This is a genomic window from Micromonospora sp. NPDC005161 (assembly GCF_053599855.1).
Genome location: NZ_JBSFYQ010000018.1, coordinates 56,521 through 114,191, shown reverse-complemented (window position 1 = coordinate 114,191; position 57,671 = coordinate 56,521). Strand labels below are relative to the sequence as shown.

Below are 57,671 nucleotides of genomic sequence, written 5' to 3'. Positions count from 1 at the left end.
TCAACTGCGCGGCGAGATGTTCGCCCGGGCAGCCGACGCGCCGCAGCAGTGGCTGCTGCACGACGAGCCCCGGTTGGACGCCGAGTGGCGCGGGCTGGCCGGGGTGGCCGACACCCGGTTCGTGGCAACCCCCGACGAGCTGCGGCAGCTGGAGGACGCGATCGAGCAGCTGCTCGCCCCGTACGTACGGCGCAAGGACGAGCAGGAGTCACCGGCCGGCGCGCAGGTCGTCCGGATGCTGCGCTACCTGCTGCCCGAGCCCGGCGACGACCCGGCGACGTCGTGACCACCGTCGACACCGCGCCACCGCCGGCCCTGCACCGCGACCGGCGGTTCCGCACCTTCTGGATCGGCGAGACGATCTCCCAGTTCGGTGACCGGATCAGCGAGCTGGCGCTGCCGCTGATCGCCGTCTCCCTGCTCGCCGCGACCCCTGCGCAGGTCAGTGTCCTCACCGCGCTGATCTGGCTGCCCAACCTGCTGGGCCTGTTCCTGGGCGCGTGGGTGGACCAGCGCACCCGCAAGCGCCGGCTCCTGATCATCGCCGACCTGGTCCGCGCGGCGGTGCTGCTCAGCCTGCCGGTGGCCTACCTCTTCGACGCGGTCACCCTCACCCAGCTCTACCTGGTGGCGCTGCTGACCGGCGCCGGGGCGGTGCTGTTCGCCATGGCGCGCCAGGCGTTCTTCGTCGCGTTGGTGCCGCCGTCGGCCTACGTCGACGCGACCAGCAAACTGAGCATGAGCCGCGCCGTGTCCTTCATGGCCGGCCCTGCCGTCGGCGGTGGACTGGTCCAGGCGCTGAGCGCGCCGGTCGCCGTCATCGTCGACGCGGTGTCGTTCCTCGGGTCCGCGCTGCTGATCGGCCGCATCCCGGTGACCGAGGCGCCTCCGCCGCCACGGCGGTCGTCCACTCTCGGCCCCGTCCGCGAAGGTCTCGTGCTGGTGCTGCGCCACCCGGTGCTGCGCGCCGCGCTCGGCTGCACCAGCACCGTCAATTTCTTCTCCTTCATCGCCACCGCGTTGCTGGTGCTGTACGCGAATCGCGAACTCGACCTGTCCGCCGGCGCCATCGGCATCGCGTTCGGCGCCGGCGCGATCGGCGGGCTCGCGGGCGCGGCACTGGCGCCCCGGGTCTCCCGCGCCATCGGATTGGGCCGTACCGCGATGATCGGCGCGGTGCTCTTTCCCGCGCCGCTGGCGCTGACCGCGCTGGTGACCGGGCCGACCTGGGCGAAGGTGGCCACGCTGGCGGCCATCGAGCTGGTCTCCAGCGTCGGGGTGATGCTCATGGACGTCAACCTGAACGCCCTCATCACCGCGGTCACGCCCGACGACGCACGGGGCCGCCGGGCCGGCGCGTACGGCGCGGTCAACTACGGGATCCGGCCGCTCGGCGCGCTGGTCGGTGGCGCGCTGGGCACGACCATCGGGCTGCGGCCGACGCTCGTCGTCGCCGGCCTGGGCGGCGCGCTCGCCGTTTTCTGGCTGCTCGCGTCGCCGGTGCGCCACATCGCCAGCCTCGATACGGCGACCTGACCCCTCCGGCAGACCACCGGCCGTGCGGCGGGCGCCGCACCGCCGGTGGGGAGCGCCCGACGCCCAGGGGCCGCCATCGCCTGAGCGGCCCCGGGCAGCTCAGCCCGCGGGGGCCAGCAGCAACCGGGCCAACTCCGCGGGCTGGGAGACCATCGGCCAGTGGCCGGTGGCCATCGTGACCAGTCGCCAGTGCTCGCTGGTCAGCAGTTCGGCCACGGTGTCGTTGGGCTCGGGCCCGTCGAGCAGGCACTTGACGTACGTGGTCGGCAGCTCGCCGAGCGGGCGGGTCAGCACGGCCGGCTCGGTCAGCGTGGCGGCGGGGTGCGGGGTGAAGCCCTTGGTCAACCGGGCGACCTGCTCGTCGGTGAGCCCCTGGCCGTCGAGCTCGGCCGCGCTCAGCGGCGGCCAGTAGCCGCCGTTGTCGGCGAGCAACGACTCCAGCGCCGCCGGGCCCTGCCACCAGCCGGACGCGAACGACCCGCCGTCGACCGGCACCTCCGAGTCGACGAAGACCACCCGGCTCAGCCGGTCGCCGATCCGCCCGGCGGCCTGACCCACCGGGATGCCCGAGTAGCTGTGCCCGACCAGCATCACGTCGCGCAGGTCGCGCCGCTCGATCTCACCGACGATGTCCTGCACGTGGGTCTGCTGCCCGGCCGGCACACCCTGCTTCTCGGCGAGGCCGGAGAGGGTCAGCGGATGGGTGCCGTGGCCGGCCGCGCGCAGCGGCGGCAGCACCTCGTCCCACGCCCACGACCCCAACCACGCCCCTGCCACCAGTACGAATTCAGCCATGGACCGGACCCTAGCCGGGCCCTCCGACATCGCCGCCGCACCCGCCGAGCGTTCGTTCGTTCAGCAGTGGTCCAGTGCGGGCGGGCCGGCGTCGACCGGCATCCGGTAGATCCGGACCGGGTAGTCGACGGCGGCGCGCCCGCCGTTGAGCCCGGCGGTCAGGTGCAACTGGGCGGCCGGCAGCCAGAGCTGGGCGTCGGCGTCGATCCACATGGCGTCCACCCAGGCGAGCCGGGAGTCGGCGACGAGTGTGCGCACGGTGCGGTCCGGCGCCAGGGCGAGGATGCGCCGTCGTTCCACATCGCTGAGGTAGATGGTGCCGGCGGCGTCGATCGCCGTACCGCCGGTGCTCGGGGTGTCGAACCACCGTTCGACCCGCCGGCCCAGTTCGTCCGCGGACACCGACGGGTCGTCCAACCACCGGGTGCCGATGCGGGACATCCCGCCGGAGGCCGGTTGGTAGTACAGCCACCGGCCGTCGGGGGACACCTCCACCTGGTCGGCGTGCACGTGGACCTCGCCGCCGTCGGGGTCGCGCAGGGGACGGCCGTCCGCCACCAGGCGCCCGCCCACGGTGCTCGGATGTCCGTCCAGAACCCGCCTGGCCCGCCCCGAGTCGAGGTCGAGCACGATCAGGCCCGGCGAACCGGCGTCGGTCAGGTAACCGACGCCGTCGTGGAACCGGACGTCGTCGACGTAGCTGGTGGGGTGCACCGCCGACTCCAGGTGGTAGATCCGGTCGACCCGGTCGCTGTCCGGGTCGACCACGATCAGCCGGGCCCCGCCCGGGACCTGCCGGGTGCCGATCCCCGGCGCGCCCGCGTCGATGATCCACAGCCGGCCGTCCGGGCCGGCACGCAGCCCGTTGACGGTGACGAACGCGGCGTCCGGTGGCTGATCGGCCTGATTCCACGCGGCATCCGGGTACGGGTCGCGCCGGCCGTCCGGCAGTGCCTCGGCGACCCGCACGCCCGGCCCGTCCGCCGACGGGTAGCTCAGAAAGATGCGCCCCCGCAGGGTCGTCACGCCCGTGCACACCCGGTCCTCGGCGAGCACCGGCGTCAGTCGAGGGTCCTCCTCGGTGGGCAGCGTGGACACGGGACCGCTCCTCACTCGCCCGACGGCGTCGTGGGCTCCAACCGGTGGCCGGGGGAGCCGACCACCCGGCGCGCGGTATCCCCGGGTCGTGCCGCCCGAAACCGGCGGCCCGTGGGTCGCCGCCGACCGCCACCCGCCCGGCGGGGCGCTCAGCCGGGTGGCGGGGCCGGTCGGTCCACCAGGGCCGCGAGACGCTTCGGGGCGAGCAGGCAGTAGCTCTCGGTCAGCAGCTCGGCGACCTCGTCCCAGCCGGTGTCGTCGTCCACGACCATGCCGAGCACGGTCGGGCCCCACTCCGGCTTGTAGAAGGGATGCCCGCTGGCCACCAGCCCGGCGATCTCGTCGGGCGGTGAGCGGAAGATCAGCAGGCAGGTCGGGCGGTCCACGTCCGCGGCGCGCGCATGGGCGGCCTGGTGGTCGGGATCGACGGTGAGCACGTGGGCGAAGGTCCGCTTGCGGATCCGCCAGCGGGTGCCCACCCACGCCGGCTCCTCGTACGTCTCCGGCAGCCCGAGGCAGATCGGCCGCAGCCGGTCGAGGACCTCGGGTGGGACGTCTCCAGGTTCGGTCACGGTCCGCGACCCTAGCCGGGCGGTACGACAGGTCACCGTCTCGCACGGCGGTACGGGCGTACGGGACGTGTGTCGACGGACTAGCGAGTGAGCAGGGCAGACGTCAATAGACCTACGTGCATGAAATTGAGAGCGATCGGCATCCCGGGTCATCGGTGTCGGCTGATGGCCGTGACACCTACAGCGATGCCAGGATTGCTCGTGGTAACAAGTTCTGCCACACCGTTACGCGCCGTCGCCGTCGCGTCGACCGGGAGCCGATGTCGTGATCCGACCCAGCGGACAACTGTGACCGCCGTTCCGAACGCCGGCCCGGACCGTCCGACCAGTGTTCCCGCCGAGGTGCTGCGCCGGGCCGCCGCGTACCCCGAACGACCTGCGGTCGTCGACCGGCACGGCACCCTGCGGTACCGCGATCTGGTGACCGAGGCGACCGTCCTGGCCGGGGCTCTCGCCCGCGAGCTGCCCCCGCCGGCGACCGGACACCCGGACCCGGTCGTGGCGGTGCTGCAACCACGCACCGCCGCCGCGGTCGTCGGCCCGCTCGCCGCCATGTTCTGCGGCGCCGCCTTCCTGCCGCTGGACCCGTCGTCGCCGCCGGCCCGGATCGCCCAGATCCTGGCCGACGCGCGGTGCCGGGTCGCGGTCGCCGCCGAGGAGCTCGTCGAGCGACTGCCCGCCGGTGTCACCGTCGTCCGGGCCGGTCAGGAGGAGCACCTGCGGCTGTCCGAACCGGACGACCTGGCGTACCTGATCTCCACCTCGGGGTCGACCGGCCGTCCGAAGCAGGTCGAGGTCACCCACCGGAGCCTGTGGACCGTGCTGGACTGGTACGCGCGGTTCTTCCGGCTCGGCCCGGGGGTGCGCACCGCGGCCTTCGCCGGCCTGGCCTTCGACGCCGCCCTGCTGGACATCTGGGCGCCGCTGATCCGTGGCGCGACGGTGGTGCTCGCCGACGAGGAGGTGGCGCGGGACCCGGAGGGGATCGCCGAGGCCCTGCGCGGGGTGGAGCACTGCTTTCTCAGCACCCCGCTGGCCGAGCAGCTGCTGCGCTCCGACGTGGACACCGGCCGGCTGCGCACCCTGGCCACCGGAGGCGACCGGCTGCGGCTCTGGCCACCCACCGGCTTCGGCGCGGCGGTGCACAACCTTTACGGGCCCACCGAGGCGACCATCCTGGTCACCGCCACCGATGACCTGCGCCGCTACGCCGACCGGGGCGGGCCGCCGCCGATCGGCCGAGCGGTCGCGGGCGCCCTGCTGACCCTGGACGGCGAGGTCGAGGGGGAGCTGGTGATCGGCGGGCCGGTGCTGGCCCAGGGTTACCGGGCGGGCACCGAAACCGCCACGGCGTTCGGGACCGGCCCCGACGGCGTCTCGCGGCACTACCGGACCGGGGACGTCTGCCGCCGGGACGCCGCCGGTGAGCTGCACTTCGTCGGCCGCGTCGACGGCCAGGTCAAGATCCGTGGTCAGCGCATCGAGCTGCGCGAGGTGGAGAGCGCCCTGCTGGAGCTGCCCGGGGTCGGTCAGGCGGCCGCCGAGCCCGTGCACCGCGCCGGGGCGGCGCTGCTGGTGGCCTGGGTGACCGGTCCGGTCACACCCGAGGCGGTACGCGCCGGGCTGCGCGACCGGCTGCCCGCGGCGATGGTGCCGCACACGGTGGACGTCCGGGACGCTCTGCCGCTGACCCCGAACGGCAAGCTGGACCGGGCCGCGTTGCGTGCCGACACCGAGCGGTGCTGGTCGGCCGAGGACGCCGCCACACCGCCCTCGGCCGAAACGACGGTGACCGATCCGGCCGGGGCCGCGGTGGCCGAGGCGTGGCGGGCCGTCCTCGGCGCGCCCCCACGTCCGGAGGACGACTTCTTCCTGTCCGGCGGGGACTCGCTGCTCGCGGTGCGGCTCACCGCCCAGCTCCGGCAGGGGCTGCGGATCGAGGTACGGGCGGCGCTGCTCTACCAGCACCGCCGCTACGCCGACTACCTCGCCGCGGTACGGGCACTGGGCGCGGACGAGGCCGGTGCGACGCGGTGACCGGCACCCTGCTCACCCGCCTGCTCACCGCCGGCCGGCGGCGCCCCGAGGCGATCGCCGTGCACGCCGACGACGGCCGGGTCAGCTGGGGACGGCTGCTCGACCTGGCCGGTCGGTACGCCGCCAGCTACCGGGCGTACGGCGTCGGCCCGGGCCACCGGGTCGGAGTACTGCTCGAACCGGGGCCCCACGCGGTGGCCGCCGCGGTCGGCGCGTTCGCGGTGCGGGCGGCGTACGTGCCGCTGGACCCGGCCCAGCCGCCGGCCCGGATCGGCACGCTGGTCGACGTGGCCGACCCCCTGCTGGTGGTGGCCGAGTCCGCCGTGCCGGGGCGGCCGGTGCTCCGCCCGGCCGCCGTCGTCGGCCGACCGGGCTTGCCGCTCGCGGACATCGGGGCACCGTCCGACGTGGCGTACGTCGTGCACACGTCCGGCTCGACCGGCGTCCCGAAGGCGGTGCAGGTCGAGCACGCCAACCTGACCAACCTGCTCGTCGACCTGGACGAGCGGGCCCCGGTGCCGGCCGGGCACACCGGCACCTGGTGGACCCGGCCCTCGTTCGACGTGGCGATCTGGGAGTGCCTCGCGCCGCTGAGCCGCGGCGGGACCGTGCGGGTGGTCCCGGCCGCGGCCCGCCACGACGGTGCGGCGCTCGCCGCGTTCCTGGACGTGTGCGGGGCGCAGAGCGCCTACGTGCCGCCGGCGTTCCTGCCGGAGCTGCACGCGCTGCTGCGCGCCGAGTCGGGCGCGCTGTCCGGCCTGCGCCGGCTGCTGGTCGGGGTGGAGCCCATTCCCCGCTCACTACTGGAGGCGATCGCCCGCAGCCGGCCCAACCTCACCGTGGTCAACGGGTACGGGCCGGCCGAGACCACCGTCTGCTGCACCCTGTACGTGCTGCCCCACCACGGCGCGACGCCCGGCGAACGCACCCCGATCGGCACCCCGGTCCGGGGCACCACGCTGCTGCTGCGCCACGCCGACGGGTCGTACCACCGCACCGGCACCGGGGAGCTGGTCGTCGCGGGCGCGGCGGTTGCCCGAGGCTACCTGCGTGCGCCGGCCGGAGCCCCCGCGTTCATCGCGGACCCGACGCAGCTCGACCGTCGCGCCTACCGCACCGGCGACCTGGTACGCACGCTGCCCGACGGCAACCTGCTCTTCCTCGGCCGCGCCGACCGGCAGGTCAAGATCCGTGGGTTCCGGATCGAGCCGGCGGAGGTGGAGGCGGTGCTGCGCGGCCTGCCCGGGGTGCGGGACGTGGTGGTCGCCGCCCGGCGGCTCTCCGGAGCCGGTGACGTGCTGGTGGCGTACCTGGCGGTGGAGCCGGGCAGCGGGATCACCGAGCGCGCCGCGCGCGGGTACGCGGCCGAGCGGCTGCCGGCGTACGCGGTGCCGGCCGCGGTGCTGCTGCTGTCCCGGCTGCCGCTCACCCCGCACGGCAAGTACGACCATGACCAGCTCGCCGCCCAGCCACTGCCCGCTGGGGTGCCCGGCCCCGGCGCTCCCGCGAATCTGTCGGACGACCCGCTCGACACCGGGCGGCGGTCCGGGTCGCTGGAGCTGGTGCTGGCCACCTGGCGTCGGTTGCTGCCGGTGCGCGACGTCCGCGCCGGGGACAGCTTCGTCGCGCTGGGCGGCACCTCGCTGGCCGCCGCCCGCGCGGCGGCCTGGCTCAGCGAGCGCACCGGTGTCCCGGTGAGCGCCGGCGACGTGCTGCGGGCCGACGACGCCGCCACGCTCGCCCAACGGCTCGCCGGTCCGGCCGGACCCGATCCGGTCCCCGTCGGCGGAGCGGGCCCGGTCACCGCTGGCGGACGCGGCCCGGTCGGGGCGCGGCAGGCGCCACTGACCCCCGAGCAGCTCGGTGTCTGGCTGCACGACGAGCTCCACCCCGGCAGCACCCTCTACAGCGAGCCGGTCCGCTTCGGCACCGACGCGCCGGTGGACCTGCCCCGGTTGGTCGACGCGTTGCGCCGGGCGCTGGCCGGGCATCCCGCGTTCGGCGCCGGACTGCGGCTCGTCGACGGGCTGCCCGAGCTGGTGCTCGACCGGCACCGGCCGGAGGTGCGGGTGCGCCGGTTCGCCGACCCGGCCGAGCTCGACGCCGCCGTGCGGGCCCACGCCGAACGGCCCTTCGACACCACCGCCGAACCGCTGCTGCGCTGCGCGGTGCTCACCACCGGGCGGCGTACCGAGGTGCTGCTGGTCTGGCACCACCTGGTGGTGGACGCCTGGTCGCTGCGGCTGCTCCTGGCCGACGTCACCCGCTGCCACGCCGACCCGGCCTGGTCGCCTCCGGTGTCCGCCACCACGGTGTGCGACCTGGGGCTGCGCCGGTCGGCGTGGGTGGCGGGCGAAGCGGGCCAGGCAGCCGTCGCGGCGGCCGTGGCCCGGGTCCGCGACGTGCCGGAGCCGGCGCCCGCCGCCCACGCCGGGCGGACCGTGCTGACCCGGCCGGTGCGGGCGTCGGCCGCCGCGCTGTCCCGTCCCGGCGGCGGCACCGCCACCGAACTGGTCGCCGCCGCGTACGCCCGCGCCCTGGGCGGGCTGCTGGACCGGGACACCGTGCTGATCGGCTGCGCGAGCGACACCCGCCGGGCCGCCGACGAGTTCGACGTCGCCGGGTACGCGGTGAACACCGTCCTGCTGCGCTGCGACGACGTGCGAGCCGGTGACTGGGCCGACCTCGTCGACCGGGTCGGCGGGCACCTGCGGCGGGTGGCGGCCGAGCAGGCCCCGTTCGCCGGGGTGGCGCGGGAGGTACGGCGCGGCACCGGAGCGCCGCCGGGGACCTACCCGACGTGCTACCTCGACTCGGTGGAGGAACCGGAGCTGGTCACCGGCGCGGTTCGCTGGCAGCGGCGGGAGCTGCACCGCGCCGCGAACCGCTTCCCACTCTGCCTCACCCTGCGCCACGCGGCGTCCGGCGCGCTGTCGATCCTCGTCGAGGCCGATGGCGGGCTGCTCGACCGGCCCGCCGTCACAGCGCTCGCCACCGCCGTCACCGATCAGCTCGAGGCGTACGCACAAGGAGATCCTGATGGCACGGACGATCGCGTTGCAGCAGGTCGCCGACGGACGGGCCGGGTGCCTGCTGACGATTGAGTTCCCCGGCGACTCCACCGGGGCCGGCCTGGCCGCGGCGCTCGCCACGGCCGAGACGGACGCCTCGCGCGGCCACCGGCCAGCCGGTATCGACCGGCACCAGGTGTGGCGGCTGGACCCGGTGACCAGTGTGGAGCTGGACGGCGGGCTGCCCGACCACGCCACCCTGGCCAACGCCGCCTCGGCCGAGTTCCTGCGCCGCCGGCCAACCGGCTCGGGCCCGCTCACCGTGGTCGGCTACTGCAGCGCGGCGATCTTCGCCGGGCACCTGACCCGAGCCCTGGTCGAGGCCGGGTCGCCACCGGACGCGCTGGCCCTGGTGGCGGCAACCGTGCCCGACGAGCGGGCCGCCTGGCGGGAGTACGCCACGCTGCACCGCAAGCTGACCGGCGAGGCCGCGCCGCCGCCCGTCCCGGCCGAGCCGCACGTGGTCGTCGCGCGCTGGCGGGCCGAGCTGGGCGGGCACGCCCGCGCGTTCGTCGCCGCGCAGGGCTTCCCGCCAGCCGAGGCGGAGACCGCCGCGCAGGAGATCACCGGCCGCTACCTGGCCTGGCTGTGGTTCCTGCTGGACGCCGCCCGGGCCGGCGAGGCACGGGTGCCCTGCCCGGTCACCGTGCTGGCCGACGACGCGCAGGCTCTCGACCGGCTGGCGTACCGGCCGGCCGTCGCGGCCTCTCGCCCGGCGACGGGCCACACGACATCACCAGACCACAGCGGCGCCGGCGTGGGAGCCGGCGCGGACGACGGGGGAACAGCATGACGACGAACGGACAACCGGTACGGGCCGACGCACTCGGACGGGTCGTCGCGGACGCCTGGGGAGCGGCGTTGGGCGTGGACGGGCTCACCGGACAGGACCACTTCTTCGAGCGCGGCGGCGACTCGCTCGCCGCCGCCCGGATGGCCGCGCGGCTGCGTACCGCGCTGGACGTGCGGGTGCCCCTCAACGCGGTCTTCGAGCACCCCAGCCTGGGTGGGTTCACCACGGCGCTGCGCGCCGAGCACGGACCGGCGGTGGACGAGGCCGCCGCTCTGTACCTGAGCGTGCTCGCCTGCTCGGACGCGGACGCCGAGGCGCTGATCGGACGCCTCGATGACTGACCTGCTCTCGCCGCGCAAGGCCGCGCTGCTGGCGGCGCTGCGCGCCCGCCGGGCCGCCGAGACCACCGAGGCATCCGCCACCCCGGACGGCACCGGGCACGGGCCGGCGGGTTCCCGGGTGGTCTCCGCCGGTCAGCGGCAGATGTGGTATCTCGACCAGGCGACGCCGGGCGACCCCGCGTACCTGGCGCCGGTGGCGTACCGGCTGCGCGGGCCCCTGAACGTGCCGGCCCTCGCCGTGGCCGTGGACGCCCTGGTGGCCCGGCACGAGCCGTTGCGCACCACGCTGCGCCTCGACGACGGCGACCTGGTGCCGGTGCTGCGGCCGCCCGGCACCGGGTTGCTGCGGCTCGCCGACCTGACCGGCCTGCCCGGGGCGGCCCGGGAGGCCGAGCTGAACGCCCGGCTGGCCGCCGAGGCCGCCACCCCGCTCGACCTGACCGACGGCCCGGTGCTGCGGGCCACCCTGTTCCGGCTCACCGACACCGAGCACGTGCTGGCGCTGACCGTCCACCACGTCGCGGTCGACGAGTGGTCGCTGCGGATCGCGGCAGCCGAGCTCGCCGAGGGGTACGCCGCACACCAGGCCGGACGGCCACCCGAGGTGCCCGACCTGCCGATGTCCTACCAGGACTGGGCCGGGCGTCAGCGGCGCTGGTTGGCCGGCCCGCAGGCCGCCGCGCAGCGGGACTGGTGGCGGGAGCGACTGGCCGGCGCGCCCCCGGTGCCCGAGCTGCCCGGCGGCCTCGCCCGGTCGACCGCGCCCATCAACGCGGGCGCTACCCTGGTCGTGCCGCTGGACGTACCGACGGAGACGCTGCGGGCGGCCTGCCGCCGGCTCACCGTCACCCCGTACCTGCTGCTGTTCGCCGCGTTCCAGGTGCTGCTGGCCCGCTGGACCGGCAGCGACGACGTGCCGGTCGGCACCCCGGTCGGCAACCGCCGCGACCCGGACACCGAGCCGCTGGTCGGCCTGCTCGTCAACACCCTGATGATCCGCGCCGACCTGACCGGCGACCCCAGCTTCGCGGAGCTGACCACCCGGGTCCGCGCCGCCGTGCTCGCCGCGCAGGAGCGCCAGGAGCTGCCGTTCGAGGAGCTGGTCGCCGTCGCCCGCCCGGCCCGCCGCGCCGGGCACGACCCGCTGTTCCAGGTGATGTTCCTGTACGCGGACGCCACCGCGCCGCCGCCGCTGCCCGGCATCGAGGTGAGCCCGATCGAGGTCCCGACGGCCACCGCCAAGTTCGACCTGACCGTGGCGGTACGGCCCGGCCCCGGCGGGCTGGAGGCCGCGCTGGAGTACCGCACCGACGTGTTCGACGCCGCCACGATGGACCGGTTCGCCGCGGCCTTCCGTACCCTGCTCGCCGACCTGCTCGCCGACCCGGACGCTCCGGTGCGCGCCGCCCGGCTGCTCACCGACGCCGACCGCGAGCTGATCCTGCACACCTGGAACGACACCGCCACCGACGCACCCGAGGTCGGCTCGGTGCACGCCCTGATCGAGCGGCAGGCCCGCCGCCACCCCGACGCGGTGGCGGTCACCGACGGGGCGCGGACGTTGACCTACCGCGAGGTGGACGTCCGGGCCGACGCGCTCGCCGCGACCCTGCGCGAGCGCGGCGTCGGCGTCGGCGACCTGGTGGGCATCCTGCTCGACCGCACCGGCGCGCTGCCGGTGGCGATCCTCGCGGCGCTCAAGGCCGGCGCCGGGTACGTGCCGCTGGATCCGGCGCACCCGCCCGCCCGGCTGCGCTGGGTGCTCGACGACACCGCCGCGCGGGTGGTGCTCACCTCGGCCGCGCTGCGCTCCCGGCTGCCGGCCGGCCCGGCCGAGCCGGTCGAGGTGGACCTGAGCGCGCCGGTCACGCCACCCGACAGCGTGCCCCCGGTGCCGGTCGGCCCCGACGACCTGGCGTACGTCATCCACACCTCCGGGTCCACCGGGCGCCCCAAGGGCGTGCTGGTCACCCACGAAGGCGTGGTCAACTACCTGCGCTGGGCCGCCGCGGCGTACCGGATCGGGCCGGGCGACGAGGTGCCGGTGCACTCCTCGGTCGGCTTCGACCTCACGGTGACCAGCCTGCTGGTGCCGCTGGCCGCCGGCGGCACCGTGCACCTGCTCGACGACGACGCGGGCCGGGCCGGCCTCGGCGCGGCGCTGCTCGACCGGACCAGCCCGTACGGCCTGGTCAAGCTCACCCCGGCCCAGTTGGAGATCGTCAACCGGCAGGTCACGGAGGCCGGGGCGCCCGGCCGGACCCGGCTGTTCGTGATCGGCGGGGAGAACCTGCGCGCCGACCAGGTCGCGCTCTGGCGGGCGCACGCCCCGGGCACCCGGCTGATCAACGAGTACGGCCCGACCGAGACGGTGGTCGGCTGCGCCGTGTACGAGGTTGGCCCGGACACCCCGCAGCACGGCTCGGTGCCGATCGGCCGGCCGATCGCGAACACCCAGCTGTACGTGCTGGACGACCGACTCGACCCGGTCCCGGCCGGCCTGCCCGGCGAGTTGTACGTCGGCGGGGCCGGCGTGGCCCGCGGCTACCTCAACCGGCCCGGCCTGACCGCCGACCGGTTCGTGCCAGACCCGTTCGGGGGCGGCGGACGGCGGCTCTACCGCACCGGTGACCTGGCGCGGTACCGCCCGGACGGCACGCTGGAGTTCCTGGGCCGCGCCGACCGGCAGATCAAGCTGCGCGGCCACCGCATCGAGCCCGGCGAGGTGGAGGCGGCGCTGCGCCGGCTGCACCCCGCTGCTGACGTCGCTGTCGTGCTGCGGCACGACGACCCGGACGACCCTCGGCTGGTCGCCTACCTCACCGGCGACCCGGATCGGGCCGCGCTGCGCGCCGGTCTGCGCGCGGAGCTGCCGGAGCACCTGGTGCCGGCCGCCTTCGTGGGCGTACCCGCCCTGCCGCTGACCGGCAACGGCAAGCTCGACGCGTCCGCCCTCCCCGCACCGGCGGCGGACGGCACCGACAGCGGGCGCCCGCCGACCAGTGCCCCGACCGATGCCAGCGGGACCGTGGGTGCTCCCGACGACGAGCGGCGTCGGCCGGCGGTGGGCGCGGGGGCGTCGGCCGGCGACCGGGCGGAGGCCCGGAGGTTGGTGGCCGAGGTGTGGCGCGAGGTGCTCGGCGTGCCCCGGGTCGGCGAGCGGGACAACTTCTTCGACCTCGGTGGACACTCGCTGCGGCTGCTGGCCGTCCACCGGCTGCTGGTCGACCGGCTCGGGCCGGTGGTGACGGTCACCGACCTGTTCCGGCACACCACCGTCGAGGCGCTGGCCGACGTGCTGGCCAACGCCGCGTCAACCGTCCTGGCTGACCCCGCCGCGGAACGTGCCCGGGTGGCGCCCCGGCCGGTACCGGCGCCCACCCGGACCGCGCCGCCGGCCGACGCGATCGCCGTGGTCGGGATGGCCTGCCGCTTCCCCGGGGCCCGGACGCCCGAGGAGTTCTGGCGGATCATCCGCGACGGCGTCGACACGGTCCGCGAGTTCAGCACCGTGGAACTGCTCGCCGACGGAGCCGACCCCGCACTCGTCGACGACCCGGCGTACGTGCGCCGGGGCAGCGAGCTGGCCGACATCGACCGCTTCGACGCGGCCTTCTTCGGTTTCACGCCCCGGGAGGCGCAACTGCTCGACCCGCAGCACCGGTTGCTGCTGGAGTGCGCCTGGGAGGCGTTGGAACGCGCCGGGCACGACCCGGAGGCGTACCCGGGGCAGGTGGGGCTGTTCGCCGGCTCCGGGCGTAGCACCTACCTGCTGGAACACCTGCTCACCGACGCGGACCTCGTGGACGCGGTGGGCGGCTACCAGCTCGCGCTGAGCAACGACAAGGACTTCCTGACCAGCCGGGCGTCGTACAAGCTGAACCTCACCGGGCCGAGCGTCAGCGTCAGCACCGCCTGCTCCAGTTCGCTGGTCGCCGTGCACCTGGCCCGTCAGAGCCTGCTCACCGGCGAGTCCGACCTGGCGGTCGCCGGCGGTGTGAGCGTCGTCCCGGCGCAGCGGCGGGGCTACCTGCACCACGATGGCGGCCTGTTCTCACCGGACGGGCACTGCCGGCCGTTCGACGCCGATGCCCGGGGCGCCATCGCGGCCAGCGGCATCGGGCTGGTCGTCCTGCGCCGACTCACCGACGCGATCGCCGACGGCGACCTGATCCACGCCGTCATCCGCGGCTCGGCGGTGAACAACGACGGCGCCCGGCGGGCCGGCTACTCCGCCCCCGGTGTCGCCGGGCAGGTCGAGGTGGTCAGCCGGGCGCTGGCCACCGCCGGCGTGAGCCCGCGCGACATCGGCTACCTGGAAGCGCACGGCACCGGCACCCTGTTCGGCGACCCCATCGAGGTCAACGCGCTCACCGAGGCGTTCCGGCGCGGCACCGCCGACCGGCAGTTCTGCGCGCTCGGTTCGGTCAAGGCCAGCATCGGGCACACCGACGCCGCCGCCGGGGTGGCCGGGCTGATCAAGGCCGTGCTGGCGTTGCGACACCGCACGCTGCCGCCGGCGGTGAACGTCCGGCGGCCCAACCCGGCGATCAACCTGGCGGACAGCCCCTTCGATCTGCCGGCGCAGGCCCGGCCCTGGCGGGCCGACGGTCAGCCCCGCCGGGCAGCCGTCAGCTCATTCGGAATGGGCGGCACCAACGCGCACCTCGTGCTGGAGGAGGCGCCCGAACCGGCCACCCCGCCCGCCCCGACACCGGTCGGGCCGGAGCTGCTGGTGCTCTCCGCGCGGACGTCCGCCGCGCTGGAGCGGGCCACCGACGCGCTGCGGGGACATCTCGACGCGTACCCCGGGCTGGGGTTGCCGGAGGTGGCGGCGGCGTTGGGCCGGCGGCAGTCGATGGCGTACCGGCGGGCCGTGGTCTGCGGCGACCGCGCTGACGCGGTCGACGCGCTGGCCATGCCGGAGCGGCTGCTCAGCGCCGCGTCGGACCGGACCGACGCGGGGCTGGCCTTCGCCTTCCCGGGCCACGGCACGCAGCATCCCGGGATGGGGGCCGGGCTGTACCGGGCCGAGCCCGGCTACCGGGCCGTGGTGGACGAGTGCGCGGACCTGCTGCGCGGGCCGCTCGGGCTGGATCTGCGCCGGGTTTTCGTCCCGGAATCGGACGACCTCGACGTCGCGTCGCGACTGCTGGCCGAACCCCGGATCATCCAACCCGCGCTCTTCGTCACCGAGTACGCGCTCGCCCGGCTGCTGCTCGACCGGGGGCTGCGGCCCGAGCTGCTGGTCGGGCACAGCCTCGGCGAGTACGTGGCCGCCTGCCTCGCCGGGGTCTTCGACCTCGCCGACGCGCTGCGGCTGATCTGCGCCCGCAGCCGACTGTCCCAGTCCACCGAGCCGGGGGCGATGCTGGCCGTCGCCCTGCCCGAGGCGGGCATCGCCGCGCTGCTCGGCCCGGAAATCTCACTCGCGGCGGTCAACGCGCCCGAGTTGTGTGTGTTGTCCGGCCGCCCGGCGGCACTGGACGCGTTGGCCGCTCGACTGCGCGCCGAGAAGGTCGAGTACCAGCCGCTGCCGGCCGACCGGGGCTTCCACTCCGCGCTGCTCGACCCGGTGCTCGACGAGTTCCGGGCCGAGGCCCGCCAGGTCACCTACCGGGCGCCCCGGCTGCCGTTCCTGTCCAATGTGACCGGAGCAGAGGCCACCGCCGAGCAGGTCACCGACCCGGAGTACTGGGTGCGGCACCTGCGCGGCACGGTTCGCTTCGCCGACTGCGCCGCGCTGCTGGCCCGAACCGAACTGATGGTCGCCGAGGTCGGCCCGGGGCACACCCTCGGCGGGCTGGTCGGCCAGGCCGGCGTCGCACCACACCGGGTGGTGCCGGTGATGCGCCACCCCCGCGGCGACGGCGACGACCAACGGATCGCGCTGACGGCGGTGGGTCGGCTGTGGCTGGCCGGGGTGCCAGTCGACTGGTCCGCCTTCCACGGCGGACCGCGGCGCCGGGTGGAGCTGCCGACCTACCCGTTCGAGCGGCAACGGCACTGGATCGAGCGCGGCGCACGGACGCAGCTGGCCAGCGGCGTCGCCGCCACGGCCGAGCCGGAGCCGACGGACCTGGCGACCGGCAACCGGCCGGCGCTGCCGAACGCCTTCGTGGCACCCCGCGGCCCGGCCGAGCGGGCCGTGGCGGCGATCTGGACGGAGCTGCTGGGCATCGCACCGGTCGGTGCGCACGACGACTTCTTCGCGCTGGGCGGGCACTCGTTGCTCGCCACTCAGCTCGTCGTACGGGTGCACGCCCGGCTCGGGGTGGCGCTGCCGATCGAGACGGTCTTCGCGACGCCGACCGTCGCCGGCATCGCCGCCGCGTTGCCCACCACCGTCGAGCCGGCGGCGGGCGACGCCGAGGCCCCGCCAGCCCCTGCCGTGGGCGTCGAGCCCCCGCCCCAGCCGTCCGAGCGCATCCCGCGTGGCCCGGCCGGCCCCGCGCCGGTCTCCTCCGGCCAGCGCCGGCTCTGGTTCCTCGAACAGGTCCACGACCAGGTGGCGTACGTGGCGTTCAGTGCCCTGCGCCTGCACGGCGACCTGCGCGTGGACGTGCTGGGCGCCGCGCTCACCGAACTGGTCCGCCGTCACGACGTGCTGCGGACGGTGTTCGAGCCGGGGCCGGACGGCGGCGACCCGGTGCAGGTGGTCCGCCCCGCCGAACCGGTGCCGCTGGCCGTGCGGGAGCTGCCCGCCGGCCCGCCCGAGGCGGACGGCGACCTCGCCGAGCGGGAACGCGTCGCGCTCGTCGCGGTGGCCCGCGAGCCGTACGACCTGGCCACCGGCCCGCTGTTCCGCCCGGTGCTGTTCCGCAGCGCCCCCGACCGGCACGTGCTGGCGCTCGGCATGCACCACATCGTCTCCGACGGCTGGTCGCTCGGGGTGATCCGGGCCGAACTCGGCGCCCTCTACGAGGCGTACCTGGCCGGCGCGCCATCGCCGCTGCCCGAGCTGCCGGTGCGCTACGCCGACTACGCCCGCTGGCAGCGGACCCGCGCCGACGCCGATGACGGCCTCGCCTACTGGACGCGGCAGCTCGCCGGCGCGCCCACCGCCGTGGAGCTGCCCACCGACCGGCCCCGACCGCCGGTGCAGTCCTTCGACGGGGCGGTGGCCCGACGTACCCTCCCGGCGGAGCTGATCGAGCAGGTCCGGGAGCTGGGGCGGCGGCACGGGGCCACGCTCTACATGACGGTGCTCGCCGCCGTGCAGACGCTGCTGTACCGCTACACCGGCCAACGCGACGTCTGCGTCGGTTCGCCGGTGGCCGGCCGGGTCCGCGCCGAGCTGGAGCCGCTGGTCGGCTTCTTCCTCAACAGCCTCGTGCTGCGGACCACGCTCGAGGACGGGTGGGGCTTCGGCCGGCTGCTCGAGGACGTTCGCCGCACCGCGCTGGCCGCGTACGACCATCAGGAGGTGCCCTTCGAGCGGGTGGTGGACGCCCTCGACGTGCCTCGCGACCTGAGCCGCAACGCGCTGTTCCAGGTGATGGTGAACCTGCTCAACCTGCCGGACGAGCCGTTGACGATGGGCGGGCTGCGCGCCGAGCCGCTCAGCGTGGAGAACGGCACCGCCCAGGTCGACCTCACCCTCTACGCGTACGACCGGCCGGAGGGGCTGCTCTGCTGCCTGGAGTACACGACCGCGCTCTACGACGAGGCCACCGCCCAGCGGATGCTGGCACACCTGGAGCAGCTGCTGCGCGGGGTGGTCGCCGAGCCGGACCGGCCCCTGACCGAGGTGGAGATCCTCACCCCGGCCGAGCGGGAGCGACAGCTCGTCGCCTGGAACGACACCGACCGGCCGGTGCCACCGGTGACGCTGACCGCGCTGGTGCAGGAGCAGGTGGCCCGCACCCCGGAGCGGCCGGCGGTCACCTTCGGGTCGACGACCCTGACGTACGCCCAGCTCAACGTGCGCGCCAACCGGCTCGCCCGGCGGCTGCGCCGGGTCGGGGTGGGGCGGGACACCACCGTGGCGGTGTCGCTGGAACGCTCCGCCGACCTGCTTGTCGCGCTGCTCGCCGTGCTCAAGGCCGGCGGCGCGTACGTGCCGCTGGACCCGTCGTACCCCCTGGACCGGCAGCGCTGGGTGCTCACCCACAGCCAGGCCGTCGCGCTGGTCACCGAGGCCGGGCCGGCGGAGTCCTTCGCCGACTTCCCCGGCCCGGTGCTGCGGGTCGACGCCCCCGGCGACGCCGTCGAGTCCTGCCATGACCTGGAGCCGGTGACCACACCGGACGACCTGGCGTACGTGCTCTACACCTCGGGGTCGACCGGGCGGCCGAAGGGGGTGCGGATCAGTCACGCCTCGGTGGTGAACCTGCTGACCGCGATGGCGGACGCCCCCGGGCTGAACGCCGACGACACCCTGGTCGCGCTGACCACGTTCGCCTTCGACATCTCGGTGCTGGAGCTGTTCCTGCCGCTCGTGGTGGGCGCCCGGGTGGTCGTCGCCGGTCGGGACGTCGGCTACGACGCGGGGGCGCTGGCCGAGCTGCTGCGCGCCGAGGAGGCCACCGTGCTCCAGGCCACCCCGGCGACGTGGCGGCTGCTGCTGGCCGCCGGCTGGACCGGGCAGCCGGGCCTGCGGGCGCTCTGCGGCGGGGAGGCGCTGCCCGCCCCACTGGCCCGCGACCTGGCCCCCCGGGTCGGCGAGCTGTGGAACATGTACGGCCCGACCGAGGCGACCATCTGGTCCACCGTGGCCCGGATCGACGCCGACGCCGACGTCACCATCGGCCGTCCCATCGCCAACACCCGGGCGTACGTCCTCGACGGGGCCCTTCGGCCGGTGCCGCTGGGGGTGGTCGGCGAGCTGTACCTCGGCGGCGCCGGGGTGGCGCGGGACTACCTCGACCAGCCGGCGCTGACCGCGGACCGGTTCCTGCCCGACCCGTTCGACGCCCGGCCCGGCGCCCGGCTCTACCGCACCGGCGACCTGGCCCGGTACCGCCCGGACGGCCGGCTGGAGTGTCTGGGCCGCAACGACTCGCAGGTCAAGGTGCGCGGCTTCCGGATCGAGCTGGGTGAGATCGAGGCGGCCCTGCATCGGCATCCCGCCGTGCGGGAGAGCGCCGTCGTGGTCCGCGACCTGGACTCCGAGCCGGCCCTGGTCGGCTACCTGGCGTTGAACGCCGGCGCGGACGACCCGGGCGCCGGCGGCTGGCGGGCGTTCCTGCGCGACTGGCTGCCCGACCACATGGTGCCGGCGGTGTTCGTGCGCCTCGACGCGCTGCCGCTGACCGCGAACGGCAAGCTCGACCGGGCCGCGCTGCCGGCGCCGGAGCGCGGCGGCGCTCGTACCGGGGGCGAGCTGGCCGCGCCGGCCACGCCGGTGCAGGCGGCGCTCGCCGACCGCTGGGCGCAGGTGCTCGGCTACGACCGGGTGGGCATCGACGACGACTTCTTCGACCTGGGTGGGGACTCGTTCACCGCGATCCGGGCGCTGGCCGGCAGCGAGCCGCCGATCAGCGTGCTGGACCTGTTCCGCCACCCCACCATCCGGGGACTCACCGCGCACCTCGACGCGGACGCCGGCGCGCCGGCGCGGCTGTGGCACGAGCTGACCCCGTCGCGGAACGCCGCGCCGGCGGTGACCGTGCTCTGCGTACCGTTCGCCGGCGCCGGCGCGGTCATCTTCCAACCGCTGGCCTCGGCCATGCCGGACCAGGTGGCCCTGCTCGCGCTGCAACGACCGGGGCACGACCTGAACCGGCCGGACGAGCCGGGGCTGGAGATGGACGAGCTGGTCGACGCGTGTGTGGCGGAGGTGACCGCGGGCGTCAGCGGGCCGGTGATCATCTACGGGCACTGCATGGGTGGCGCCACGGCCGTGGAGTTGGGCCGACGGCTGGAACTGGCCGGCGTCGACCTGCGTCGGGTGGTGATCGGCGGGCACTTCCCGGCACCCCGACTGCCGGGCCGGCTCGCCGGTTGGTTCCGGCGGATCTTCCCGCTCGAGCGGTGGACCTCGAAGCGGCACGCGCTGGACTTCCTGCGCGCCATGGGGTTCTTCACCGACGTGCTCGACGAGCGGGAGAAGGACTTCCTGATGACGGTCTTCCTGGCCGACAGCCGGATGGGGGAGGAGTACTACACCGGCGCGTACGCCACCGGGCCGGAAAGCCGGCTCGCCACGCCGCTGGTCTGTGTGATCGGCACGAAGGACCGGGCCACCGAGCTGTACGAGGAACGCTATCTGGAGTGGACCTACTTCGCCGACACGGTGTCCCTGCGCACGATCGAGGGCGCCGGCCACTATTTCCAGAAGCACCAGGCGCCCGAACTCGCCGACATCATCCTGGCCGAGCCCGCCGAGCCCGCCGAGCCGACCGAACCCGCTGAGCCCGCTGAGCCCGCTGAGCCGACCGAGCGTGTGCCGGCGGGTGTTCCCGAGCCGGGCGCCCGCCTCGCCGGCCGGGCCGACGCCGGGCTCGGGGTGTTCTTCGCCGTCGCGTTCGGGCAGCTCGTGTCGCTGATCGGCACCGGGCTGACCGGTTTCGCGCTGGCGCTCTGGGTCTACCAGCGCACCGGCTCCATCTCCTGGTTCGCGGTGGCGTCGGTGCTGGCCCTGCTGCCCGCCGTGGTGCTGTCCCCGATCGCCGGCGCGGTGGCCGACCGGTGGAACCGCCGGCTCATCATGATCGCCGCGGACACGTTCGCGGCCTGCGGCACGGTCACCCTGGCGGTGCTGCTCTGGTTCGGCCGGGCGCAGCTCTGGCACGTGTTCGCCGCGCTCACCGTCAGCGCGATCGCCACCGCGTTCCAACAACCCGCGTACCTGGCCGCCGTGACGCAGTTGGTGCCCAAGCGCTACTACGGCCGGGCCAACGGCATCATCTCGCTGGGCGCGGCGACCAGCACGGTGCTCGCCCCGCTCGCCGGTGGTGCGCTGGTGGTCGCGATCGGGCTGCGCGGCATCGTCCTGCTCGACCTGGCCACCTTCGCCGTGGCGGTCGGCATCACCCTGGCCGTGCGCTTCCCCGACCGGCTGTTCAAGCGGCGCGAGGAGTCGTTCGGCCAGGAGGTGCTGGGCGGCTGGCGGTTCATCGCCGGCCGGCACGGGCTGCTCGCGATGATCATGCTCACCGCCGCGCTCAACTTCTTCTTCGCCATGGTCGAGGTGCTGGCAACCCCGCTCACCCTGTCCTTCGGTGACCCCTCGGTGCTCGGCGTGGTGCTCGCCTCCGGCGGCGCCGGGCTGCTGCTCGGCAGCATCGCGATGGGCGTCTGGGGCGGCACGACCCGGCGGATGACCGGCATCCTGTCCAGCGTGCTGCTGCTCGCGGTCGCCATGGTCACCGTCGGCCTGCGGCCGGAACCGATCTTCCCGGCGCTCGGCCTGTTCGGTCTGGGGTTGACCTCGGCGCTGGTCAACAGCCACTGGTTGGCGATCGTCCAGGCCAAGGTGGGGCTGGAGTTGCAGGGCCGGGTCCTGGCCACCACGCTGATGCTCTCCTGGCTGATGGTGCCCGCCGGGTTCCTCTGCGCCGCCCCGCTGGCCGAGCGGGTGTTCACCCCGCTGGCGTCCGCCGACGGCGTCACCGGTCAGGTGCTGGGTGTCCTGATCGGCCACGGGCCGGGTCGGGGCATCGCCCTGACCGCCGTGGCGGCCGGCCTGTGCACGCTCGCGCTGGCCGTGGTCGGGTGGGCGTACCGGCCGATCCGGCGCCTGGAGGACGAACTGCCGGACGCTGACCCGGGCACCGTCGTGCTCAGCGACAAGGACCGGATCCAGGAACTGGCCGACCGCCAGCTCGCCGAGCTGGCCGGGCGCCGCTGACCCCGCCGCCGGTGGTGTACGCCCGGTCGATCGGTCAGGATGGGCCGGGGCGTCGCCGGGCTGGCGCCCCGCACCGAGTGACCGCCGTGCCCGCTGAGGAGTGCCGTGCCGTCCACCCTGCTCTCCCGCCGCGACCTGGACTTCCTGCTGCACGACTGGCTGCGGGTGTCCGAGCTGGTCGAGCGCCCCCGCTACGCCGAGCACTCCCGGGAGACCTTCGACGACGCCCTCGACCTCGCCGAGCGGGTCGCGACCGAGCAGTTCGCACCGCACAACCGGGCCGCCGACCTCGCCGAGCCGACCTTCGACGGGCAGCGGGTACGGCTGATCCCGGAGGTCCGCGCGGCGCTGGACAGCTTCGCCGACACCGGCCTGCTCACCGCCGGGCTGGACGCCTCGGTCGGCGGCCTGCAACTGCCGCACGCCGTCGCGGCGGCCTGCTTCACCTGGTTCCAGGCCGCCAACGTCGCCACCTCGGCGTACCCGTTCCTCACCCTGGGCAACGCGAACCTCCTGCTGGCGCACGGCAGCGCGGAGCAGGTCGACACCTACGTACGACCCATGCTGGAAGGCCGGTTCTTCGGCACCATGTGCCTGTCCGAGCCGCACGCCGGCAGCTCGCTCGCCGACATCACCACCCGCGCCGAGCCGCAGCCGGACGGCACGTACCGGCTCTTCGGCACCAAGATGTGGATCTCCGGCGGCGATCACGAGCTGGCCGAGAACATCGTCCACCTGGTGCTGGCACGGATCCCCGGCGGCCCGCCCGGGGTGAAGGGCATCTCGCTGTTCATCGTGCCGAAGGTGCTGGTCGGGCCGGACGGCTCGCTCGGCGACCGCAACGACGTGGTGCTGGTCGGGCTCAACCACAAGATGGGCTTCCGGGGCACTACCAACACCCTGCTCAGCTTCGGTGACGGCGGCCACGCCCCCGCCGGTCGCCCCGGCGCGGTCGGTCATCTGGTCGGGCCGCCGCACCAGGGGCTGGCCCAGATGTTCCACATGATGAACGAGGCGCGCATCGGGGTGGGCGCCGGCGCCACCGCGCTCGGCTACACCGGCTACCTCAAGAGCCTGGCGTACGCCCGCGAACGGCCGCAGGGCCGGCCGGTCGGCGCCAAGGACCCGGGCACGCCGCAGGTGCCGATCATCGACCACCCCGACGTACGACGGATGCTGCTGGCTCAGAAGAGCTATGTGGAGGGGGCGCTGGCCCTGGTCCTCTACTGCGCGCGGCTGCTCGACGAGGAGAAGACCGCCCCGGCCGAGGCCGACCGCGAGCGGGCGCACCTGCTGCTGGACGTCCTCACCCCGATCACCAAGAGCTGGCCGTCACAGTGGTGTCTGACCGCGAACGACCTGGCGATCCAGGTGCTCGGAGGGGCCGGCTACACCCGCGACCACGACGTGGAGCAGCACTACCGGGACAACCGGCTCAACCCGATCCACGAGGGCACCCACGGCATCCAGGCGCTGGACCTGCTGGGGCGCAAGATGACGATGCACGGCGGCGCCGGGCTGACCCTGCTGATCTCGACGATCCGCGCGACCGTCGACCGGGCCGGACAGGCCGGGGGTGAGGCCGCCGAGCTCGCCGACCGGCTGGCCGACGCCGTGGATCGGGTCGTCGCGGTGACCCGCCGACTGTGGGCCGACGGTGACCCGGTGCTCGCGCTGGCCAACGCCAGCGTCTACCTGGAGGCGGTCGGGCACGTCGTGGTCGCGTGGATGTGGCTGGAGCAGGTGCTGGCCCTGCCGCCGGAGGGGTCCGGCGACACGTTCCACGCCGGCAAGCGGCAGGCCGCGCGGTACTTCTTCACGGTCGAGCTGCCCCGCACCGGTCCACAGTTCGACCTGCTGGACAGCCGGGACCGCACCACGCTGGACATGCCCGCGGACTGGTTCTGAGCGGCCCCGCCCTCACCGTCGGCGGGTCTGGTGGTGCATCGCCTGCCGCCCCTTGACCACACCCAGGATGATCACGATCACCAGCGCGATCAACCCGATGATGATCAGCCAGCGGACCGCCTCCAGGATCAGCCCGAGCAGGATCAGCACGCCGGCGACCACGCCGACAACCCAGAGCAGCGCGCGCATGTCCACCTCCGGTAACCGGTCGCGCCCGCGGCGGCGACCTCCCGGTCACCTTCCCGATCCGGCCGAGATCATGCCGGAGCGCCGCGCCGGCTCAGCCGGCGGTGCGGGCTGGGCCAGCTCAGCCCGCGCTGCGCGCGACGTAGACGGTGTTGGCGGACTGGCCGCCGGTCAACGGGTTGGCGAACGGCACGACGTGCGCCCGCGCGGTCGCGAACACCTCGGTGAGCGCCGCCGTGAACTCGGCGTCCGGCGGGTCGTCCGACCAGAGCGCGAAGACCCCGTCCGGGCGTAGCAGGGCGGCCAGGCGCCGCAGCCCGTCCGGTGCGTAGAAAGCGGCGTGGCTGGGGTGCAGCACGTTGCGCGGAGAATGGTCGACGTCGAGCAGTACGGCATCGAACCGACGCCCCGGCGCCTCCGCGTCGAACCCGGCGTCGCCGGCCACGGCGGCGAAGAAGTCGGCCTGGACGAACCGGGTCCGCGGGTCTTCGGCGAGCCCCGCCGCGAACGGCAGCAGACCGCGACGGTGCCAGTCGATCACGTCCTCGATCGCCTCCACCACCAGCAGCGACCGCACCCGCGGGTCGTCCAGCGCGGCGCGGGCGGTGTAGCCCAGACCGAGGCCGCCGACCACCACGTCAAGCGTGTCACCGGCCAGCTCGGCCAGGCCCAGCCGGGCCAGCTCGATCTCCGCGACCGGGAAGAGGCTGGACATCAGGTACTCGTCGTCGAGCTTGACCTCGTACACCTCGACCTGGAGCGCCGGGTCGCGGCGCCGACGCAGGCTGATCGCGCCGATCGGGGTTTCCCGCCAGGCCAGCTCCTCGAAACGCGTGCCCACGGGTGCCCTCTCGCCGCCGGATTCGTCCCCGGATGGTACCGGCCCGACCGGCGCCGGCCACGCAGGGTCCACGGGACATCGACGCAGCGCATATCCTGTGCCGGCCGATACAGCGGGAAGGGATCTCATGCCGTCGCGGCAGGACCAGCTGCACTCCTACCAGTTCAGCGTCCAGCGGGCGGTCGCCGCCCTGGTGATGCGCGAGACCGATCCGGCCCAGTCGCCGTTCCGACGGCTGGCCGGCGCCGCGCTGGCCAGCGTCCTGGTCGCGGCGATCGGGCTGGGCGGCTCGGCGCTCTACGGCCTGTTCGCCGGCGGCGGCAGCGGCTGGCGCGATCCGGGCGCAGTGATCGTCGAGAAGGAGTCCGGCGCCCGCTTCGTCTACCGCGAGCAGAAGCTGCACCCGGTGCTCAACTACGCGTCGGCGCTGCTGATCGTCGGCGCGGACCGGTCCAAGACCGTGCTGGTCTCCCGGCGATCCATCGACGGCGTGCCGCGCGGGCTGCCGCTGGGCATCGCCGACGCGCCGGATTCGCTGCCCGCCCCGGGCCGGTTGGCCACGGCCGCGTGGACGGTCTGCTCGACGATCCCGTCCGGCGCGGCCGGCGAGGCGCCCCGCTCCGCGCTGCTGATCGGCACCGAGCCCGGCGGTGGCCGGCCACTCGGAGAGGACGCGCTGCTGCTGCGCCACCCGGACGGCGGGCTGCACCTGGTCTGGCACCAGCGGCGCTACCTGATCCGCGACCCCAGCCGGGTGCTGGCGGCGCTGGCCACCACCCGGGCCCGGGCGGTCCCGGTGGCTCCCGCCCTGCTCAACTCGCTGCCCGCCGGCGCCGACCTGGCCCCGCTCGCCCTGCCCGATCTGGGCGGACGCGCCTCCGGGGTGCCGGGCGCCACGATCGGTCAGGTGTACCTGGTGCGCAACTCCGGCGGCGGTCGGCAGTACGCGGTGGCACTCGACGCCCGGCTGGCCGGGATCACCGAGTTGCAGGCCGGGCTGTTGCTGGCCCGCACCGGGCAGGGTGAGCCGGAGCCGATGACGCTGGGCCGGTTCGCCGCGCTGCCCACGGTGCCCGACCTTGCCCCGAACGGTCCGACTGCCCCGCCGCCGGCCCCACCCCGGCTCGCGGCCGGCGACGACGGGGCGCTCTGCGCCCGGGTCGGCGACGACGGCGGTACCGGGGAGGTGCGCTGGGGCGTACCGCTGCCGGACCTCGCCGCCGTGCCGCGGACCGCGCCGACTGGCAGTGCCGTGCTGGCCGACCACGTGGTGGTGGAGCCGGGGCGCGGCGCGGTGGTCGAGGCCGCCGCGGCACCCGGCGCGTCCGGCGGCGCGGTCTCCGTGGTCACTGACCTGGGCCGGCGGTACGTGCTGGCCGACCGGGACGTGCTCGCGATGCTCGGCTACCGCGACGTGCGCCCGCTGCGCCTGCCGGCGGGTCTGGTCAGCCTGGTGCCGGCCGGCGCGACCCTCGACCCGGCCGCCGCGAAGGCGGTCGCCGCCCCCGCCTGACGTTGCCCGGTGGGTCCCGGGTCAGGCCGCCGGGCGGCGCAGGATGCTGACCGCGAAGGGTGCGTCGTCGCGCCACGGGCGCAGATCCCAGGTGGCGAAGCGGTGCTCCAGGCGCAGCCCGGCGGCGACCGCGTCCGCGTCGAACGCGGTCAGCGGGTAACCGCGCTCGGTGCCGAAGCCCACCGCCAGCACGCCGTCCGGGCGCAGGTGCCCGGCGAGCCGGCGCAGCACCTCCGGCTCGGTGCCAGCGGCGACGAAGGCGAGTACGTTGCCGGCCAGCACCGCGGCGTCGAACGGCTCGGCCTCACCGAGCGCGGGCAGGTCCAGCTCGGCCAGGTCGGCGACCAGCCAGTGCGGGCCCGGGAAGTCGGTGCGGGCGGCGGCCACCAGCGCGGGGTCGGCGTCCACCCCCACGACGGTGTGCCCCCGCTGAGCCAGCGCCGCGCCCACCCGGCCGGTGCCACTGCCGGCGTCGAGGATCCGGCAGCCCGGCGGGACCAGGGCGTCCACCAGCCGGGCCTCGCCGGCCAGGTCCGCTCCCTCGGACGCGAGCTTCCGGAACCGGTCGATGTACCACTGCGAGTGCTCGGGTCCGGTGTCGGTCGCCCAACGGGTCGGCTTGGCCATGTGGCCACCGTAACCGGGCCGGCGGGGACGCGACGGGCGACCCGGGGGAGCGGGACCCGGGTCACCCGCGTCATCGGCCGGCGTTCCCGCCGGCCGATGACGCCGGGCTTGCTCAGCCCTTCTCCGCGCCGGTGGTCAGCCCCTCGGTGAGTAGCCGTTCGCTGGAGAAGAAGAGGATCACGATGGGCAGGGTGAGGACGACCGACCCGGCCATCAGCACCGTCTTGGGCACCTCGACCCCATCGGCGAGCAGGGACAGGCCGAGCGACACCGTCCACCGGTCCGGCTTGTCGACCAGGAACAGCAGCGCGAAGAGGAACTCGTTCCAGGCGATCATGAAGTCGTAGAGCGCGACCGCCATGATCGACGGCATGGCCAGGGGCAGGCTGACCCGGCGGATGATGCCGAGCCGGCCGGCGCCGTCGATCGCGGCGGACTCCTCCAGGCTGACCGGGATGGTCTCGAAGTAGTTCTTCAGCATGTAGACCGAGACTGGCAGCGTCTGCGAGATGTAGACGAGCACCAGGCCGAACAGTGAGCCGCGTAGCCCGGCCCGGGTGAAGACCACGAACAGCGGGATCGCGATGACGATCGACGGGAACAGGTAGACCGCCAGGAACAGGAAGTCGACCTGCCGCCGGCCGAAGAACCGAAGCCGGGCCACGGCGTACGCCCCGGGGATCGCCACCAGCAGCGTGAGCAGGGTCGCGGCGACGGCGACCAGGCCACTGTTGCGGATGAAGGTGAGGAATCCCTGGCCGCCGTCGTCGGTGGCCTTGAGCACCTCGGCGTACGTGGCGACGGTCAGCTCACCGAAGCCGACCACCAGTGAGCCGGGGTCGAGCAGCAGCCGCTCGATGGGGCGTACCGAGAGCATCAGCATGTAGTAGAAGGGAAAGACGGTGATCACCAGGAACGCGGCGATCACCAGGCGGCGCAGCCAGCGCAGGCTGACCGTCTCGACGAGATCGCGGTCCATCAGCCGACCCTCCGTCCGAAGAAGCGCAGGTAGATCAGCACGAACACGATCAGCACCACGGCCAGTACGACCGCCTGCGCGGCGGCGGCGCCGATGTCGGTGCGCGCGGTGAGGAACTCGTACACCCGCACGCTGACCACCTCGGTGCCGGCCGCCCCGCCGGTGAGCAGGTAGACGTCGTCGAACTTGTTGAACGTCATGATGAAGCGCAGCACGCCCAGCAGGGCGATCACCGGCAGCAGCTGCGGCAGCAGGATGTACCGGAACCGCTGGGTGGGGGTGGCGCCGTCGACCCGGGCGGCCTCCTCCAGCTCGCCGGGCACCGCTTGGAGCCGGGCCAGCAGGAACAGGAACGCGAACGGGAAGTACCGCCACGCCTCGAACACGATCACCGTGGCCAGCGCGGTCGACTCCTGGGACAGGAACGGCACCGGGGCGTCCCAGCCGAGCAGCCGCCGGCCCCAGTCGTTGACGATGCCGAGCTGCGGGTCGAGCATCACCTGCCAGACGAAGGTCACCGCGACCACCGGCGCCACGTACGGCAGCAGCATGGACGCCCGCACCAGGGTGCGACCGCGGAACGGCCGGCGGACCACCAGGGCGGCGACCAGGCCCAGCAGGATCGACCCGACGGTGCCGCCGAGGCTGTAGACCAGCGTGGTCCACAGGGTGCTGGCGAAGCCGGGGGTGTGCAGCACCCGGTCGACGTTGTCCATGGTGAACTCGCCGAACAGGCCGGTCTTGCGCAGCGTGGCGAGCCGGACCCGCTGGAAGGCGAGCACCACGGTCCAGACGATCGGGATGCCGATGACGGTGATGGTGACGAGCAGGGTCGGGGCGACCAGCGCGAGCCCGGCGCGGGACTCCCGACGGCGCAGGGTCAGCGGTCGGCGGCGGGCCGGCGCCGGTCGCTCGCGGGTGGGCGAGCGGCCGGGGCCGGGTGCGGTGGTGGTCAATTGACGCCCGCCTTGATGGCGTCGACGTCCTTCTTGGCTCGCGCTGCGGCGGCCGCCGCGTCGGACTTGCCGGAGATGACGTCGTTCAACGCCTTGGGCACCGGCAGCTCGCCGAGCATGGCGCCGACCAGCTTGCCCTGCCCCTGGCCGAGCCCCCAGCGTTGGAAGGTGTCCGGGCTGCGGCGCAGGGTGGCAAGCACTTCGTCGCCGTACACGTCCGCGAGGGGCTTCTTCGCGTCCACGCCGGCCTGGCTGGTGTTCCAGGCGGCGAGGTACGCCTCGGGCTCGGCCGGGGTGCCCTTGCGTACCGGGAAGCGGCCTTCGGGCGACATGCCGAACCAGCGCGGGTAGCCGTCGCCGAGCATGTACTCCACGAAGGACTTCGCCGAGTCGGTCGCGGCGCCGTCGAGCACCGCCCACGAGCTGATCTCGCCGTACTGGGCCGGTTCGGTGCCGTTCGGGCCCTTGATCGCGGTGACGAATCCGCTGTTCTTCGCCAGGAACGTCGGGTCGGCCTGGCACTGCGGGCAGGTCGGCTTGGCGTCTTTGCGCAGCCCGGCCAGCTCGTCGAGGATGAACGGCGACCAGACCACCATGGCCGCCTTCCCGGCGAAGTAGGTGGCGCGGGTGGTGTCCACGTCCTGCGCGCCCTTGATCGAGCTGGTCCGGATCAGGTCGCCGTAGAAGCGGAACGCCTCGACGCACTGCGGCGAGTCCAGGGCGACCTTGCCGGCGTCGTCGGTGAGCTGGCAGCCGTTGGCCAGCGCCAGGTGCTCGAAGGTCTGTTGGGTGAACACGTCGCTGGGGGCGGTCGCCGCGGTGATCCCGGCGACGCCGCCGGTGTTGAGCCTCGCCGCGGCGGCGGTGATCCGCTCGTACGTGTCGGGGGCGGGCAGGCCGGCGGCGTCGAAGAGGTCCTTGCGGTAGACGAGCAGTTGCCCCCAGCCGTCGCTGGGCACGGAGAGCTGTTTGCCGTCGTCGGAGGTGAGCTCCAGCGCGCGGGGGGAGAAGGTCTGCCTGCCGAGCGTGTCGACGATCTCGGTGTTGGCCGAGGCGTGCAGCAGTTGGTTGCCGGCGAGCGTACGGATGCCGGCCAGGGAGACGGAGCCGACCACGTCGGGGAGGTCGCCGGCGGCCGCGTTGGCGGCGATCAGGGAGGGGAACTGGTCCTCGTTGACGGTGACCAGTTCAACCTGGACCCCGGTCTTCGCGGTGAAGTCGGCGATGATCGCCTTGGTGGCGGTGACCCGGTCGGCCACGTCCTCCAGGCTCCACACGGTGATCTTTTTGCTGTCGCTGTCCGGTTCGTCGTCGCCGCAGGCCAGCAAGGTGGATGCGGTAAGTGCCATGATCAGGGTGGTGGCGAGTATCCGCCTCGGAGGTGTTGACATCGGTGGCACTCCTCTCGAAGGGTACATGAAGGATTCAACGCCTTCGATTGATCAATAACAAGACATATAACGATTTTTTGCCTATCCTGGAGCCCAGTGCTACCGGGATGTGACTCATGGTCAACTGGGTTGTCTCTCTCGCGGGGCCTCGACGGATCAGCCTCGAGCCCTGCCCACCGGATCCGCTCGGCCCCGGCCAGGTCCGGGTGCGCACCTGCTACTCCGGCATCTCGGCCGGCACCGAGCTCACTCTCTACCGGGGCAGCAATCCACGACTCAGCAAGGACTGGGACGACGCCGCGCGGATGTTCGTGCCCCGCCAGACCCCGGTGCCCTACCCGCTGATCGGCTTCGGCTACGAGGAGGTCGGCGAGGTCGTCGAGGTGGCCCCGGACGTCGCCGACCGGCACCCGGGGCAGCTGGTCTGGGGCATCTGGGGGCACCGCGCCGAGGCCGTCCTGGCCGCCGGGGCGGTCCGCCCGTTGCCCGCCGGCCTGGACCCGCTCGCCGCGGTCTTCGCCCGGCCGGGCGCCATCGCGCTGACCGCCGTGCTCGCCGGCGACCTGCACCTCGGCGACTGGGTCGGTGTCTTCGGGCAGGGCGTCATCGGGTTGCTCGCCACCCGGCTCGCGGTGCTCTCCGGCGCGCGGGTGGTGGCGGTCGACCGGATGCCCGGCCGGCTGGAGCACGCCGCCCGCTACGGCGCCCGGTCGACGGTGGTAGCCGGCGCGGAGTCCGCCGCCGCCGTGCTGCGGCAGGCCACCGACGGCCGGGGCGCGGACGTCTGCCTGGAGCTGTCCGGGGCGTACCCCGCGCTGCACGAGGCGATCCGCTCCACCGCGCACGCCGGCCGGGTCGTGGCCGCCGGCTTCTACCAGGGCCAGGCCGACGGACTCGGCCTCGGCGAGGAGTTCCACCACAACCGCATCCAGTTGGTGGCCGCCCAGGTCTCCGGCCCGACCCCCGCGGCCGAGCATGGCCGGCCGGTGGACCGGTGACCGGGTGGCACAGACCTTCATGGAGCTGGTGGCTGAGCACAGCGTCGACCCGTTGCCGCTGGTCAGTCACATCGTCGACGCCAGCGCCGTCGCCGACGCCCTCGCGCTGCTCGACCGCGGCGCCGGTGACGTCCTTCAAGTGGTGCTGAGGTTCTGATGACCACCATCGCGCTGGCCTGCCAGGAACAGCTCCTGCCGGGCACCGACCTGATCCAGAAGTACGCCCTCGCCACCGCCCTCGGCTACCAGGGCATCGAGCTGCGCGGGCGCGGCGACCTCGCGTTCGCCCGCCGGCTGCCCGAGCTGCGCCGGGCCCGCGCCGCCGGGGTGGTGATGCCCACCGTCTGCGTCGAGATGGACCACTTCATCGGCGACTTCGACCCGGCACGGTCCGCCGACGCGGTGCGCAACCTGTGCTCCCAGCTCTCGGTGATCGCCGAGTTGGGCGGCGTCGGGGCGATGACGCCGGCGTCGTGGGGGATGTTCTCCCGGCGGCTGCCGCCGTTCGAGCCGCCGCGCCCACCGACCGGCGACCGGCAGGTGCTCCTGGACGCCCTCGGCGAGCTGGGCGAGCACGCCCGGGCCGAGGGGGTCACCCTCTTCCTGGAACCCCTCAACCGGTACGAGGACCACATGGTCAACCGGCTCGACGAGGCGGTCGCGCTCTGCGCGGCGGTCGGGCTGCCGTCGGTGCGGGTGGTCGCCGACACCTTCCACATGAACATCGAGGAGGACGACGTGCACCGGGCGTTGCGTGCCGCCGCGCCGTACCTCGGGCACGTGCAGGTCAGCGACTCCAACCGGTACCAACCCGGCGCCGGGCACCTCAACTGGCCGGCGCTGGTGCGGACCCTGCTGGAGCTGGACTACCGGGGCTGGCTGGCGCTGGAGTGTCGGCTGCGCGGCGACCCGGTCCGCGCCCTCCAGCAGGCCGCCACGGTGCTGCGGCACGCGCTGCCCCGGCGGGCCGCGGCATGACCGCCGACGCCCTGGCCCGCACCGGCGCGCCGTCCGACCTCGCCGGGCTGCGCCGACTCGCGGTCGCCACCCTCGACGCCAACTGGGAGCACGACCACACAGTGCCCTCACGCACCCTCTACCCGCACCAGTGGAGCTGGGACTCCGCGTTCATCGCCATCGGGCTGGCCCAGGTCCGTCCCGAGCGGGCCTGGCGGGAGCTGGCGAGCCTGTTCCGGGCGCAGTGGGCCGACGGGCGGGTTCCGCACATCGTGTTCAACCCGGCGCTGCGGGTCGGCGCGTACTTCCCGGGGCCGGAGCTGTGGCGCTCGGCGACCGCCGAGGGGGCTCCGGCCATCGACACCTCCGGCCTGGTCCAGCCGCCGGTGCACGCGCTCGCCGCGTGGCTGGCGTACCGGCGGGCGCCCGACCCGGCCGGCCTGGCCGCACTGCGCCGTCTCTATCCGGCGTTGGTGGCCCAGCAGCGCTACCTGGCCGAGCGGCGGGACCTGACCGGCGGCGGGTTGGCCTGCATCGTGCACCCGTGGGAGTCCGGCCTGGACAACAGCCCGGCCTGGGACGAGCCGATGGCCGCGGTGCCGGCCGAGGCGACGGTGATGCGCGCGTACCGCCGGCACGACACCGCGCACGCCGACGCCGCGCACCGCCCCACGGACCTGGACTACGCGCGCTACCTGGCGATCGTCGCCTCGTACCGGGATCGCGCCTACTCCGACCAGCATCTGGCCGACGAGCACCCGTTCCTGGTGGAGTGCCCGCTGTTCAACGCGGCGTTCGGTGCGGCCGAGCACGCGCTGGCCGAGATCGCCGCGCTGGTCGGCGCCGACCCGGGGCCGCACCGGGCCCGTGCGGCCCGGATCACCGAGGCCCTGGTGCGCCGGCTGTACGACCCGGCCACCGGCACGTTCGCCCCCCGCGACCTGCGCACCGACCGGCTGGTCCCGGCACGCACCGTGCTGGGCCTGGCGCCGCTGATCCTGCCCGGTCTGCCGACCCGCCAGGCGGACGCGCTGATCGTGGAGGCCCGGTCGGCGCGCTTCGGGGTGGCTCGGCGGATGGACCGGCCGCTGCCCAGCCACGACCGGACCGCTCCGGACTTCGAACCGTTGCGCTACTGGCGCGGGCCGAGCTGGCTGAACGTCGGCTGGCTGGTGCGGCGCGGGCTGCTCACGCACGGGCACCCGGAGCTGGCGGCCGGGCTGCGCCGGTCCATGATCGGGCTGGTCGCCGGCGCCGGCTGCCACGAGTACTTCCATCCGGACACCGGCGCCGGGCTGGGCTCGCCGGCGTTCAGTTGGACCGCGGCGCTGCTGCTCGACCTGCTGGCCGAGGACGCCGGAACCACGCCGCACTGAGCACGCCGGTGCGTCGGCGTACGGTGTCCTCGTCCCACGACGCGAAGGAGCACGGTGCCCGAGATCGACAAGGTGGCCTGGATCCTCATCGAGGACGGGCGGGTGCTGAGCACACGCTCCCGAGGCAAGGATGTCTGGTACCTGCCGGGCGGCAAGCGTGAGCCGGGGGAGAGCGACCTGGACACGCTGCGCCGGGAGGTCGCCGAGGAGTTGAGCGTCGCGGTGGACGTCGCCGGCGCCGTGCACGTCGGCACGTTCACCGCCCAGGCGCATGGCCACGCCGCCGGCACGACGGTCCGCATGACCTGCTACCGCGCCGCGCACGACGGCGAGCTGAGGCCGGCCAGCGAGATCGCCGAGCTGGCCTGGCTCGGGTACGCCGACCGGCACCGCACCTCCCCGGTCGACCAGGTCATCTTCGATCATCTGCTGGCGGCCGACCTGCTGCGCTGACGGCGCAGTTTGTCGGCACCGGCCGGGGGTAAGCGCCGGGGCGTGACCGACAGGGCGGGCGGCGGGCAGTTCCCACACTTCATCGACGCGGTGTCCCGGCGGTCCGGCCTGCCGGCCGAGCAGGCCGCCGCCATCGCCCGCGCCGTGCTCCAGACGATGGCCGAACGGGTGAGCGGTGGGCCGCCCGACCCCCTCGCCGGGCACCTCCCGGACGACCTCGACGGCTACCTGACCGACCCGGCCCCGCCGACCGTGACCGCCGGCCCGGACAGCGGCGTGGCCGGGCTGGACACCGGCCTGGACATCGGCGGCGCGGCTGCGGCCCCGCCGGCGCCGGACGCCGGGCCGGTGGAGTTCCTCCGCCGGGTGGGTCAGCGCGCCGGGGTCGACCCGGCCACCGCCCGGACCGGCACGGGCGCGGTCTTCGCGACCCTGCGGGAGGCGGTGACCGTGCGGGAGTTCCGGGAGATGGTGGCGCGGTTGCCGCGCGATGGCGACGGCGATGTCACGCCGGTCCCGCCCGATCCGTATGGGGCCTAACCCGCCGCACAGGTGTGTTTTCGGTGAGACCCACTCCAGATCGTAGAAATTGCGGTATGCCTGACATTCTTAGTCCCGCGAACCGGTGTCGATCATCCGACGAATGGGCCGTCGAGCACACGACTCCATTGTGTTGAGCGGGAAATTCCACCACGCAAGAAACAATGTGCCGAAAAATTGGCCGCTGGCAGACGTGTTAGGCGAAGATTCACCGTTGCGCCAGGGGGATGATCGGACGATATTCGTCGTCCCTCGTCCGAGCCCGAGTCGACCCTTTGGCTTGACTCTAATCGATGATCTTCCCCGGCAGTCATCGAACCCTATGCTCGTTCCATTGTGACGTCCTGGGGGGGATCATGATCAAGACTGTTGATTGCCGCGCGCCCGTCTGTTGTGGACCGGTGCACGCGTCCTGAAATGGGAACCTCGACGCTGATCCATCGCTTCGGCGATGCCGCTACCGCTCGTCCCGACCATCCCGCCATACTCGGCGACACCGGCCCGCTCGACTACGCCGCCCTCGCCGGCCTGGCCGGGGGGCACGCCGGCCTGCTGGCCGCGGCCGGCGTCCGGCCCGGTGACCGGGTCGGCCTGCTGACCGCGCACGGCGCCGGCACCATCGCCGCCATCCTCGGCACGCTCGCCGCGGGCGCCGCCTACGTGCCGCTCGACCCCGGCTTCCCGGAGCAGCGGCTGCGCCACCTGCTCGACGGCGCCGACGTCACCGTCCTGCTCTGCGGCGGCGAGCACACCGAGCTGGCCCGTCGGCTCGCCGCCGACCGGCCCGGCCTGCGGGTCGTTCCGGCCGTGGACGTGCGGCCCGCGCCGCTGCGGCCGGTGCCGGTGGCCCCGGACGCGCTCGCGTACGTGCTGTTCACCTCCGGCTCCACCGGGCGGCCCAAGGCGGTCGGGCAGAGCCACCGCAACCTGACGCACGTGGTGGACAACCAGATCGCCCTCCTCGCCGTGCGGCCGGACGACCGGCTGAGCCTGCTCGCCTCGTTCAGCTTCGACGCGGCAATCCCCGACCTGTACCCGGCGCTGCTCACCGGCGCCACCGTCGTTCCGGTCGACCTGCGCCGGCACGGGCTGGCGTACGCCGTCGACCAGCTGGCCCGGCACGGCGTCACCGTCTACCACTCCACCCCGACCGTCTACCGGCACCTGTTGGACACCCCGGGCGTCGAGCGGCTGGACCGGGTCCGGGTGGTGCTGCTCGGCGGCGAGCAGGCCACCTACGCCGACGCGGCCCGCGCCCGGGGTCGCTTCGCCCCGGGCTGCGTCCTGGTCAACGGCTACGGGGCCACCGAGATGACCTTCGTCGCCCGGCACACGCTGCCGCTGGCCGACGTCGACCCGGCGGCAACCGGCCCGCTGCCGATCGGCACCGCCCTGCCCGGGTACGCGCTGCGGCTGGCGATGGACGGCGAGATCGTCGTGCGCGGCCGGCACCTCGCCCCCGGCTACCTCGGCCGGGCCAGCGACCGGTTCGGCCACGACCCCGACGGCGTGCCGATGTACCGCACCGGCGACCTGGGCGAGCTGCTGCCCACCGGCGAGCTGCGCTGCCTCGGCCGGCTGGACCGGCAGGTCAAGGTGCGCGGGTTCCGGATCGAGCTGACCGAGATCGAGTCGGTGCTCGCCGCCGAGCCGGGCATCGGCGAGGTGCGCGCCATCGTCCGCGACGGCGAGGTGCTGGCGTACGTCCGGCCGGTCGGGCCGCCGGTGGACCCGGCGGCGCTGCGGGCCGCCCTGGCCCGGCAACTGCCCGAGTACGCGTTGCCCCGCGCGGTCGTACCGGTCGCCGAGTTCCCCCTGACCACCAGCGGGAAGGTCGACGAGCGGGCGCTACCGGACCCGGCCCGGGCGGTGCCGCCCGGGGACCGGCCAGCCACCCCGACCGAGCGGGTCGTGCACGACATCTGGTGCGCCGTGCTCGGCCGGGACGCGGTCGGTCGCACCGACAGCTTCTTCGACGTCGGCGGGCAGTCCCTGCTGCTCGGCCAGGTGCAGCAGCGGCTGGCCGAACGGTTCGGTGTGGCGGTGCCGCTGCTGCGGCTGTTCGACCACCCGACAGTCGCCGCCCAGGCCCGGTTGGTCGACCCGCCGGCACCGACCACGCCGCCGACGCCGACGCCGGTTGCCACGGCGTCGACCCTGCCCGCCGTGCCGCCGATTGCCGCCGGCCCGCCCGCCGCGCCGGTCGGCGCGCGGGAGTACACCGGCGACGAGATCGCCGTGGTCGGTCTCGCCGGCCGGTTCCCCGGGGCGCCGGACGTGGCCACCTTCTGGTGGAACCTGTGCGCCGGGGTGGACGCCATCCACGACCACAGCGACGAGGAGCTGGCCGCGCTCGGCGTCGGCCCGGGGCTGCGCGCCGACCCCCGGCACGTCAAGGCCACCGGCCGGCTCGACGGGGTCGCCGACTTCGACGCGGAGTTCTTCGCCTTCGGCGACCGGGAGGCGGCCCGCACCGACCCACAGCACCGGCTCTTCCTGGAGACGGCCTGGGAGGCGCTGGAGGACGCCGGTCACGACCCGGACCGGTTCCCCGGCCTGGTCGGGGTCTACTCGGCCACCTCGGTCAACCGCTACTTCCTGTTCCACCTCATGGACAACCCGGCCGTGGTCGGCGACGTCGACCCGGACGACTGGGAGGCCCGGCTGGTCGGTCGGCAGCTCACCGACCACCTGCCCGGCCAGGTCGCGTACCGGTTGGGGCTGACCGGGCCGGCGGTGGCAGTGCAGAGCGCCTGCTCCAGCTCACTGGTGGCGGTCTGCCTCGCCGCGCAGAGCCTGGCCGACTACCAGTGCGACATCGCGCTTGCCGGCGGGGTGAGCGTCACCTGGCCGCGGCACCGGCACACCCCCGGTGGCCTGGCCTCCCCGGACGGCCGCTGCCGGGCGTTCGACGAGGCCGCCCAGGGGGCCGGCTTCGGCTCCGGTGTGGGGGCGGTGGCGCTGCGCCGGCTCGCCGACGCGCAGGCCGACGGCGACCGGATCTACGCGGTCCTGCCCGGCTGGGCGGTCACCAACGACGGCGGGGACCGCGCCGGCTACGCCGTTCCCGGGCCCGCCGGCCAGGCCGCCGCGGTGGCCGGCGCGCTCGCGGCCGCCGAGGTCGCCCCCGGCGAGGTCCGCTTCATCGAGGCGCACGGCAGCGGCACGCCGCTCGGCGACGCCATCGAGGTGGCCGCGCTGCACGAGGTGTACGAGGGCGCCGCGCCCGCCGAGACCTGCGCGCTCGGCTCGGTGAAGACCACCATCGGCCACCTGGACGCCGCCGCCGGCATCGCCGGGCTGATCAAGGCGGTGCTCGCCGTGCAGCACGGCATCATCCCACCGAACCTGCACTTCACCCGCCCGCACCCGGAGATCGACCTGTCCGCCGGCCCTTTCTACGTGCCGACCAAGGTGCGCGCCTGGCCGGACACGCCGCGCCGGGTCGCCGGGGTCAGCTCGTTCGGGCTGGGCGGCACCAACGCGCACGTCGTGGTCGAGCAGGCCCCGCCGGCCGAGCCGGTCGACCCGCCGCCGGCCGGGGCGCACCTGCTGCCCGTGTCGGCGCGTACCCCGGTGGCGCTGCGGGCGGCGTTGACCCGGCTGCGGCGGCACCTCGCCGGCACCACCCCGGCGCTGGCCGAGGCGGCCGCGACGCTGGCGCTGGGCCGGCGCGCGTTCCGCCACCGGGCCGCCGTGGTGGCCACCGACCCGGCCGGCGCGGTCGCCGCCCTCGACGAGTTGCTGGCCACCGACGCACGGGTGGCCGGCGCACCCGGGCCGCTACGCGAGCTGGCCGCCGCCTGGGTGGCCGGGCGCGACGTCGACCTCACCACCCTGCATCCCGCCGGCACCATCCGGCGAACCTCGCTGCCCACCTACCCCTTCCAGCGGCAGCGGTACTGGATCGACCCCCCTCAGAAAGGCGTGCGGTGAACTGGTTCATCTCCGCCGGCAGCCGCGACCCGGCACCGGTGCAGTTGTTCTGCCTGCCCTACGCCGGTGCCGGCGCCAGCGCGTTCCGACACTGGCCCGACCGGCTCGGCCCCGACGTCGAGGTGCTGCCCGTGCAGCTCCCCGGCCGCGAGAACCGGATCAGCGAGGACCCGCGATTCCAGATCGCCGACGTGGCCCGGGCCATCGCCGGGCGGGCCGACCGGCCGTACGCCATCTACGGGCACTCGATGGGCGGCCGGATCGGCTTCGAGGTGGTCCGCGAGCTGCGCCGCACCGGCCGGCCACTGCCACTGCGCCTCTACGTCGGCGGCGCCCGCGCACCGCACATCAGCGAGCCGAGCGCCTTCGACGGACTGTCCCGGGTGGACGACGCCGAGCTGCTGCGCCGCCTGGATGCCGGCGGCGGGCTCCCCGCCGGGCTGCTGGAGCACCCCGAACTCGTCGAGCTGCTGATGCCGCTGCTGCGCGCCGACTTCGACCGGGTGGACGGCTACCGCTACCGGCCCGAGGCGCCGCTGCCGGTGCCGATCGTGGCGTTCAGCGGCCGCACCGACCGTGCGGTGACCCGGGAACAGAGCGCCGCCTGGCGGGAGCACACCGCCGCCGGCTTCACCCTGCACGAGCTGGACGCCGGGCACTTCTTCCTGCACGACGCGCTGCCCGCGCTGGCCGCCACCATCCGCGCCGACCTGCGCGCGGCCGTCGCCGGGAGCGACCCGGAGGCCGGCGGGCACCGCGTGCCGCTGGGCGACACCGGCTGGTCGGTGTGGCGCGACGCCCTGCTGCGCAGCACCGGGTTCCCGGCCGACGGGCTGACTCTGCTGGCCGCACCGCAGGCCGCCGCGGCCGCCGACGAGCTGCTGGTCACCGGCGCCGGCGTCGAGCAGTTCGACAAGGAATTCGACGAGGCCCTGCTCGCCAGCGCCGGTCGGCTGACCGACCTGGCCGCGGACCCGCTGCTGCGGGAGGCGATCACCTGGCAGAACCGGGGTGCGTTGCCCGCCCTGGACGGGCTGGTCCGCGGTGGCGCCGAGGCCACCCGCAACGTGCGCCGGCGGGAGCGGGAACGCGCGCTGCTGAAGTACTGGCAGCGATACTGCGGCAAGAACGAGACCATCGGCTTCTTCGGGCCGAGCTGCTGGGTCACCATCGACCCTGACCTGCCGACCGCCGCCGAGGTGCGCCCGGGCGCGACACTGACCCGCCGCCGCTGGGTGTGGTTCGAGTCGTGGGCGCTGGCCTCGTACGCCGAGCGGATCGGCGCGGACCCGGCGGTGCGCCGGTGGTGGGCACCCCGGCTCGCCCCGCACCTGAGCCTCGCCGGCCGCGAGGTGCTTCGTCCGGCCCGGCCGCCGGTGCCGCTGTCCCCGGTCGAGGCGGCGCTGCTGGCCGCCGTCGACGGCCGCCGCCCGGCCCGCGACGTGATCGCCGACGCGTCCATCGGGCTGCGTCGACCCGAGGACGGGTACGAGCTGCTGGACCGACTCGTGCAGCGGGAGCTGGTCACCTGGGACGCCGCGCTGCCGGTGACCCCGCACGCCGAGGAGGTGCTGCGCCAGCGGATCGCGGCGATCGGCGACGCCCCGGCCCGGGCCGCCGCCCAGGTCGGCCTCGACCGGCTGTGCGCCGCCCGGGACGCGGTCGCCGCGGCGGCCGGTGACCCGGACCGGCTGCGGGCCGCCCTGGACGCGCTCGACGAGACATTCACCGAGCTGACCGGGCAGCCGCCGCGACGGCGGGCCGGGCAGATGTACGCCGGCCGCACACTCTGCTATGAGGACACCAGCCGGGACCTGGACGTGGTCTTCGGCGCGCCGCTGCTGGACGAGCTGGCGGCGCCGCTGGCCGTGCTGCTGCGGGCCGCCCGCTGGCTGGCCGGCGCGCTGGAGGAGGCGTACGGCGCGGTCTTCCGCGAGCTGTACGACGAGTTGCGCGCCGAGGCGGGCGACGGTCCGGTCGCCCTGTCCGACCTGTGGTTCCTGGTGCAGGGCCTGTTCTGGGGCACCGGGGAGCGCCCGGTGGACGCCGTCGCCGCGCAGTTCGCCGCCCGCTGGGCCGACCTGTTCGGCCTGGCCGAGCAGCCGTCGGGCGCCACCGAGGTCCGGCTGGACGTGGCGGACCTGGCCGCCCGGGTCGACGAGGCGTTCCCGACGCCGGCGGCACACTGGTCCAACGCCCGGTTGCACAGCCCCGACCTGCAGATCTGCGCCGCCGACGCGGACGCGCTGGCCCGCGGCGAGTACACCGTGGTGCTCGGTGAGCTGCACGCCGCCTGGCCGTCGTTCGACACCTACGCGGTGACCCCGTCGCACCCCGACGTGGAGCGGCTGCGCGCCGGGCTGGCGGCCGACCTCGGCCCACGTCGGATCCGACTGCTCTACCCGACCGACTGGCCGCGGCGCACCAGCCGGGTCGCCGAGTCGCTGGCTGGCCCGACCGACCGGCAGTTGGCCTTCGCGGCGGCGCCCGGCGCCGAGGAGGACCGGGTGCTGCCCACCGTCACGCTCACCGTGCACGACGAGGCCGGCCGACTGGTCGTCACGGCCGCCGACGGGCAGCGCTGGCCGCTGACCGAGGTCTGCGCGGCCCTGCTCAGCACCCACGCCGTCGACGGGTTCAAGCTGGTCGCCGCCGCGCCGTACACGCCCCGGATCACGCTGGACCGGCTGGTGGTGGCCCGGCAGACATGGCGTACCACGGTAGGGGAGAGTGGCCTGGCCACGGTGACCGGCGACCGGGCCCGCTACCTGGCGGTGCGCGACTGGCGGCGAGGGCTCGGCCTGCCCGAGCAGGTGTACGTCAAGCTCGGCACCGAGACCAAGCCGTGCTTCGTCGACCTGAGCAGCCCCGCGTTCGCCAGTCTGGTCTGCTCGATGGTCCGGGCGGCCCGCCGCGACGGCGGCGACGACGTCACCCTGGTGGTCAGCGAGATGCTGCCCACCCCCGAGGACGCCTGGGTGCCCGACGCCGCCGGCCGGCGCTACTTCAGTGAGCTGCGGCTGCACATCGTGGACGCCGCCGAGCCGGAGCCGACCCGATGAGCCACCGGCTGCCGCTCGGTGAGACCGGTTGGTCGGTGTCGCGCGACGTGGTGCTGCGCACCGCCGGGTTCCCGGCGGTCGGGCTTGACGACTTCGCCGCCCCGGACGCCGCCGACGCCGCCGACGCGCTGCTGGCCGGCGAGGTCGCCGCCGAGGTGTTCGACAAGGCGTTCGCTGAGGCGCTCGCCGACGGGTCGGCCGCCGCCGGCCGGATCGCCGCCGACCCGCTGCTACGCGAGGCGGTCACCTGGCAGAACGCGGAGATGCTGATCGCCCTGGACGGGCTGCTGCACACCGACCCCGCGGTGCGCAACGTCCGGCGGCGCAAGCGTGAGCTGAGTCTGTTGCGCTACTGGCAGCGCTACTGCGGCAAGGCCGAGACGATCGGCTTCTTCGGCCCGGTGTGCTGGGGCACCTTCGACGGCACCGACCCGTCTACTCGGCTGCGGCCGGGGCCGACGTCACTGTCGAGGCGGGAGGTGTACTTCGAGGCGTGGGCGCTCATCGCGTACGCCGACCGGCTCGCCGACGACCCGGCCGTACGCCGCTGGTGTGCGCCGGCGTTGCCGCCGCACCTGAGCGTGGTGGGCCGCCTGCTGCACCGGCCGCTGCACCCGCCGGTGGAGTTGTCCGTTCTGGAGGCGCGGTTGCTGGCCCGCTGCGACGGGCGCACCCCGGCGGTGCGGCTGGCCGAGCGGGTGCACGCCGACGGCGATGCCGGCCTGCGCACTGTCGACGACGCGTTCCTGCTGCTCGATCGGCTGGTCGAGCGTGGCCTGCTGACCTGGGACGCCGGCCTGCCGATCAGCCCTCGGGCCGAGCAGGTCCTACGCGATCGGCTGGCCGCGATCGGCGACCGGACGCTGCGCGCCGAGGTGAGCGCCGGCTTCGACCGGCTCTGCGCGGCCCGCGACGAGGTCGCCGCGGCGGCCGGCGACGCGGTCCGGCTGGGCGCCGCGCTGGCCGCGCTGAACGAGGAATTCACCGCGGTCACCGGCCGGCCCGCCACCCGGCAGGCCGGTCAGATGTACGCCGGCCGCACCGTCGTCTACGAGGAGACCGCCCGCGACCTCCAGGTCACCGTCGGCGCGGCGGTGCTCGACGCCCTCGCCGCGCCGCTGGCCGTGCTGCTCCAGGCCGCCCGGTGGCTGACCGCCGAGATCGGCGCCGCCTGCGAGCGGCTCCTCGCCGAGCTCTACGAGGAGCTGCGCGCCGACGGGCCGGTGCGGCTGGCCGACATCTGGTCGCTGGCCCAGGGGCTGCTGGTCGCCCCGGACGGGCCGCTGGCCGCCGCGGGGGCCGGCTTCACCGCCCGCTGGGCCGAGCTGTTCGAACTGGCCGCGCTGCCGCCCGGGCAGCCCGAGCTGCGGCTGCGGGGCACGGAGCTGGCCGAGCGGGCCCGGCGGGTGTTCCCGGCGGACGCGCCGGGCTGGCCGTCGGCCCGGATCCACAGCCCGGACGTGCAGATCAGCGCCGTCGACCTGGCCGCGCTGAACCGTGGCGAGTTCCTGCTCGTGCTCGGTGAGCTGCACCCGGCCAACGCCACCTTCGACAGCGCGGTCTTCGTGCCGTTCCACCCGGACGCGGCGGCGCTGCGCGCCGGGCTGGACGCCGACCTGGGTCCGGCCCGGGTGCGGGTGCTCTATCCGGAGGGCTTCCCCCGGGTCACCACCCGCACCACGTACGGGCTGACCGGCCCGGCTGACCGGCAGCTCGGCATCGACACCGCTCGCGGCGGTGAGGTGGACCGGCTGGTCCCGGCGACCGAGGTGCGGGTGGTGCCGGTCGGCGACCGGCTGGCGGCGGTGCTGCCCGACGGCAGCCGGTGGCCGCTGGTGGAAGTGTTCGCCAACCTGCTCGGCTCGCTGCTGGTGGATGCCTTCAAGCTGCTCGACCCGGCGCCGCACACGCCCAGGATCACCATCGATCGGCTGGTCGTGGCCCGGCGGACCTGGCGGACCACCGTCGCGGACAGCGGCCTGGTCGGGGTGACCGGAGAGGCCGAGCGGTTCCTCGCGGTGCGCCGGTGGCGGGCCCGGCTCGGCCTGCCCGAGCGGGTGTTCGTGAAGGTCGGCACCGAGGTCAAGCCCTGCTACGTCGATTTCACCGGGCCGCTGCACGCCCAGTCGCTGTGCGCGATGGTCGACGCCGCCGCCCGCACCGGGCTGGACGTCGCGGTCGTCGTCACCGAGCTGTTGCCGGCACCGGACGAGAGCTGGGTGACCGATGTGCACGGCCGCGGAACCGTCAGCGAGCTGCGTCTGCAAGTCATCGATCCGAGCAGCTACCCCGGGGGGAACGGGTGACCGACATCCTGTCCATCAGCGCCGTGGCCGGTGAGCCGCTGTCCTGGCCGGACGCGACGCTCGCCGAGCTGGTGGTCGCGCAGGCCGCTCGCACCCCGGACGCGGTGGCGGTGCGCCAGTGGGACAGCCGGCTCACCTACGCCGAGCTGGTGGCCCGGGCTGCCGGGGTGGCCGCCGCGCTGCGCGTCCGGGGCGTCGACCGGCAGAGCCGGGTGGGGGTGTGCGGCAGCCGCCGTCCGGAACTGGTCGCCACCGTTCTGGGGGTGTTGCTGGCTGGCGGCTGCTACGTGCCGCTGGAGCCGGGCGGCCCGCGTCGGCGGCTGCGCGGGATCGCCGCCGACGCGGGCGTGTCCCTGGTGGTCGGTGACGCCGCCGAGGCGGAGTTCGGCGACGTGCCGGGCGTCGAGACGCTCGCACTGCCCGGCCCGGCCCCGCTCGCGCCCTGCCCGGCCCGCCCCGGCGATCCGGCGTACGTGCTGTTCACGTCGGGTTCCACCGGTCGACCCAAGGGCGTGCTCACCAGTCACCGCAACGTGGTCGAGTTCGTCGCCGGCGTGGTCGCGCTCACCGGCGCGGACGCCGGCGTTTGTAGCCTAGGCATCGCCTCGCTCGGCTTCGACGCGGCCACCATGGACCTGTTCGTGCCGCTGCTGCTCGGCGGCACGGTGCAACTGCTCGGCGTCGAGGACCGCGCCGACCCGGTTCGGCTGGCCCGGTTCGTGGCCGCGCACGAGGTCAACTGGGGCTTCATCACGCCCACCCTGCTGGCCATGCTGGACCCGGCGGAGCTGCCCGCCTGGCGCACGGTGCTGTGCGGCGGCGAGGCCGTGCCGGTCGCGCTGGCCGCCCGCTGGGCGCCCGGCCGTCGATTCTTCAACGGCTACGGCCCCACCGAGACGACGGTGCTCGCGGTCAGCGGCCCGTTGAGCGCCACCGAGACCGAGCCGGTGCCGATCGGCCGGCCACTGCCCAACCACCGGGCGTACGTGGTGGACGTGACGCTGGACCCGGTGCCGCCGGGGGAGATCGGTGAGCTGCTGATCGGCGGGCCGGGGCTGGCCGACGGCTATCTGGGCCGGCCCGCGTTGACCGCCGAGCGCTTCGTTCCGGACCCGTTCTCCGGGCTGCCCGGCGAGCGGTTGTACCGCACCGGCGACCTGGTCCGGCTCGACCCGGACGGCCGGATCGCCTACCTCGGGCGGGCCGACCGGCAGGTCAAGATCCGTGGCCAGCGCATCGAGCTGGGCGAGGTGGAGGCCGTGCTGGCCGAGTTGCCCGGGGTGACCGGGGTCGCGGTCGAGGCGGTGCCCGGCCCAGACGGCGTTGAGCTGGTCGCGTTCCTCACCCCTGCGGACGCGCTCGACGACGCCCGGCTGCGGGCGTACGCCGGCAGCCGGCTGACCGCGGCGATGCTGCCGGCCCGGGTGCTGCGTCGCGTCGCGCTGCCGGTCAGCGCGGTCAGCGGAAAGCTGGACCGGCCGGCGCTGCGCGCGCTGGCCGCCGCGGCGCTGCTCCCCTCCGCCCCCGCCGACACCGCCAACACCGCCGCCGGTCCGGCCACGCCGGACGGTTCCGTGGCGGCGGCGGTGGCCGGCATCTGGACCAGGTTGCTCGGCGCGGCACCCGAGCCGGCGACGGACTTCCTCGCCGCCGGTGGCAACTCCATCGCGGCGATGCGCCTGGTCGCCGCGCTCCGCGCCGAGCTGGGCCGGCAGCTCGACACTCGTGCGGTGTTCACCGAGCGCACCTTCGGGCGCTTTGTCGAGCGGGTGGCCGCCGCGCCGAGCGGCGGGGACGGGCTGCGCACCGGCAACCCGCCCACCCTCTCCCCACCTCAGCGCCGGCTCTGGTTCGTCGACCAGCTCGCGCCGTCCAGCGCGCCGTACAACATCGCTGTGGCGCACCGGGTGCGTGGCCCGCTGGACACCGCCGCGCTCGGGGCGGCGCTGCGGGCCGTCGCCGAGCGGCACGACGTGCTGCGCTGGCGGATCCCGCAGACCGCCGGCGTGCCGTACGCCGTCTGCGCCGAGCCGACCGACGTGGCCGTGCCCGTGGTCGACCTGACCGGCGGCGCCGAGCCGGAGGTCGAGCTGACCCGGATGCTCGCGGCCGGCGCCGCGCACCCCTTCGACCTGGCCACCGGGCCGCCCTGGCAGGTGACCGTCTACCGGCTCGGCCCGGCCGAGCACGTGCTGGCCGCCACCTGGCACCACGCCGTCTTCGACGGCTGGTCCGAACGGGTCTGCTACGACGATCTGGCGGCCGGGTACGCCCAGGCGGTGGCCGGTCAACCGCCGGCGCTGCCGGAGCTGCCCGCCCGCTACGCCGACTACGCGGTCTGGCGGGCCGAACGGGACCGGCTGCGCGGTGCGGCGGACCTGGCCTGGTGGACGGCGCACCTGGACGGGGTCCCGACGGTGCTGGACCTGCCCCGGGACCGACCCCGACCCGCGGTGCAGACCTACGCCGGTGCGGAGGCGGCCGTCCGGTTGCCCGCCGACACCGACCGCGCGGTCCGCGAGCTGGCCGAGCGGCGCGGCACGACCGTGGCGGCGGTGCTGCTGGCCGCGTTCGGTGAGCTGATCGCGCGGCTCACCGGCGGTGACGACCACGTGCTCGGCGCGATCGTCGCCGACCGGCGGCTGGCCGCCTTCGACGACGTGATCGGCTTCTTCATCGACACCGTGCCGGTGCGGGTCAGTACCGGCGGGGCGAGTTTCGCCGAGCTGGTCGACCGGTGCTCCGGGGAGCTGCATGAGGCCACCGCCCATCCCGGGGCGCCACTGGAACGGATCGTCGAGGCGCTCGGCGTCGGCCGGGACACCGCCCGCGCGCCGCTGGTGCAGGTGCTGTTCAACGTGCTCAACTTCGCGCCACCACGGCTGACGCTGACCGGGCTGACCGCCGAGGCGGTGCCGGTGCCCAAACCGGGCTCGCCGTTCGACATCACCGTCTACGTAATGCAGACCGACGGCCGCACCGGCGTCGAGGTGGTCTACAACCCGGACCTGTTCGACGCCACTCGTATCGACGACCTGCTCGCCGACCTGGCCGAGCTGGTGGGTGCGCTGGCCGGCGCACCGGACACGCCGGCCCGCGAGGTGGCCGCCGCGCTGCCCCGGCCGACCGTGCGGGTGCCGCAGCTCGGCGCGATGACGGTGGCCGGCGGCGACCCGCCGGCGCTGGTGCCCGCCGGCCCGGACGGACTCACTGAGACCGAGGAGCTGGTCGCGGGGATCTGGCGGGAGGTGCTGGAGCGCGATCGGGTGGGGGTGACCGACAACTTCTTCGACATCGGTGGGCACTCCCTCGCGCTCGCCGCCGTCCACGCCCGACTGACCACCGCAACCGGCCGGTCCATCAAGATGCTCGACCTGTTCCGCCACCCCACCATCCGGGCGTTCGCCGCCAGCCTCGACGGAGCCGCCGACCGCCCGGAGCTGGCGCGGGCCGCTCTGCGCGCCGCCGCCCGCCGCGGCCGTACCCGCCGTATCCCTCCCCGCCGCCCCGGCGGCACCGCGTGACGAAGGACGACCTGATGAGCAACCCGACCGCAGCCGACCTGCCCGACGAGGGCATCGAACCGATCGCGATCGTCGGTCTGGCCGCGCGCCTGCCCGGCGCGGCCGACGTGCGCGAGTTCTGGCGCAACCTCATCGACGGGGTGGAGTCGGTCACCGAGCTGACCCGGGAGGAGCAGCTGGCCCGGGGCGCGACCGTGGAGGAGGTCGACGACCCGGGCTGGGTCAGTCGCGCTCCGCTGGTCGACGGCTATGACGAGTTCGACGCCACGCTGTTCGGGATGACCGGCCGGGAGGCGGAGCTGACCGACCCGCAGCACCGCCTGTTCCTGGAGTCCTGCCACACGGCGCTGGAGGACGCCGGCTACGACCCGACCCGCTACGACGGCGCAATCGGCGTGTACGCCGGCACCGGCGGCAACATCTACCTGAACCGGAACGTGCTGCGGAACCGGCGGGTCGGCGGCAACCCGCACTCCGCGGTCTCCATCGCCACCGGCAACTCGCCGAACTATGTGGCCACCAACGTGTCGTACCGGCTGGACCTGCGCGGGCCGAGCCTGACCGTGCACACCGCCTGCTCCACGTCGCTGGTCGCGTTCCACCTGGCCTGCGAGGCGCTGCGCAACGGCGAGTGCGACATGGCGCTCGCCGGTGGTGTGAACATCGAGCTACCGCACGTCGGCTACCTCGGCATGGACGGCTTCACCTCACCCGACGGCCGCTGCCGCCCGTTCGACGCCGCCGCCAACGGCACGGTGTGGGGCAGCGGCGCCGGGGTGACGTTGCTCAAGCGGCTCTCCGACGCGATCGCCGACGGCGACGCCATCCGCGCGGTCGTGCTCGGCAACGCGATCAACAACGACGGCGCCGCGAAGGTCGGCTTCACCGCGCCCAGCATCGACGGGCAGGCGGCGGCCATCGCCCAGGCCGTGGCTATGGCCGACGTCGACCCGCGCACCATCAGCTACGTCGAGGCGCACGGCACCGGCACCGCGATGGGTGATCCGATCGAGGTGGCGGCGCTGTCCGCCGTGTACGCCCGGGACACCGACGAGCGGGGCTGGTGCGGCATCGGCTCGGTGAAGTCGAACATCGGCCACCTCAGCCAGCCCTCCGGCATCGTCAGCGTGATCAAGACGGTGCTCGCCATGGAGCGCGGGCTGATCCCGCCGACGATCAACTTCGAGACGCCGAATCCGGCCGTCGAGTTTGCCGACACCCCGTTCTACGTGGCGAACACCCTCACCAAGTGGGACACCGACGGCGGGCCCCGCCGGGCCGGGGTCAGCTCGTTCGGCATCGGCGGCACCAACGCCCACGTGGTGCTGGAGGAGGCGCCAGCGGCGTACCGCACGGACCGTCGGGTGCGCCCGGCGTACCTGCTCCAGGTCAGCGCGGCCACCCCGAGCGCCCTGGACGGGGCGGTGCAACGCCTCGCCGCGCACCTGGACGGCGCCGCCGACGCCGGGCCCGCGTACCTCGCCGACGTCGCGCACACCCTGTTCGTCGGCCGCCGTGCCTACCCGCACCGCCGCGCCGTCGTCGCCACCGATCTCCCCACGGCAGCAGCCGCTCTCCGTGCCCCTCTCCGCGGACCGAAACCATCGACCGACCGTCCTGCCCCGACAGTAGGCTTTTTGTTCTCCGGTCAGGGCGCCCAGTACGCGGGGATGGGCGCGCAGCTCTACGCCGAGCAGCCCCGCTTCGCCGCGGTCGTCGACGAGTGCGCCGAGCTGCTCCGCCCCGACCTGGGTCTGGACCTGCGCGACCTGATCCTCGGCCGGGATCCGGCGGCGGGGGAGAAGCTCACCCAGACCCGCTACACCCAGCCCGCGCTGTTCACCGTCGAGTACGCCCTGGCCGCGCTCTGGCAGGCCGCCGGGGTCCGACCGGCCGCGATGATCGGCCACTCCATCGGCGAGTACGTCGCGGCCACCGTGGCGGGCGTGCTGAGCCTGCCGGACGCGCTGCGGGTGGTCGCCGCCCGGGGCCGGCTGATGCAGTCGCTGCCCGCCGGCTCGATGCTCGCCGTCGCGCTGGACGAGTCGGTCGTCGCCGACCTGCTGCCCGACGGCCTCTCGGTGGCCACGGTCAACGGCCCGGGCACCTGTGTGGTGGCCGGCGAGACCGCCGCCGTCGAGGCGTTCGCCGCGACGCTGAAGGGCAAGTCGAAGGCGTTGCGCACGTCGCACGCGTTCCACTCGCCGATGGTGGAGCCGATCCTCGCCGAGTTCACCGCGCTGATGGGCACGGTCCCGCTGCGCCCGCCGACGGTGCCGTTCCTGTCCAACGTCACCGGCACCTGGATCACCGCTGAGCAGGCGATCGACCCGGCATACTGGGCGACGCACCTGCGTCAGCCGGTCCGCTTCGGCGACTGCGTGGCCACCCTGCTGGCTGCCGGCACGTGGCAGCTGGTCGAGTGCGGTCCCGGCCGGCAGTTGGCCAGCCTGGCCCGGATGCAGGTCGCGAAGGCCGCGCCGGAGCAGCGCTCGCTCACCCCGTTGGCCAGCCTGCCCGCCGCCGGGGAGAGCACCGGTGATCTGGCCGCCCTGCTCGCCACCGCCGGCGCGCTGTGGTGCGCCGGGCTTCCGGTGCGCGTCGACGCCGACCCGACGGCCCGCCGGGTGCCGCTGCCCACGTACCCGTTCGAGCGCCGCCGCTACTGGATCGAGCCGGACCCGGAACAGCCCGTCGCCGCCGCGCCGGTGGAGACCGGGCCGCGACCGCTGGCCGGGTGGTTCGCGGTGCCGGTCTGGCGGCAGGCCGCGCCGCTGCCGCCGTCCGGGTCGTTGGGCCGCTGCCTGGTCCTCACGGCGGGTCCGCGCGGTGACGCGCTGGTCGCCGGCCTGCGGGCCGCCGGTGCCGACCCGGTGCCGGTACGCCCCGGCGACGCCTTCGCCGCCGTCGACGGTGGTTACCGGCTGCGCCCCGGTGTACGCGCCGACCACGACGCGTTGGTCGCCGCGCTCACCGCCGACGCCGCACCGCCGATCCGGCTGGTGCACGCGTTCACCCTGGACGCCGCGCCGACTGGCACCGACATCGCGGCGACCTGGGCCGCCCAGGACCTGGGCTTCTTCAGCGCCCTGCACCTGGTGCAGGCGCTCGCCGGCGCCGGGCTGACCGGCGAGGAGCACGTCCTCGCCCTGGACCTGCTCACCGCCGGCACCGGCGACGTGCGCGGCGACGACCTGCGCCGCCCGGAGCACGCCACCCTCGCCGGGTTGGCCCGGGTGCTCCCGGCCGAGCTGCCCGGGCTGGCGGTCCGGCTCATCGACGCGGACCCGACCGACGACGACGCCGGCCCGCTGGTCGTCGAGCTGCGCCGTCCCCGGGAGCCCGAGGTGGCCCTGCGTGGCGGCCGCCGCTGGGTGGCCGACGTCGAGCAGGTGACGATCGACGCCGAGGGGGAGCCGGGCGCGCTCCGCGACGGCGGCCGGTACGTGATTACCGGCGGCCTCGGCGGCATCGGCATCACCCTGGCCGAGGACTTCGCCACCCGGGCGCGCGCGAAGCTGGTGCTGCTGGCCCGCTCCGGGCTGCCCGAGCGCGAGCGGTGGGACGACCACCTCGCCGTGCACGGCGATGATCGGGCCGGCCGGGCCATCGCGGCGATCCGCCGGATGGAGGCCGCCGGCGCCGAGGTGCTCGTGCTCGCCGCCGACGTCACCGACCCGGCCGACCTGCGCCGGGTCCGCGACGCCGCGACGGCCGCGTACGGCGGCGTCGACGGCATCGTCCACGCGGCCGGTCTGCCCGGCGGTGGGATGGCCGAGGTCAAGGAGCGGGCCGAGGCGGAACGGGTGCTCGCCCCGAAGCTCGCCGGCACCCTCGCCCTCGCCCAGGTCTTCGGCGACCTGCCGCTGGACTTCGTGGTGCTCTGCTCGTCCATCACCGCGGTGGTCGGCGGCTTCGGGCAGGTCGACTACTGCGCCGCGAACGCCTTCCTGGACGCGCACGCCCGCTCCGGCGCGGGCTGGCGGGCCCCGGTGCTGTCGCAGAACTGGGGTGGCTGGGCCGAGGTGGGCATGGCGGTGGAGACCGCTGCGCCGGCCGGGTTCCGGGCGGCCGGCCGCGACACGGTGACGAGCCCGGTCGACCACCCGGTGCTCACCACGAAGGTCACCGGGCCGGCGGAGACGGTGCTGCACGGTCTGGTCTCCGCCAGCACCCACTGGCTGCTCGACGAGCACCGGATCGGCGGGGTTCCGGTGGTGCCGGGCACCGCCCACCTGGAGTCGGTGCGGGCCGCGGTGGCGTCCGCGCTGCCCGCTCCCGGCCCGGGAGCGGCCGTGGAGCTGCGCGACGTGGTCTTCCTGGAGCCGTTCGCGGTGCCCGACGGCACCGTCGCCCAGTACCGGGTGGAGCTGACGCGGGCCGACGACGGCGGCACGGACTTCGCGGTCCGGAGCCTGGCCGGTGGCCGACTGCGCACCCATGTGCGGGGCGCGGCCGGCTGGACCGACGAGCCGGCCCCACCGGCTGTCCCGGCCGTTCCGGCCGGCCGTCGGGTGGACGACGACGCCTCCTTCGGCCGGGGCAGGACCAGCATGCTCACCTTCGGGCCGCGCTGGGCGGCGCTGGGCGAGCATCACCTGGCCGACGGCTCCGAACTGGCGGTGGTCGAGGCACCCGCCGCGGCCGTCGGCGACCTGCCCGACTGGGGCCTGCACCCCGCGCTGCTGGACGTGGCGACCGCGTTCGGCCGGGGTCAGGGCAGCGGCACGTACCTGCCGATGTCGTACGGCCGGATCGTGGTGCGGGGGCCGCTGCCGGCCCGGTTCACCAGCGAGCTGCGGCACTGGGCCGGCGACACCGACGAGGTCGTCGCCGCCGATCTGTCGCTGCGCGACCCGGACGGCCGGGAGCTGGTCGCGATCAGCGACTTCGTGCTGCGCCGGGTCGACCAGGGCGCGGTCACCGGCGGCCTGACCGGACCGTCCGATGCTGACGGAGGCTCTGCCGCGCCGACCTCGACCGAGGACATTCGGCCGGTGGACGGCGCGGAGGCGTTCCGTCGCAGCCTCACCGCCGGCCTCGGCGCCCAGGTGGTCATCGCCACGCGGACGGTGGACGACATCCGCCGTCGAGCCGGGCGGGTCACCACCGGCAACCTCACCGGCGACGACGTGGTCGCCGATCCGGTCCAGCCCGGCGTCGGGGACGGCAGCGCCGCACCGGGCACCGAGCTGGAGAGCACCATCGCCCGGGTGTGGCAGGACGCGCTCGGGGTGGACCGGGTCGGCCTCGACGACGACTTCTTCGCCCTGGGCGGCAACTCTTTGGTCGCGGTGCAGCTCATCGCGGCGATGCGCAGGGCGACCGGGGTGAAGCTGCCGATGCGCAGCCTCTTCGAGATCCCCACCGTGGCCGGGCTGGCCGCCCGGATCGAGGAGTTGCGCGGCACGACCACCGACGAGCCGGCCAGCCCGGCACCGATCCCCGCCATTCCGCGACTGCCCCGCGCGTGACGAGAAATCAGGACTGGAGAGCCATGAGCGACACGATCGCCACGCTGCCCGTGGTCGTCGAATCCGACGGCCGGGCACTGACCGAGCTGATCGCCGAGCGCCGCGCCGAGCTGCGGACCACCCTCGCCGAGCAGGGTGGTCTGCTGTTCCGCGGCTTCGACGTGGGCGGGGTGGACGGCTTCGACCAGGTGGTCCGGGCGCTGTCCGGTGAGCCGCTGACCTACACCGAACGGTCCTCGCCGCGGCACGCCATCAAGGGCCAGGTGTACACCTCGACCGACTACCCGCCGGACGAAGAGATCTTCCTGCACAACGAGAACTCGTACCAGGCGCGCTGGCCGTTGACGCTGTTCTTCTACTGCATCACCGCGCCGGAGACGCTGGGCGCCACACCCCTGGCCGACATCCGACAGGTCTACCGGGAGATCGACCCGGCGGTACGCGAGGAGTTCGTCCGCCGCCGCTGGATGCTGATGCGCAACTTCCACGAGGACTTCGGCGCCAGCTGGCAGCACGTGTTCGGCACCGACGACCGGCCCGAGGTCGAGGCGTACGCGGCCGTCAACCGGATCAGTCTGGAGTGGACCGGCCGCGACGGGCTGCGTACCCGGGCGGTCCGCGACGCCGTGCACCACCGGCCCGGCTCGGACACCCCCCGCTGGTTCAACCACGCCACCTTCTTCCACGTGAGCAGCCTGGCCAAGGACATCCAGGAAGGCCTGCTGGCCATGTTCGGCGCCGACGGGTTGCCGTCGAACACCTACTACGGCGACGGCGGTGAGATCCCCGCCGACGTCATGGACCACCTGCGCGCCGCGTACCGGGCCGCCAGCGTCCGATTCGACTACCAGCGCGACGACGTGCTGGTGGTCGACAACATGACCGCCGCGCACGGGCGGGAGCCGTTCACCGGCGCCCGAAGGATCGCCGTCGCGATGGCCGAACCGCACACCCCCGACACCGTTGGAGAGCAGTGATGGCCGAAACCCGATTCCTGGTCGTACGCAACGACGAGGAGCAGTACTCCATCTGGTCGGCCGAGCGGGACCTCCCGGCGGGGTGGCACGACGCCGGCTTCGCCGGCACCCGCGAGGAGTGCCTGGCGCACATCGACACCGTCTGGACCGACATGCGCCCCCGCTCGGTACGCGAGGCGAGCCGGTGAGCGCGAGGAGCACAGCGCAGCGGAGCCCCGCAGTCGCGAACGGAAGGCGGCAACGATGACCAGGGAGTGGACCTTCCCGGCCTCCTTCGCCCAGGAGCGGGTGTGGACCGCCAACCAACTCGACCCGGGTTCGCCGGTCTACAACGTCTCGGCGCCGTGGCGGTTCCCGGCCGGCGTCACCGCGGCGCAGGCCGTCGAGGTGCTCGCCCAGGTGGTCGCCCGGCACGAGTCGCTCCGTACCCACCTGCGGATGGTCGACGGCGCGCTGGTGCAGGTGGTCCGTGCCGCCGAGCCGCTGGAGCTGCCCGAGCTGGACCTGACCGGCCTGCCCGCCGACGAGCAGGAGCGCCGGTACGCCGAGACGATGACCGAGCTTGCCCGCACCCCGATCCCGTTGGACGCCCCGCCACCGTGGCGGGCCCGGCTGGCCCGCTTCGACGACTGGCTCCGGTTGCAGTTCGTGGTGCACCACGCAGTCTTCGACAGCCACTCCGCGGTGCTCTTCGACGCCGAGTTGGCCGCGTTCAGCCAGGCCGCGCTGACCGGCGCGCCCGCCGACGTGCCCGAGCTGCCCATCCAGTACGCCGACTTCGCCGTCTGGCAGCGTGACCAGCTCTCCGGTGACGAGCTGACACGCCAGCTCGCCTTCTGGCGCGAGCAGTTGGCCGGCGCGCCGGCGGTGACCGGCCTGCCGTTGGACCGGCCACGCCCCACCCAGCTCGGCTTCGCCGGCGACGAGGTGCGTTTCGACCTTCCCGAAGGGCTGCTGGACCGCGTCGGGCAGCTCGCCGCCGACGCCTCGGCCACCCCGTACATGGTGCTGCTGGCCACCTTCGCGGCGCTGCTGTCCCGGATCTCCGGCGATCCCGAGGTGGTGGTCGGGGTCTCCACCGCCGGGCGGGACACGGCCGAGCTGACCCCGCTGATCGGCATGTTCGTCAACCCGGTCGCGCTGCGGTGCGACCTGGCCGGCGACCCGAGCGTCGCCGAGCTGCTCGGCCGGATCCGTGCCGGCCTGGTGGACGCGATGGAGCACGGGCAGACGCCGTTCCAGCGGATCGTCGAGGTGGTCGCACCGCAGCGTGACCCGTCGGTGCAGCCGGTGTTCCAGACCGCGCTGAACTTCATCCCGGACTCCGGCCTGGACCCGGTGCCGCTGGGCACCACCAAGGACGACCTGGCCTTCGACATCACCGGCGGCACCAGCCGGCTGGTCTACCGCACCGACCTGTTCGACCGGGCCACCGCCGAGTCGGTCGTCGCCCGCTACCTGCGGCTGCTCGCCGCCGCCGTCGCCGACCCGGCGACGCGGCTGTCCGCGCTGCCCCTGCTCGACGACGCCGAACGCGACGTGCTGCTCACCTGGACCGGCACCGGTGGTGAGGTGGCCCCGGCCACCCTGGTCGCCGAGGTGGAGCGGCAGGCCGTCGCCACCCCGGCCGCGGTCGCGCTGGTCTGCGACGGCATGCACCTGAGCTACGCCGAGCTGGCCGCCCGGGCCAACCGGCTGGCCCGGCTCCTGGTCGAGCGCGGCGCCGGCCCGGAGAGCAGGGTCGCGCTGCTGCTGCCCCGCTCGGTGGAGCTGGTGCTGGCCATCCTCGCGGTGCTCAAGTCCGGCGCGGCGTACCTGCCCGTGGACACCGACTACCCGGCGAACCGGATCGGCTACCTGCTGGCCGACGCCGAGCCGGCGCTGGTGCTGGCCACCTCGCGGACGGCCGAGCTGGCCCCGACCGACGCGCTGGTGCTCGGTCCGACGACCGCCGCCGACCTGGACGGCGCCGACCTGACCGACGACGACCGGCGGTCGCCGCTGCGCCCGGAGCACCCCGCGTACCTGCTCTACACCTCCGGCTCCACCGGCCGGCCCAAGGGCGTGCTGATCGAGCACCGCGCGGTCACCGCGTACCTGGCCTGGGCCCGGGACACCTACCCCGGACTGGCCGGCACCGCGCTGCTGCACTCGCCGGTCTCGTTCGACCTGACCGTGACCGGGCTGCTTGGCCCGCTCACCGCCGGCGGCACGGTCCGGTTGGCCGGCATCGACACGCCGGCGGCCCGCGCCGGCGGCCCGCCCACCTTCCTCAAGGTCACCCCCAGCCACCTGCCGCTGCTCGACGACGCGCTGTCGCCCACCACCGACCTGGTGATCGGCGGCGAGGCGCTGGCCGGTGAGCAGCTGGCCGGATGGCGGGGGGCCCACCCCGAGGTGGCCGTGATCAACGAGTACGGCCCCACCGAGGCGACCGTCGGCTGCGTCGCGGCCCGGATCGCCCCCGGGCAGCCGGTGCCCGCCGGTCCGGTGCCGATCGGCCAACCCACCTGGACGACCCGGGTCCACCTGCTCGACGCCGCGCTGACCCAGGTGCCGCCGGGCGTGGTCGGCGAGCTGTACGTCGCCGGGTCGCAACTGGCCCGGGGCTACCTGCGCCGGCCGGCGCTCACCGCCGAGCGCTTCCTGCCCTGCCCGTACGGGCCGGCGGGGGAGCGGATGTACCGCACCGGTGACCTGGCCCGCTGGCGGGCCGACGGGACGCTGGAGTACGTGGGCCGCCGGGACAACCAGGTCAAGGTCCGGGGCATGCGGATCGAGCTGGGCGAGATCGAGTCGGTGCTGCGTGCCCGGCCGGACGTGGACGAGGCCGTGGTCGTGGTCCGCGCCGACAGCGGCGAGCCGACGCTGGTCGGCTACCTGGTCGGCCGGGTCGACGAGGCGGCGCTCGCCGCCGACCTGGCCCTTGAGCTGCCCGCGCACCTCGTGCCGAGCGCGCTCGTCCGGCTGGACGCGCTGCCGCTGACCCCGAACGGCAAGCTGGACACCGCCGCGCTGCCGGCCCCGGCCGCCGCCACCTCCGGCGGCTTCCTCGCCCCGCGCACCGACGCCGAGGCCCTGGTCGCCGAGATCTACGCCGAGATCCTCCAGTTGGAGAAGGTCGGTGCGCTCGACGACTTCTTCGCCCTGGGTGGCAACTCGTTGCGCGGCATGCGGGCGATGGCGCGCATCCGCGCCGAGGTGGACGTGGAGTTGCCGATGCGGGCGCTGTTCAGCAGCCCGGTGGTCGCCGACCTGGCCGCCCAGATCGAGCAGCGGATCGCCGCCGAGCTCGACGAGCTCTCCGACACCGAGGTCGCCGCGCTGCTCGCGGCGGAGAAGGACACCCCGACATGACCGACGTGAAGGACCCGGCCCGCGACGCCGCCCGACAGGCGCTGATCACCCAACGGCTGCGCCGCCGGTCGGGCGGCACTCCCGCCGCGCGGATCATCCCCCGCCCGCCGGACGCCGAGGTGCCGCTGTCGTACGCCCAGGAGCGGGTCTGGTTCATGGATCAGCTCGCCCCCGGCGAGGCGGCGTACCACATCGCGGTGCCGCTGCGGGTGCGTGGCCCGCTCGACGTCGCGGCCCTGCGTCGGGCGCTGGCCGACCTGACCCGGCGGCACG

At 74.8% G+C, this 57,671-nt stretch carries 33 protein-coding genes (2 of these 33 only partly in view); 24 read left to right on the top strand and 9 right to left on the bottom strand.

Annotated elements, in window-relative coordinates:
- Positions 1–286, top strand: partial view of an ArsR/SmtB family transcription factor gene (locus ACWD5O_RS19075; RefSeq protein ID WP_354966733.1) — the end only. Its footprint begins 311 nt before the window's first position; only the last 286 of its 597 coding nucleotides appear in the window; the start codon falls outside the window, past its left edge; it ends in the stop codon at positions 284–286.
- Complete coding sequence (locus ACWD5O_RS19070; RefSeq protein ID WP_450086074.1) at positions 283–1,536, top strand: MFS transporter; 1,254 nt, start codon at positions 283–285, stop codon at positions 1,534–1,536. Before ACWD5O_RS19075 ends, ACWD5O_RS19070 begins: the two co-directional genes overlap by 4 nt.
- Positions 1,537–1,635: 99 nt before the next feature.
- Here the strand turns inward: ACWD5O_RS19070 and ACWD5O_RS19065 are convergent, their stop codons facing one another.
- From ACWD5O_RS19065 to ACWD5O_RS19055, 3 genes are all read right to left on the bottom strand, one after another.
- Positions 1,636–2,331, bottom strand: coding sequence for an alpha/beta fold hydrolase (locus ACWD5O_RS19065; RefSeq protein ID WP_450086073.1), 696 nt, complete (start codon positions 2,329–2,331; stop codon positions 1,636–1,638).
- Positions 2,332–2,391: 60 nt separating this feature from the next.
- Positions 2,392–3,429, bottom strand: a complete 1,038-nt coding sequence (locus ACWD5O_RS19060) for an L-dopachrome tautomerase-related protein (RefSeq protein WP_354966730.1) — start codon at positions 3,427–3,429, stop codon at positions 2,392–2,394.
- A gap of 149 nt (positions 3,430–3,578) precedes the next feature.
- Complete coding sequence (locus tag ACWD5O_RS19055) at positions 3,579–4,001, bottom strand: MmcQ/YjbR family DNA-binding protein (protein ID WP_387326608.1); 423 nt, start codon at positions 3,999–4,001, stop codon at positions 3,579–3,581.
- A gap of 288 nt (positions 4,002–4,289) precedes the next feature.
- Between ACWD5O_RS19055 and ACWD5O_RS19050 the strand changes: the two genes are divergently transcribed.
- From ACWD5O_RS19050 to ACWD5O_RS19025, 6 genes are all read left to right on the top strand, one after another.
- A complete protein-coding gene (locus ACWD5O_RS19050; protein WP_354966728.1) occupies positions 4,290–6,038 on the top strand; it encodes a non-ribosomal peptide synthetase in 1,749 nt (582 codons plus the stop codon).
- Positions 6,035–9,142 (top strand): amino acid adenylation domain-containing protein, encoded by a 3,108-nt coding sequence (locus tag ACWD5O_RS19045; RefSeq protein WP_354966727.1) that lies wholly within the window; start codon positions 6,035–6,037, stop codon positions 9,140–9,142. The genes ACWD5O_RS19050 and ACWD5O_RS19045 overlap by 4 nt, the downstream gene beginning before the upstream one ends.
- Complete coding sequence (locus tag ACWD5O_RS19040; RefSeq protein ID WP_354966726.1) at positions 9,078–9,902, top strand: alpha/beta hydrolase family protein; 825 nt, start codon at positions 9,078–9,080, stop codon at positions 9,900–9,902. The genes ACWD5O_RS19045 and ACWD5O_RS19040 overlap by 65 nt, the downstream gene beginning before the upstream one ends.
- Positions 9,899–10,243: a phosphopantetheine-binding protein gene (locus ACWD5O_RS19035; RefSeq protein ID WP_450005061.1), complete on the top strand. Its 345-nt coding sequence runs from the start codon at positions 9,899–9,901 to the stop codon at positions 10,241–10,243. The genes ACWD5O_RS19040 and ACWD5O_RS19035 overlap by 4 nt, the downstream gene beginning before the upstream one ends.
- A complete protein-coding gene (locus ACWD5O_RS19030) occupies positions 10,236–22,037 on the top strand; it encodes an amino acid adenylation domain-containing protein (RefSeq protein ID WP_450086072.1) in 11,802 nt (3,933 codons plus the stop codon). The genes ACWD5O_RS19035 and ACWD5O_RS19030 overlap by 8 nt, the downstream gene beginning before the upstream one ends.
- A 105-nt stretch (positions 22,038–22,142) precedes the next feature.
- Complete coding sequence (locus ACWD5O_RS19025) at positions 22,143–23,945, top strand: acyl-CoA dehydrogenase (protein WP_450086071.1); 1,803 nt, start codon at positions 22,143–22,145, stop codon at positions 23,943–23,945.
- Positions 23,946–23,957: 12 nt separating this feature from the next.
- Here ACWD5O_RS19025 and ACWD5O_RS19020 read toward each other — a convergent pair whose 3' ends face one another.
- Both ACWD5O_RS19020 and ACWD5O_RS19015 read right to left on the bottom strand, forming a co-directional pair.
- Positions 23,958–24,134: a hypothetical protein gene (locus tag ACWD5O_RS19020; protein ID WP_355067416.1), complete on the bottom strand. Its 177-nt coding sequence runs from the start codon at positions 24,132–24,134 to the stop codon at positions 23,958–23,960.
- Positions 24,135–24,252: 118 nt separating this feature from the next.
- Positions 24,253–24,972, bottom strand: coding sequence for a polyamine aminopropyltransferase (locus ACWD5O_RS19015; protein ID WP_387326628.1), 720 nt, complete (start codon positions 24,970–24,972; stop codon positions 24,253–24,255).
- Positions 24,973–25,099: 127 nt separating this feature from the next.
- Here ACWD5O_RS19015 and eccB point away from each other — a divergent pair, with 127 nt between their 5' ends.
- A complete protein-coding gene (gene eccB, locus ACWD5O_RS19010; protein ID WP_450086070.1) occupies positions 25,100–26,485 on the top strand; it encodes a type VII secretion protein EccB in 1,386 nt (461 codons plus the stop codon).
- Between the two features lie 21 nt (positions 26,486–26,506).
- Here eccB and ACWD5O_RS19005 read toward each other — a convergent pair whose 3' ends face one another.
- The 4 genes from ACWD5O_RS19005 to ACWD5O_RS18990 all read right to left on the bottom strand — a co-directional run bounded on the left by ACWD5O_RS19005 (position 26,507) and on the right by ACWD5O_RS18990 (position 30,438).
- Positions 26,507–27,112, bottom strand: coding sequence for a class I SAM-dependent methyltransferase (locus ACWD5O_RS19005; protein ID WP_387326634.1), 606 nt, complete (start codon positions 27,110–27,112; stop codon positions 26,507–26,509).
- A 112-nt stretch (positions 27,113–27,224) separates the two neighbouring features.
- Positions 27,225–28,091: a carbohydrate ABC transporter permease gene (locus ACWD5O_RS19000; protein ID WP_089021366.1), complete on the bottom strand. Its 867-nt coding sequence runs from the start codon at positions 28,089–28,091 to the stop codon at positions 27,225–27,227.
- The gene (locus ACWD5O_RS18995) at positions 28,091–29,047 is read right to left on the bottom strand and encodes a carbohydrate ABC transporter permease (RefSeq protein WP_450086069.1); all 957 of its coding nucleotides are present in this window, start codon (positions 29,045–29,047) and stop codon (positions 28,091–28,093) included. The genes ACWD5O_RS19000 and ACWD5O_RS18995 overlap by 1 nt, the downstream gene beginning before the upstream one ends.
- Positions 29,044–30,438, bottom strand: a complete 1,395-nt coding sequence (locus tag ACWD5O_RS18990) for an ABC transporter substrate-binding protein (protein WP_450086068.1) — start codon at positions 30,436–30,438, stop codon at positions 29,044–29,046. The genes ACWD5O_RS18995 and ACWD5O_RS18990 overlap by 4 nt, the downstream gene beginning before the upstream one ends.
- Positions 30,439–30,554: 116 nt before the next feature.
- On the opposite strand from ACWD5O_RS18990, the gene ACWD5O_RS18985 reads away from it, so the two are divergent.
- The 15 genes from ACWD5O_RS18985 to ACWD5O_RS18915 all read left to right on the top strand — a co-directional run.
- Positions 30,555–31,436 (top strand): zinc-dependent alcohol dehydrogenase, encoded by an 882-nt coding sequence (locus tag ACWD5O_RS18985; RefSeq protein ID WP_450086067.1) that lies wholly within the window; start codon positions 30,555–30,557, stop codon positions 31,434–31,436.
- A gap of 4 nt (positions 31,437–31,440) precedes the next feature.
- A complete protein-coding gene (locus tag ACWD5O_RS18980; RefSeq protein ID WP_450086066.1) occupies positions 31,441–31,593 on the top strand; it encodes a hypothetical protein in 153 nt (50 codons plus the stop codon).
- Complete coding sequence (locus tag ACWD5O_RS18975; protein WP_354966715.1) at positions 31,593–32,414, top strand: sugar phosphate isomerase/epimerase family protein; 822 nt, start codon at positions 31,593–31,595, stop codon at positions 32,412–32,414. The genes ACWD5O_RS18980 and ACWD5O_RS18975 overlap by 1 nt, the downstream gene beginning before the upstream one ends.
- On the top strand, positions 32,411–33,769 hold the full coding sequence (locus ACWD5O_RS18970) for an MGH1-like glycoside hydrolase domain-containing protein (protein ID WP_450086065.1): 1,359 nt from the start codon (positions 32,411–32,413) through the stop codon (positions 33,767–33,769). The genes ACWD5O_RS18975 and ACWD5O_RS18970 overlap by 4 nt, the downstream gene beginning before the upstream one ends.
- A 54-nt stretch (positions 33,770–33,823) precedes the next feature.
- Positions 33,824–34,222, top strand: a complete 399-nt coding sequence (locus tag ACWD5O_RS18965; protein ID WP_354966713.1) for an NUDIX hydrolase — start codon at positions 33,824–33,826, stop codon at positions 34,220–34,222.
- A gap of 42 nt (positions 34,223–34,264) precedes the next feature.
- On the top strand, positions 34,265–34,762 hold the full coding sequence (locus ACWD5O_RS18960) for a DUF2267 domain-containing protein (protein ID WP_450086064.1): 498 nt from the start codon (positions 34,265–34,267) through the stop codon (positions 34,760–34,762).
- Positions 34,763–35,179: 417 nt separating this feature from the next.
- Positions 35,180–38,698: an AMP-binding protein gene (locus ACWD5O_RS18955; protein WP_450086063.1), complete on the top strand. Its 3,519-nt coding sequence runs from the start codon at positions 35,180–35,182 to the stop codon at positions 38,696–38,698.
- The gene (locus ACWD5O_RS18950) at positions 38,695–41,760 is read left to right on the top strand and encodes a thioesterase domain-containing protein (protein ID WP_450086062.1); all 3,066 of its coding nucleotides are present in this window, start codon (positions 38,695–38,697) and stop codon (positions 41,758–41,760) included. The genes ACWD5O_RS18955 and ACWD5O_RS18950 overlap by 4 nt, the downstream gene beginning before the upstream one ends.
- Positions 41,757–44,066 (top strand): lantibiotic dehydratase, encoded by a 2,310-nt coding sequence (locus ACWD5O_RS18945; RefSeq protein WP_450086061.1) that lies wholly within the window; start codon positions 41,757–41,759, stop codon positions 44,064–44,066. The genes ACWD5O_RS18950 and ACWD5O_RS18945 overlap by 4 nt, the downstream gene beginning before the upstream one ends.
- Entirely contained in the window at positions 44,063–47,590 is a 3,528-nt protein-coding gene (locus tag ACWD5O_RS18940; RefSeq protein WP_450086060.1) for an amino acid adenylation domain-containing protein, read from the top strand. Before ACWD5O_RS18945 ends, ACWD5O_RS18940 begins: the two co-directional genes overlap by 4 nt.
- 14 nt (positions 47,591–47,604) lie before the next feature.
- Positions 47,605–53,064: a type I polyketide synthase gene (locus ACWD5O_RS18935; protein WP_450086059.1), complete on the top strand. Its 5,460-nt coding sequence runs from the start codon at positions 47,605–47,607 to the stop codon at positions 53,062–53,064.
- 23 nt (positions 53,065–53,087) lie between these two features.
- Positions 53,088–54,041 carry a TauD/TfdA family dioxygenase gene (locus ACWD5O_RS18930; protein ID WP_450086058.1) on the top strand — a complete coding sequence of 318 codons (954 nt, stop codon included), beginning with the start codon at positions 53,088–53,090 and terminating at the stop codon, positions 54,039–54,041.
- The gene (locus ACWD5O_RS18925; RefSeq protein WP_354966705.1) at positions 54,041–54,229 is read left to right on the top strand and encodes an MbtH family protein; all 189 of its coding nucleotides are present in this window, start codon (positions 54,041–54,043) and stop codon (positions 54,227–54,229) included. The genes ACWD5O_RS18930 and ACWD5O_RS18925 overlap by 1 nt, the downstream gene beginning before the upstream one ends.
- A gap of 55 nt (positions 54,230–54,284) precedes the next feature.
- On the top strand, positions 54,285–57,398 hold the full coding sequence (locus ACWD5O_RS18920; RefSeq protein WP_450086057.1) for a non-ribosomal peptide synthetase: 3,114 nt from the start codon (positions 54,285–54,287) through the stop codon (positions 57,396–57,398).
- On the top strand, positions 57,395–57,671 hold the beginning of the coding sequence (locus tag ACWD5O_RS18915; protein WP_450086056.1) for an amino acid adenylation domain-containing protein. The gene runs 5,234 nt beyond the window's last position; 277 of the gene's 5,511 nt are visible here — the first part of the coding sequence; its start codon is at positions 57,395–57,397; its stop codon lies beyond the right edge, outside the window. The genes ACWD5O_RS18920 and ACWD5O_RS18915 overlap by 4 nt, the downstream gene beginning before the upstream one ends.

What these genes read in the sequence shown, in the direction of transcription:
- ACWD5O_RS18975 (WP_354966715.1), top strand. Translation starts at nt 31,593, where the DNA reads ATGACCACCATCGCGCTGGCCTGCCAGGAACAGCTCCTGCCGGGCACC.
- ACWD5O_RS18970 (WP_450086065.1), top strand. Translation starts at nt 32,411, where the DNA reads ATGACCGCCGACGCCCTGGCCCGCACCGGCGCGCCGTCCGACCTCGCC.
- ACWD5O_RS18945 (WP_450086061.1), top strand. Translation starts at nt 41,757, where the DNA reads ATGAGCCACCGGCTGCCGCTCGGTGAGACCGGTTGGTCGGTGTCGCGC.
- ACWD5O_RS19000 (WP_089021366.1), bottom strand. Translation starts at nt 28,091, where the DNA reads ATGGACCGCGATCTCGTCGAGACGGTCAGCCTGCGCTGGCTGCGCCGC.
- ACWD5O_RS18920 (WP_450086057.1), top strand. Translation starts at nt 54,285, where the DNA reads ATGACCAGGGAGTGGACCTTCCCGGCCTCCTTCGCCCAGGAGCGGGTG.
- ACWD5O_RS18930 (WP_450086058.1), top strand. Translation starts at nt 53,088, where the DNA reads ATGAGCGACACGATCGCCACGCTGCCCGTGGTCGTCGAATCCGACGGC.
- ACWD5O_RS18935 (WP_450086059.1), top strand. Translation starts at nt 47,605, where the DNA reads ATGAGCAACCCGACCGCAGCCGACCTGCCCGACGAGGGCATCGAACCG.
- ACWD5O_RS19040 (WP_354966726.1), top strand. Translation starts at nt 9,078, where the DNA reads ATGGCACGGACGATCGCGTTGCAGCAGGTCGCCGACGGACGGGCCGGG.
- ACWD5O_RS19020 (WP_355067416.1), bottom strand. Translation starts at nt 24,134, where the DNA reads ATGCGCGCGCTGCTCTGGGTTGTCGGCGTGGTCGCCGGCGTGCTGATC.
- eccB (WP_450086070.1), top strand. Translation starts at nt 25,100, where the DNA reads ATGCCGTCGCGGCAGGACCAGCTGCACTCCTACCAGTTCAGCGTCCAG.
- ACWD5O_RS19005 (WP_387326634.1), bottom strand. Translation starts at nt 27,112, where the DNA reads ATGGCCAAGCCGACCCGTTGGGCGACCGACACCGGACCCGAGCACTCG.
- ACWD5O_RS18955 (WP_450086063.1), top strand. Translation starts at nt 35,180, where the DNA reads ATGGGAACCTCGACGCTGATCCATCGCTTCGGCGATGCCGCTACCGCT.
- ACWD5O_RS19065 (WP_450086073.1), bottom strand. Translation starts at nt 2,331, where the DNA reads ATGGCTGAATTCGTACTGGTGGCAGGGGCGTGGTTGGGGTCGTGGGCG.
- ACWD5O_RS19030 (WP_450086072.1), top strand. Translation starts at nt 10,236, where the DNA reads ATGACTGACCTGCTCTCGCCGCGCAAGGCCGCGCTGCTGGCGGCGCTG.
- ACWD5O_RS18990 (WP_450086068.1), bottom strand. Translation starts at nt 30,438, where the DNA reads ATGTCAACACCTCCGAGGCGGATACTCGCCACCACCCTGATCATGGCA.
- ACWD5O_RS18985 (WP_450086067.1), top strand. Translation starts at nt 30,555, where the DNA reads ATGGTCAACTGGGTTGTCTCTCTCGCGGGGCCTCGACGGATCAGCCTC.
- ACWD5O_RS19035 (WP_450005061.1), top strand. Translation starts at nt 9,899, where the DNA reads ATGACGACGAACGGACAACCGGTACGGGCCGACGCACTCGGACGGGTC.
- ACWD5O_RS18925 (WP_354966705.1), top strand. Translation starts at nt 54,041, where the DNA reads ATGGCCGAAACCCGATTCCTGGTCGTACGCAACGACGAGGAGCAGTAC.